This window comes from Aminipila butyrica (genome assembly GCF_010669305.1).
GTDB lineage: Bacteria > Bacillota > Clostridia > Peptostreptococcales > Anaerovoracaceae > Aminipila > Aminipila butyrica.
Window position 1 is genome coordinate 173015 of record NZ_CP048649.1, and the last position, 57671, is coordinate 230685.

A 57671-nucleotide genomic window follows, 5' to 3' on the forward strand; every position below is an offset into this window, starting at 1 on the left:
AAGAGGATGAAACTGAAAATGAAATTTCTTCCGAGTCTGTTTCACAGATTGAAATAAAAACAAAATAATGATAAAATGAGGGGGATCGTCTATTATGGGCGATTCCCAATTCCAATTATGAACAAATTTAATCAAAGATGGATGAAGGGATTCGACTCAACGATCACAAATCTGCTTTGTAGATTTTCATGATAATCAAGGAGAAAAAACGAAAAATGGCGGATTTCATTAAGTTTACAGTTACAGGTAAACCAGAGTACATACAAGTAGTTAGAATGGGCATTGCCACTTTGGCAGGAAATGTCGGTTTCGATGTAGAAGCTGTGGATGATATCAAGCTGGCTGTGGATGAAGCTTGCAAGGCCATCACCTGTCACGGGTTCAATTCCTGGACCAATATGTATGAGGTGTCTTGTGAACTTCAAGAAGATAAAATGACCATTGCGGTTACAGATGTGGGCGATGGGCGAAGTATTACCAAGGAATACTGTCCATGTAAAAATTGCCCGCAGGACGGAGATTTGGCCATGGTGGTCATAAAGACCTTAATGGATCAGGTAGAAATTAAAGCAATGTACGGCGAACAAAAAAGCATAGTAATGGTGAAGAGTAAATGATGAACCAAGAAGCATTCTTACAGTACAGGAGTAGCAAGAACATCGATGTGCGAAATCAAATCGTGGAAGCTTACTTGTATATGGTAGAAATTCTCATAAGAAAATATATGAATAAGGGCGTAGACTACGACGATCTCTATCAGGTAGGTGCCATGGCTCTGGTTTCTGCGGTTGATCGCTTCGATCCGGATAAAGGCTTTGAATTTTCCAGTTTTGCCACACCGACTATTTTAGGTGAGATAAAAAAGTATTTCAGAGATAAGGAGTGGAGCATTAAGGTTCCTCGGCGAACCAAGGAAATTAGTTTGCGAATTCCTGCGGCCAAAGAAAATTTGACCGATCATCTGGGAAGAACTCCTACAGTAGATGAGTTGGCAAAGCACCTGGACGTGTCCAATGAGGAGGTGGTCAAGGCCATCGAAAGCGGAAGAGCTTATACTACATATTCTCTGAATCAAACTTTGGACAATGACGACCTGATGACCTTCGATAAGTTTGCCTCCATAGAGGAAAAAGGCTATAGCAGTATCGAAGATTTTGAGGTGATCAAACAAGTCTTTAAAAATATGCAGGACAAGGAAAAGACGATTTTCAAGCTGCGCTATTTGAACAATAAGACACAGGCAGAAATCGCCAATCATATGGGGGTTTCTCAGATGACCATTTCCAGGGCGGAAAAAAATATAAGAAAAATGTTTCACGAAGAATTAAACCGTTAGACGGAGGAAGCGCGGATGAAAAGAGTTTTTTCGGGTGTACAGCCCACAGGAAATATACATATAGGCAATTATCTGGGTGCATTAAGGCAGTTTGTGGAGTTGCAAAACGACAATGAATGTATTTACTGCATCGTAGACATGCACTCCATCACCGTGCCTCAACAGCCTCAGGAGCTGCGGCAGCATATCCTAGATGTGGCGGCTCTCTATCTGGCTATTGGTGTTGATCCGAAAAAGGCCACGGTCTTTGTTCAGTCTGATGTACCAGGCCACGCAGAGTTGTCATGGGTATTGACTTGTAGTGCTTATACCGGTGAGCTGTCGAGAATGACTCAGTTCAAGGACAAGAGCAAAGGCCGAGAATCTGCTCCCGCAGGGTTGTTTACCTATCCGGTGCTAATGGCAGCGGACATTTTGCTTTATGACACCCATGTGGTTCCCGTTGGAAACGATCAGAAGCAGCATATTGAGTTGTGCAGAGATTTAGCCATTCGAATCAACAACAAATATGGAGAGACTTTTGTGGTTCCCGAAGGACGGTTTCTGAAGGAAGGGGCCCGAATCATGGCTCTAGATGAGCCTACGAGAAAAATGAGTAAAAGTGCGGAAAATCCATTGAGTCGTATATCGCTGTTAGACGATGAATCTAAAATTAAAAAAGCTATTATGAAGTCTACCACCGATTCCGAGGGAGAAGTCCGCTTTGATATAGAAAACAAGCCGGGCATTAGCAACCTGATGAATATTTACAGCTCTTTTTCCAGTTTATCCATAGAAGATATTCAGAAAAAGTATCAAGGCTGCGGATACGGTGACTTCAAGAAAGACTTAGTTCAGGTTACGGCAGAAGCCCTCCGGCCTATTCGGGAACAGTATGAAGAGATACGTCATTCTCAGGAATTGATTGATGTTCTAAAAGAAGGGGCCGAAAAGGCCAACGATATTTCAGAAAAGACGATGCTGCGGGTAAAAGAAAGATTTGGCTTGGGGTTCGGAAAATAATATGAACGGAATAAAAAAGGATATAAACTGGAAGCGAGTCTTCATCGATTATTCGTTGATTACTCTAGGTCTGTTTTTTGTAGCTACAGGGGTTTACTTCTTTAAGATGCCTAACAACTTTTCTACAGGAGGAGTCAGCGGTATTTCTATCCTGTTATCGGCGGTACTGCCTATGTCTAAAGCTACACTGATGGCAATTGTGAACATGTTGCTTTTGGGGATCGGATTTCTCTTTTTGGGGACTTCCTTTGGTATTCGTACCTTATATGGGTCGGTAGTCCTCTCTTTTTTTGTCAAACTCTTTGAGGACTTGATACCCCTGACCAGCCCCATGACGGATCAGCCTTTGATGGAACTGGTTTTTGCCGTCGTTCTGCCTGCTGTGGGCTCGGCTATTCTTTTCAACTATTCTGCCAGCAGCGGAGGTACAGATATCATCGCCATGATTTTGAAGAAATACACGGCTTTGGATATTGGAAAAGCGTTGTTTTGTACAGACGCAATCATTGCTGTCACCAGTGGCATTATGTTTGGTATTACCACCGGACTCTTTTCAGTATTGGGCCTGTTGGCCAAGGCGGTAGTAGTAGATAATGTTATGGAAGGCATCAATGTGACAAAAAGCTTTACCATTATTACGGAAAAGCCTGATGAAATCAGTGAGTTCATCCACCAGCAAGTTCACCGAGGAGCTACGAAGTACGGGTGTATTGGTACATATGACAATAAGGAAAAGTTTGTCATCATGTCTGTAGTCAATCGGGCTCAGGCAAAGATTCTGAGAGATTATATCCGGCAAAATGATCCGCACGCTTTTGTAATCATCACCAATTCCAGCAATATACTGGGAAAGGGTTTCCGAACACCTATGTAATATATAAAATGCACCTTTTCTGTCAGCGTGCTAACAGGAGGTGCATTTTCATTAGAGTTAACTATTCGTTTTTTTGGTTCTTTATTTGATGAAGTCCTTTGCGGATGATCTCCTCGATGACAGCAGCCAGGTTAGAGGCTTCCGGCCTGGAGAGTCCAGCCGTTTCCACCGGAGGATGGATTAGAAAGTCCACGGTAAAGTTGCCTTGCATATAGCCCTTTTCTTCAAAGAGTTTATAGGTGCCGTCGATGGAAATAGGTATAACCGGAACCCCGGGCTTGGTAGCCAGCCGAAGACTGCCTTTTTTGAATTCGGCCATGTCCCCCCCTTTGCTCCGATGTCCTTCTGGAAAGACCACGATAGAAAAGCCGTCCTGAATAAAACCGATGGCGGTTTCGATAGCCCGCAAAGATTCTCGCGGATCATCCCGATTAAGCATAACGCTGCGGATGTTTTGTATCCACTCGCCGTAGAAAGGCAGCTTGGAAAGGCTGTTTTTGGCAATGAATCCAGTCTGGAATTTGTCCAGCACAGCGCAGCATACGGGAATATCCCCGTAGCCCTGATGATTGGCGACAAAGACCACCGGGCCGCTTTCCGGTAAATTTTCTTTACCCATAACATTTAGCTGAATGTTTAAATCATTGACGAGGCGTTTTCCCCAGGTTGATGTGGCTTTAAGGATATATTCTTTTTCCTTTTCTAAATCGCCCAGTTGCCGGTATTTAAAGATATTCTTTTTATGCCGGGTGAGTTCTGTCAAGGCGGCCATAAATTCTACGGCCATGGGTATATTTCTGATAATTTTCATAAGCTTCTCCATTCTGTCCTAAAAGGTGCAAATCTGTACCTTTATGACGATGTACAGTATCTTCTAATCATATCACAAAATACATAAAATATTAATGATTAATTTTTAAGCAAATATAGTACAATCTAAGTAGGCAATTGCTGCTATAGATAAAATGATGACCTAAGGAGTATGGATATATGAATAAAAAAAGAATATTTATTTTATGCGGAGCTCTGCTGGGTTTTCTTTCTATAGCCTTTGCTGTTATTAACGCGAAGCAATCAGGAATTCCGCTGGCTTTTGATACCATCGTGAGGTCTGCCATCATAGGGTGTAGGAATCCCCTGCTAAATCCATTGCTCATCGCTATCACCTATTTAGGTAATTCCCTTACTATCGTTTTTTTCTGCATCATTCTGTTATTTTTTAAAGGGACTAGAATGAATTACGGATTTCCTTTATCCATAGCAGCTTCCTGCTCGGCCACGATTCAAACTATTATAAAGTGGCTGATACAACGGCCCCGGCCCCCTGTGGAAAACTTCCTGATTTCTCAGGGTGGATTCAGTTTTCCCAGCGGACACTCTTGTTCAGGCCTTGTATTTTATGGATTGTTTGCTTATCTACTTTTCCACACACCTGTGGATAAATCTGTGTATAAAGTTTTAGGGACAGGTTGTATTCTCTTATTTTTATGTATCGGCATCAGCAGGATATACGTGGGAGTCCACTACCCAAGCGATGTCATGGGGGGATGGCTCCTAGGATTGGCCATCTGGACAGTGGCTGTTACTGTTGTGGATAAGTTTCGAAAAGGGGAAAGGCGCGAGCCACGGATAGGAGACAAGGAGAGTGTATGAGAAAAAAGAATATAGATCGAAACCAGGTAATCTTGGTGGATAGAGCGGATCGGCCTGTAGGCTGGGCAGAAAAGGCGGAAGCCCATAGAAATCCTTTGCTGCATCGAGCTTTTTCCATATTTTTATACCATGAGGATAAACTGCTAATTCAGCAGCGAGCTTTTCATAAATATCATTCCGGAGGTCTGTGGGCCAACACGTGCTGCTCCCATCCGGCCGGTGAGTTGGACCTCATTGATGATGCGGAGGAGCGGTTATATGAAGAAACTGGTATCCGCTGTCCGGTGCGGGAAATCTTCGCCTTTGAATATGAGCATCAGTTTGCCGATGATTTGTATGAGCATGAGTATGATCACGTCATGGTGGGAGAATTTCAAGGTCAGTTTAAAATAAATCCGGAGGAGGTAGCGGCTATGCGCTGGATCAGCTTTTCTGATTTGGAGCAGGAGCTGGTGCAAGATCCAGGGACGTTTGCACCCTGGTTTCTGATAGCTGCCCCTCGGGTACTAGCCTATCTACGGGAATGCAGCAGCAATCTGGATAAATAGTAAATAAATTGTGAACAGACCAACAGGCAGGAGCGGTTAGAAGAGACCGCTTCCAAGGTAAGGTAGCACAGAGAGTAGGTTCTTATGATGTTCAGTCGTAACAACCTGCTCCTTTTTTGTTTTTGGCATGTAAGTTGCAATAATTTAACAATAAATGAATAATTCTGTGATAAATGTAGGAGAAATGGAATATGAAAAAGTTTAATCATTTATTTTTTAAGATTTTTGCCGTATCGATCTTATGTATGATCATTCCTTTGGTGGTAAACATGTTTTATATCAGCCTGTCGGCCACCGACTCTTTGGAGGAAAAAATTAAAAATTCTCTAGCAAACTCTGCATCGGAGAAATCCGAGCAAATTTCTTTAGCCTTTGAAGATATTTCTAAGACTACCCAGGCGGTGGCTACTCAGCCCTACGTAGAGGAGTATTTTAAAGAACTACATAACTATGGAGAAAATCCTCAAAAAAGACAAGCTTTATCCGAATATACTAAAGGCTTATTTGATCATGCCGGGGGCCTATATGAGAATGTTTTTTTTGGCTATAACGGTATGACTTTAATAGACGGCCTGGGTGGCGGGTCTGTGGGCCATGTGTATGATGAAGAGCAAGAACCCTGGTATAAGACCGTCATGAGTCAGCCAAGTGGTTATATAGGAAACCCTCAACCTTCTCCAGTCTCGAATATTCCAAATATTATTTTGGCTTATCCAGTGATCGATTCCGATTCAGAGGAGATTTTAGCAGCTTTTGCCGTGGCTACGGACCTCAATGCGGTCACAAAGACTCTAGTCAAAACCAATGTGATAGATAAGAGTAAAACCTTTTTGATGGATTCTTCAGGGCAGATTTTAGGGGCAGAAGAAACTTCTCAAATTTTAACGCTGAACCTGAACCAAGAAAAAGAAGACACTCAAGAGTTTTACCGTCAAGTTATAGGTAATAGCTCAGGGTTTGGGTATTTTACCCTAGATGGTCAAAAAAATATTGCTTCCTACAATAAAGTGAAGGAATTTGATATGTACGTGATTACCTTCATGCCGGTAACGGAATTTACCAGGGATGTAAACATGCTTCAGCGTGGAATGATTTTTGTGATGATTATTTCAGCCCTTTTGTGTATCCTTGTCACCAGTGTGCTTTCCAAAAAAATTGTAAAACCTATTCAAACGATTCAGCGGGGAGCCCAGCGGCTGGCTGTTGGGGAGTTAGATGTGAACATTCAGGTTTCATCAAAGGATGAGGTCGGCTTGTTGGCCGAGTCGATTGACAGCCTTACACAGCGATTAAAAAAGTATATTGACTATATAGGGGAAAGCTCAGAAACACTGAATCAGTATGCGGAAGGGGACTTTCGCTTACACTTGGTTAACGATTACACCGGTGAATTCGAGAAGTTAAAAAATGCCCTGACAAAGGTAAGCCATATGCAGAAGCAAGTGATTGGAGAAATCAAGGAGTCTTCTAGCTTAATCAGCAGCCACGCGGAGCAGATGGCTTCTGGGGCCATGCTCATATCGGAAGGCGCTACCGAACAAGCCAGTGCAATTGAAGAATTATCTGCAGAAATAAATGAAATTCATACTTCCATGAATCATGCGGCGGACAAAGCCGATGAGGCGGGCCAAAAGTCCGAAAAGGCGGCAGGAGAAGTAGAAAGCGGAAATGAAAAGATGAAGGAGCTGCTGTACGCCATCAATGAAATCAGTGAGTCCTCTAAGCAAATCGGGCAAATCATTAAGGTTATTGATGATATTGCCTTCCAGACAAATATATTGGCGTTAAATGCAGCGGTAGAGGCTGCCAGAGCGGGTTCAGCCGGAAAGGGCTTTGCTGTAGTCGCAGAGGAAGTGAGAAATCTGGCGGGAAAATCGGCAGAAGCGGCGAAGCAGACCACCCAGCTCATTGAAAACTCTATAGCGGCCATCAACAAGGGAACAGCTCTAGCCGATGAGACAGGAGAAAGCCTATTAGAAATTGTTCGCTCGACTAGGGAGTCCAGTCTGTTAATCGGGGAGATTGCACAGATGTCTCAGACGGGTGCAGCCTCTGTAAATCAGGTAAAGCTGGGGATTGAGCAGATTGCTGTAGTAGTACAGCAAAATGCCGGATCATCCCAGAAGTCGGCAGCAAACAGCGAAGAGTTAGCCGCTCAGGTAGAAAAGTTGGATCAGTTAGTTCGCCGGTTTCGGTTGGAATAGAAGAGAATTATTTTGCTAATTGGCATACAAATTGCATTTAACTAAAAACAGACACGGTATTTTACCAATTAGCGAAGGAGGATATATTTATGCTAATGACAGGAGCTCAGTACATTGAGAGTCTGAGAAAATTAAAAACAAGAGTGTACATGTTTGGTGAGAAGATAGAAAACTGGGTGGATCATCCGATGATTCGGCCATCCATTAACTGCGTGGCCATGACTTATGATTTGGCTCACGATCCTCATTATGCCGATTTAATGACGGCGAAGTCCAGTCTGACCGGCGAGACCATCAATCGCTTTGGGCATCTGCATCAGAGCACGGAGGATCTGAAGAAAAAAGTAAAAATGCAGCGGTTGTGCGGTCAGAAGACGGCCTCCTGCTTTCAGCGATGTGTAGGGATGGATGCCTTTAATGCAGTATTTTCCACGACCTACGAAATCGACCAGAAATTTGGTACAACTTATCATAAAAACTTTGTTCAGTACCTGGAGCACGTTCAAGAACTGGACTTGATAGTAGATGGGGCGATGACGGATCCCAAGGGCGATCGAGCATTATCGCCGTCTAAACAGCAAGATGCAGATCTCTTCTTGCGGATTGTAGAAAGGCGGGAGGACGGTATCGTAGTCCGGGGAGCTAAGGCCCATCAGACCGGCTCCATCAACTCTCACGAGCACTTGATTATGCCAACTATAGCGATGGGGGAAGCAGATGCAGATTACGCCGTTTCCTTCGCCTGTCCGTCTGATGCCGAAGGCTTATACATGATCTACGGCAGACAGTCCTGCGATACCCGGAAACTAGAAGCGGATGCGGATATCGATCTGGGTAACAAACAATTTGGAGGGCAGGAAGCTCTGGTGGTTTTCGATGATGTGTTTATTCCAAAGGAAAGAATCTTCCTCTGCGGCGAATATGAATTTGCTGGCATGATGGTAGAACGGTTTGCTGGATACCATCGGCAGTCCTATGGGGGTTGTAAAGTGGGTGTAGGCGATGTGGTCATCGGTGCCGCAGCTCTAGCCGCTGATTACAACGGGGTTCAAAAAGCGGCACACATAAAGGATAAGCTTATCGAAATGACTCACCTCAATGAAACGCTCTACTGCTGCGGTCTCGCCTGCTCTACAGAAGGCCAGCCAACGGCGGCAGGCAACTATCAGATTGACCTGCTGTTAGCTAATGTCTGCAAGCAGAACATCACCAGGTATCCTTATGAAATCGTTCGTCTGGCAGAGGATATCGCCGGCGGACTGATGGTAACCATGCCTTCGGAAAAGGACTTTAAATCAGAAACGGTAGTAGGTAAAAGCGGAGAAACCATCGGTGAAATCTGTAACAAGTATTTTGCAGGAAACCCGGCGGCTACTACAGAGGAGCGTATGCGGGTGCTGCGGTTCCTGGAAAATGTTTGCCTGGGTGCAGCAGCAGTGGGCTACCGGACGGAATCCATGCACGGAGCAGGCTCACCCCAGGCTCAGCGCATTATGATTGCCCGACAAGGAAATATCAATGCTAAAAAGGAACTAGCTAAAAATATCGCAGGAATAACAACAACAGGAGGCAAAAAATGAACAATGTAGTTATCGTAGCTGGGTGTAGAACACCAATTGGAACAATCGGCGGCCAGTTTAAGGAGTTGACCGCATTGGACTTATCCATTCCCATCATGCAGGAGGTGGTCAAGAGGGCCGGCATTGACCCCGCTATCATTGAAGATGTAATATGGGGCTGTAATTATCAGCGGACGTACTTAGAAAATAATCTGGCGAGGGTGGCACTGGTCAAAGCTGGCCTGCCAGCCTCTGTGCCTGGTATTACCGTTCACAGAAATTGCACTTCTTCCATGTCCTCTATCCAGATGGGGTACTATCAGATTAAATCTGGTGAGGCAGATTGCATTTTGGCAGGGGGAGCAGACAGCATGAGCACGGCCCCTCACATGGTCTTTGGTGCCCGGTACGGAAAAAAGTTCGGTCATCTGGACATGCGGGATTCGATGTGGGATTCGTTGACGAACTTAGGTATCGGTCCAGCTATGGGGGTTACTGCGGAAAATGTAGCGGAGCAGTATGGCATCACTAGAGAGATGCAGGATGAATATGCCTTGCTTTCGCAACAGCGGGCCGTAGCAGCCATAGATGCGGGCCGATTCAAAGCAGAGATTGTGCCGGTGACTGTGAAAAACAGAAAAGGCCAGCAGGTTTTGGACACAGACGAGTATCCAAAGCGAGATGCCAATCTGGAAGACTTGCAGAAGTTAAAGACAGCCTTTAAGGAAGGCGGCACGGTTACCGCAGGCAACGCTTCCGGCATGAATGATGCGGCGGCAGGAGTGTTGCTGATGAGCGAAGAAAAAGCAAAAGAGCTGGGGCTTCCAGTCATAGCGAAAATCTTATCGGTAGCTACCACAGGGGTGGAACCGGAAGTAATGGGAATCGGACCTATCAGTTCTTGTAAAAAGGCTTTGGAACGGACGGGACTCCAGATTGGCGATATCGACCTCTTTGAAATCAATGAGGCCTTTGCTGCTCAGTGCTTGGCCTGTGAGAAGGAATTAGGCATTGACCGGGAAAAGCTGAACGTAAATGGTGGCGGTATTTCCCTGGGCCATCCGGTGGGCGCAACGGGTACTCGGCTGGTGGTGACTCTGGTAAATGAGTTAAAACGACAGGGCAAAAAGTATGGTTTGGCCAGCCTCTGCGCTGGAGGCGGCATGGGCACTGCGGTGTTAGTGGAAATGCAGTAAAGTCAGCCTGTTGCAGAATGGGAAAAAGGAGCGTCAGTTTGTTGCGGGGGTGCAACGGATTGACGCCCTTTTTTATGAAAAAACAGCTTTTTATTGGAGAAAACTTTTTTAGTAAAAATTTTTATTTTAGCGGAATAACGGAAATAGGGGGAAGAGCAATGATGAACTTTGAGTTTTCGATGCCTACAGAAATCATATTTGGACGAGAAGCAACTTTGAAAATAGGTCAGTTGGCAGAAAAATACGGAAAGAAGGTGCTAATTCACTATGGAAGCAAGCGAATTGAAGAGAATGGTATCTTAGATCAGATTACCGCTTTGTTGGCAGAGCGGCAGCTGGAGTCTATAAAGCTGGGCGGCGTCCGTTGCAATCCTCAGGTTGAATTGGCTCAGAAAGGGGTAAGGCTCTGCAAAAAAGAAGGGGTGCAGCTGATTTTGGCCATCGGCGGAGGAAGTGTCATAGACTCGGCAAAGGCCATTGCTATGGGAGCTTGCTCGGAGGCACCTGTCTGGGATTTATATAAAAATGCGGTAAAAGTAGACCGGGCCCTACCGATCGGTGCCGTGGTAACCATACCCGCTTCTGCCAGTGAGTGCAATGGTATGTCGGTGTTGTCTAATGACCAGACAGGAGAAAAGCGGGCCTTGTATTGTCGTTATACCCTGCCCCGGTTTGCTATTCTCAATCCTGAGTACACCCTCAGTCTGCCGCGCTATAACACGGCGGTGGCGGCCGTGGATATTTTTTCCCATGCTTTTGAGCGGTATGTGGATTTGCGCCGGGGCAGCTTCCTCTGGGACGGTCTATGCGAATCGCTGATGCGTACGGTGGTGGAGTTGGCGTCTAAGCTGATGGCAAATCCAACAGACTACAACTTGCGAAGTGAGCTTATGTGGACGGCAGCTATGGCTCACAACAACATGCTGGGGCCGGGAGGAGACTTTGCCTGTCATGGGTTGGCTCATCCGCTGACGGGGGAGTACGGACTGGCTCATGGCGCTGCTTTAGCGATTATTCTGCCAGCCTGGTGCAGATATGTGAATCCCCGCCACCCAGAAAAATTTCAGGCCTTTGCACAGGGCGTCTGGGGAGTCGGCAGCGGGGAGGATGCGGTGGCTTGCCTTGTTGATTTTATAGAAAATTTGGGCTTGGCAGTAGATTTAAAAACCGTAGGTATCCATAGGCGAGACTCCAAGAAAGAAGCAAAACGGCTGGCGGCGATGGCTTGTCCGACGGGGAACTCGGTATTGGGAGGCGGCCTAGAACTTGTTGATCGAGAGTCTGCGGAGGCTATCTATGACTTGGCTTTTGAAGGGCCCATTGCGGGAATGAAAAGATCTTAAACTATTTAACAGGTTTAATTTAGATGGAAGGATGGAGTGGAATTCGGAATTGGCACACAATTTGCAATTAATAGGTCCGTAATGTAGCTATTATAAAAACAAACTAAATAGTAAAAGATGGGAGGTAGGTTATCAGATATAAGCTGATAACTGAAACGTTATGGCAAAATCAATTGTAGCGATAGCAAAAGATCCAAGTATAGATGTCATGGTAGACCAGGTGCTGAGGGACCTGGGCGGGGCAGAGACTCTAATTAAAAAGAATTCCACGGTTATTCTTAAGCCTAACGCCGGGCACCTTGGCGCGCCGGGGACCAGCATCAATACCAACCATGAAATGCTCCGCTCCGTCATTAAGGCGGTAAAGAAGGCGGGCGCTAAGAGAGTCATCGTCGGTGAGGCTGCGGCCATCGGCTGTGATACCATGGCTTGCTTTGAGTCGGCGGGACATGCGCAGGTAGCTAGAGAGGAAGGGGCAGAGCTGTATGACATCAAATCAGATAAGGACTTGGTAAAGGTCCAGATTCGAGATGCTCATTCTGATATTACCCATGTCATGCTGCCAAAGCTGTTGTTGGAGGCGGAGCACATTATTAACCTTCCGGTATTCAAATCCCACGCCAGTATGGTATTCAGCTGCGCTTTAAAAAACATTAAGGGCGTGGTTCAGGATAAGGTTCACTACGAAATGCATAAGACAAATCTGGCCATGGCTATGATGGATATTTGGTCTGTGGTCAAGGCGGACCTAACCATTGCGGATTTGATTTATCCAGCAGAGGGGTTTGGCCCGCATTCTGCAGTGCCTCTAGACTTTGGCTGCGTAGTAGCCAGCAAAGATCCGGTGGCCTTGGATGCCACGGCCTGTAGAATGGTAGGCTTGGATATCGATTTAGTGGATTACTTCGAGGCAGCTCGTCAGCGAGGACTGGGAACCAGCGATCCAGACAGCATTATCGTTAAAGGTAAGTCCATCGAAGAAGTTTACAAGAAAATGTGGCTGCCGTACCTTGAAAAGTTTGATACTTGGCCGGAATATAATATTATGCACGAAAATTCTTGCTCTAGCTGTCAGTCTCTGGTAGCCTTTACTATGGAAAAACTAAAGGCTTTAGGAGAATATGACAAAAATCAAGACGCCGTTATTGTGCTAGGCGCAAAGAAATCTATTCCAGAAGACATACCTCCTGAAAAATTAATTCTTTGTGGTAATTGTACAGCTAAATATAGAGGCCGGGGCGTAGCTGTCCACGGATGTCCGCCCTCAGAGCCCCACATTGCTTGGGCTATTATTGACCGCATGGATCAGACAGAGATTGGACCGGGATTCCGAGAAAGAATGGCAGCGGAAGAACCGATTTGGAACGCGTATATTGATAAGATTGTAGCAGAAAAGCGACAGAACGATAAGGTAACCGAATAAAGCAAATCAGAGCGAATAAGGTTTTAAAAATTGGAGGAAATTTTTTATGAGTGCAAAAAAACGCTTGTCTAGCGATAACACCAACTTAAGATTTGGCAAACATGGTTGGGGTATAATTTTTTACTGTATGATCATGTTTTTCCTGCTAATCGGCTTTTCGATAGACGGGTTGAATATTGTCGCACCGGCTTTTGCCGAAGAGCATGGACTGGAATACGCCGACGTGTTGTCCATGGCTACCTATGCCGGATTTGTAGGTCTTTTTGCTTATTATATCATCGGCAGGATTAACGTAAAGATTGGGGCCCGGTATACCTCCGGCATCTGCCTGATCGGTGCTGGCCTCTCCTATATGTTCTATGGCCATGCTCAGAGTCTGCTTCAATATGGCATTGGCTTGGCACTGGTGGTGAGCTTCATCAATGGGGCAGCCTACATAGCTGGAGGGTCTTTGGTGGTGCAGTGGTTCCCAAGGAAGAAAGGACTGGCTAACGGCCTGACTACTATGGGTCATCACATGGGTTCCGCTTTCTATGTTCCAATGATTGCATACCTGATTGGTTCAGTAGGCTTTGCCAAGGGAACCACCATGGCTGCCTTTATCGCCTTAGGGTTAGGAGTCATTGGACTCATTTTTATCCGCAATACGCCGCAGGAAAGAGGAATTTATCCAGACAATGTAAGTAAGGAGATTTACGAGGCGGAGTATTTTACAGAGACGGTAGATGAGACTTCCATTTGGACCGTACCGAAGTTGTTAAAGACAAAAGAACTGTGGCTGGTGGCAATGGTTGTAGGTATTAACCAGCTGGTGACCACCGGGGTCATGAGTCAGTTGGTTGTGCGAAATGTGGGTTTAGGTTTGTCTCAAAACACGGCTATCGCGCTGATGACGGTTTGTGCTGTCATTGGTTTTGCAGGGGGGTATGCGTTTGGTTGGATCGATCAGAAGCTAGGGGTTAAAAAAGCCATCCTCATCTTTCTGGCCTGGTACTGTGTGGCTCTGGCTATGAACATTACGGAAAATATGACGGCAGTATACATATCGGTATTTATGATGGGCTTTTCCATCGGCGGCGCAGCAAACTTTATTACCTCTCTGCCGGTATCTGTCTTTGGACGGCACGGCTTTGCCAAGGTTCACTCGGTATACTTTCCAATTATGAGTGCAATACTTTTCTCGAATTACACAATTAATGCCCAGGCCCTGAGACTGACGGGAAGCCTGAGAGGGTCTTACACCGTATTTTTAGGACTGCTGCTCTTTAATATGATTTTAATCAGCATCATTGATACGAAGAAATACAATAGAGATTACAAGAAAGAAGATGAACTTCTAAGCAAGTAAAGACTAGAAAAGGAGACAAGATGTTAGCAACAAGACGATCTAATCATAAAAATAAAGTTATTTTAACGGTGGCGCTGACCGGGGCAATACCAAGCAAGAAAGATAACCCTGGCCTGCCTACCCAGCCAGAGGAAATTGCACAGGCAGCGATTCAATGCTATGAAGCTGGGGCCAGTGTAGCACATATTCACGTGCGGGATGATGAAGATAAGTCCAGTATGTGTTTTGAAAAGTTTCAAGAGACTGTAACCCTTATACGGGCAGCCAAATGCCCTATTCTGTTGAACTTGACTACATCGGGCGCGCAGAATCAGACATACGAGGACCGGGTTCGGCCTTTTCGGGAGCTAAAGCCGGAGTTAGCTTCTTTTGATGCGGGCACGATGAACTGGCTCCATAGTGATGTATTTATGAACGAACCAAAGTTTCTAGAGTTTCTGGGAACAGAAATGCAAAAGGCCAATGTGAAGCCGGAGATTGAAATTTTTGATATGGGGATGTTAAACAATGCGCTCTACTACATCAAAAAAGGAATTATTAAAGAACCGCCGCACTTTCAGCTATGCCTCGGGGCTCCCGGCGGCATGGAAGCCACCACAGAGAGTCTGCTGTACTTAGTAAATCATCTGCCTGAAGATTGCACTTGGAGTACCTTTGGGATTGGCAAGGGAGCTATGGAAATCACTATGGCTGCTCTGGCGCTGGGAGGTAACATCCGGGTGGGCCTGGAGGATAATGTATTTTATCACTATGGGCAGTTGGCAAATTCCAATGTAGACTTTGTGGAACGGGTAAAAAGGCTGGCCCAGGAGATGAATAAGACCATCGCTACCCCAGAGGAAGCACGAGAGATTCTACGGTTGCAGTAAGAAAAAGGAGGCCTCTGGCTGAGGTCATAGAGAACGTGGATATATTGACAACAGGCAAAGCCCGGCGGTTACCGCCGGGCTTTAATGTCTTCATAATTAATATTGTACTGTTTAATTTTCCGTGAAACAGTAGAGGCGTTCACATGGAGAAGGGCGCCTGCTTCACGAAGGTTTTTCGTTTTTCGCAAAGCATCTTCGATTAAGGCCTTTTCATGGGATTCCACAGAGTCGTTTAAGGTTGCACCAGGACTTTCCGCAGCATGAGTGGTGTTGGAAATATCCAGAAGTCCCTTTATGAGGTCGTCGTCGGCCTGTCCGGTGCCAGAGCTGCAAATAGTCAAATATTCAATGACGTTTTCCAGCTCTCGAATATTACCTGGCCAGCTATAATGTTCAAAAAGCGTTATCTGTTCCGGGCTGAGAGCAATGTATTTGTGATGTTTTTCTGTGTACATTTTTACAAAAAAATCACAGAGGGGTTTGATATCCGCAATCCGCTCCCGTAAAGAAGGGATGTGGATAGGAATAACGTTCAGCCGATAGTAAAGGTCACTTCGGAACTCCCCTCGGGCGATTTTGTTTTTTAAATCGCTGTTGGTGGAAGCAATGAAGCGAATATCCAAAGAGATGGGCCTGGAACCACCGATTCGAGTGATTTCCTTGTTTTGAATAGCCCGCAGTAATTTTACTTGCAGATCCATGGGCATGTCGCCAATTTCGTCTAACAGCAGGGTGCCGTTGTTGGCTAACTCGAAGAGGCCTTGCTTGCCAGAGGCATTGGCACCAGAGAACGCCCCTTTATCGTATCCAAAGAGCTCTGACTCCAGCAGGTTGGCGGGAATAGAGGCACAATTTACTTTGATAAATGGCTTGTTGCACCGATTACTTTTCTTGTAGATTTCATCGGCGACAATTTCCTTCCCTACGCCAGACTCTCCAGTAATCAGTACCGTGGCATCGGTATCCGCCACCTTATCAATAATTTCCCAGACTTTTTTCAAGGAAATAGAGGCGCCTACCAGTCGGGCCGGTTCATTAGCGGGTCGCTCCATCAGCTGGATCGCGGACTTGGGCTCGCTCAGTGCAGCAAGGAATTTGCCATAGTCATCGTGGAGGGCGTGGAGGGATAGAATAGGCCGACTGCTGACTACCACTTGATGCAGGTTTTGCTGGTCGTCAAAAATGGGCACACCTACGGCGTAACCTGTACGGGGAGGGATGGTCCGATAGGTAGTAGAGAGACGAAAAATCTTTTTTTCGTGTTTGATGACGTCCAGAGCAGCACCCCCTGTAAAGACTTTATCCCGAATCAGGTCGGCAACAGAATGGGAGAGTACTTCCTCTGGCTCTATACCAGTGTTTTGAAGGTGGGCCGGATTTACGTATAGACAGACTCCATTTTTATCTGTGATAAAAATACTGTCATCCAGGGCATCCACGACTTCCTTAAAGTCAATGCCGGTATCTAAAAAAACACCCAAGTCATCGTAAACCTCTTTAATCAGCTCTTTGGACTGAGGGCCTTCTATTTGAGTCGCCAGCTTCTTTACCTTTTCTCTAATTTTGCAAATGGCTAATACCTGATCCATAACATCCTCCATTCTTACTTTAACTTTCTGCTTACTCCATAAACCCCAATATCATTCCTAGCTCTAGTATACCTCAGCATGTTGCAATAATGCAACGAAATACTGTTGTTGCAGGGTTTGTTGCAAGAAGACAAAGAAATAAAGAGGCGAAAGGCCTTATTTCTGGCATAAAGGGGTTGGCACGCTATTTGCTTTATATATAAGTGAATTTAATGCTACATTACACCTGTTAACCACATAACAAGGAGAAGCTAGTCCAGTGGGCGTTCGCAGTCAGCGGACTCATGGACCGATGAAAAAGGAGAAAGAAATGGGAAAATTAAAATTAGTTGATTTATCACATCCTTTTGGACAGGGAAATCCACTTTGGCCGTCAAACGGCGATTTTCATATTGACCGAGTACAGCATATGCCAATGCATTACAGATTACTGCAAACCTTTAACGATTTTCATATGCACAACAGCACACATGCCGACTCTCCGTCTCACGTTATTCCAGAAGGAGCCTATACCCACGAGCTGCCGCTGGAGAACTATTACGGAGACGCCGTTATCGTCAGCATTCCAAAGAAAAGATGGGAGCTAATCACGGTAGAGGATTTGGAAAATGCTACGCCGGAAATCCGCGAAGGCGATATCGTCATCATCAATACCGGAAGTCATAAGTATTGGGGCGAAAATGACAATTACTTTATGTACAGCCCAGGGTTGTCCATCGAAGGGGCTAAATGGCTGGTAGAGAAGAAAATCAAAGGCTTGGGCGTGGATATGCAGGCGCTGGACCACCCGTGCTATACATACATGATTGACCACGGTCCGGGACCATTTGTGCCAAGGCTTATCGACGAATATACCAAAGAGTTCGGCCATCCGCCAATCGAGGATTTCCCAGAATGGGAGCCGGTTCACGATATCCTGCTCAGAAACAATGTCATGGGTTTTGAAAATGTAGGCGGTGACATCGAGATGGTCACAGGAAAGAGATGCACCATCTCCGCCTTCCCATTGAGATGGTGGAAGGGTGATGGTTCCATTGTCCGCATGGTAGCCTTTATTGATGAGGATGACGTGGTACCGGGTGTAACCACCAGAGAATATAAGTATGGGGTATATTAATCGATGACATCATGTAAAAAAATCGCCGTTTTAGGTGCAGGAAAAATGGGTTTGGGTATCACCCAGCTGTTTGCCAGCAAAGGCCATCCGGTTAAAGTCATCTACGTCTTTGACGACAAGAAGCGCGGCAATGCCCTGGATATTTTAAAAGATAATCTGAATACCCTATACGAAAATGGGGTCATTCAACAGGAACAGATTCAGGAGACCCTGGACCGGATTACCTTTACAGAGAGTCTGGAGGAAGCAGCGGACTTCGCCGATATCATCTTTGAATGTATTGTAGAGGACTTGCAGGTAAAGCAGCATTATTTTGAACAGCTGGACCGGCTTTGTCCGGCTAGTACCGTTCTGGCGTCCAACACCTCGGCCATCAGCATTACAGAAATTGCAGAAAATGCAGAGCACAAGGAACGGATTATCGGTACCCATTATTGGAATCCCGCTTATCTGATTCCTTTGGTAGAAGTCATTCGCACGAAATATGTATCAGAAGAGACGGTATCTGCTACCTATGAACTTTTGGCGGAGGTAGGCAAGAAGCCGGTTATTGTGAAAAAGGATGTACCGGGCTTTCTGGCCAACCGTATGCAGCATGCCCTATTTAGGGAGGCTCTGTCCATCGTGGAACAGGGTATCGCCGAACCGAAGGATGTAGATGATGCCATCAAATATGGATTTGGTATGCGCCTGGGGATTTCTGCACCAATGGAGGTCATGGATATGGGCGGATTGGATTTAACGTATTCTATCCACAACTATTTATTTCCGCATTTGGAAGATTCCCACCAGCCGCTGGCCTATCTGACAGAACGGATGGAGAAGGGAGAGCTGGGCTTTAAAACGGGAAAAGGCTTACAAGAATGGCCGCCGGAAAAAATTGCTCAAACTCAGAAAAATCTTACAGAAGGGCTGATTAAAGTGGCGAAAGCCCTAGATCGGCTGTAAGCAAGGTGTCTTTGACGGCAGGGCATCGGCGCCCTGCTGCTGAAGACGTGGATAAAAACCTGAAAGGAGACCGTTATATGGGCAGAGAAGCCGCTTTATACGAGACGAGGATGACGGCCCTCTATGAGTCGAGAGAAGAGCTTCAAGAGCTGTTCAGCGATACTTTCATGCAGACCTATACCAACTTTAACACCTTTGAGGAATTTACCTTTTCAGGAGCCGTCTTTGTTGACTGGAAAGCTGATTTTATCGTGGAAGACAGAAAGGCTTTTGATTGCTGCGTCAAAGGGAAGACCTCCTTTGATACCTGGGCACAGATGTATGAGAAAGCATATGAATTAAGAGGAAAATAAGATGAAGATACTTTATATAGATTGCTCCTCTGGCATCAGCGGAGACATGACTTTGGGCGCTTTGGCAGACGTTAGCGGACAAGAGAAATACTTGATGGAGGAATTAAAAAAGTTAAATCTTCCTGGGTATGAACTAATCATAGAAAAGAAGAGAAAAAACGCCATTCAGATGACGGATGTAGATGTACGTATTACTGCTCAAGAGGAAGAAGAGGAACGAAACTTCTATGAGATTTGCCAGATTATTGACGCCAGCGGCGTTACCGATAAGGCGAAGACACTAAGTAAGAAGATTTTCCTGGAGATTGCAGAAGCAGAGGCTAAGGTTCACGGAAAGCCTTTGGAGCACGTTCACTTTCACGAAGTAGGAGCAGTTGATTCCATTGTGGATATTGTGGGTACTGCCATTTTGGTGGATTGGATAAACCCCGATAAGATTATATTTTCTCCGCTCCACGATGGACATGGTTTCGTCACGTGCAGGCATGGCATTATTCCGGTGCCTGTACCCGCTGTAGCGGCCATGCTGGAAGGCAGCGGTATCCCAGTGATTAGTGAAGAGGTGGACACCGAGCTAGTCACGCCGACGGGCTGTGGTATTGTTAAGTGCCTGGCAGATGAAATCGGTTCGGTGAAGGAAGGCTGGACGATTGACAAGGTGGGTTATGGCATGGGTAAGAAGGAGACCGGGCTTTTCGGTGCTCTGCGGATGATGCTCGGAACCTCTATATAAGTTGTATAGAAATAAATTTCTATAAATTTCACAATAATTCCTTTTACTAAAACGAAAGCGAAGGCCTCTTTTTCTACCTGTTTTACAGGCTGGAGATAGAGGCCTTCGCTTTTTCCGTCATATAGGAGATAAAAGCAGAGACGGAATCTGTTAGAAATCGATCTTTGTGATGGGCAAGGTAAATGATTCGATGATTTAGGGGGGAATGAATCGGTATTACCGCCAAGTCAAACTGTCGCAGCAGCGGTGTATCGGCTACTACGGCCATGCCAAAGTTATGATGGACCATGCCTCCAATCGTGGTTTCGTCGTCAAAGGTCCGAATAATATCTGGCACCACCTGATGTTCTTGAAACATATTTCGCACCGCCTTGCCAATGGGAAGGGCTGGTCGATAGGTCATAAAGGGATGGTCTTCTAACTCTTCTGGATCCACCCATTCTTTCTGGGCAAATTCGTGGTCTTTTCTGGCAATAACGACGAAGTTTTGAATAAATACCGGGATATAAACTAAAGAGGATTCATTTTCATCCATGGAGCAGATTCCTAAGTCATAAGTTCCATTTCTGACACCTTCAATCACCTCTTTTGTATAATTAGGGAAAATTTGAAAATCCGTCTGTGGGTGCACAGTTAGATACTCCTGAATCATACGGGGCATGAAATCCCCTGTCATAGTGGGAATGACTCCCATGTCGATGTGCCCCGTTTCCACACTGCTGTGCTTTTTTAGCAGTTGGACTCCTGTTTCAATCTCGGTGAGACCTTTTGATACATGGCGGTAAAACTCTTTGCCATATTTGGTTAATACGACGTTTCGCCCTTGCTTCTGAAAGAGGGGGGTACCCAGCTCCTGTTCCAAGCTGGAAATGGCATAGCTCAGGCTAGGTTGACTGATGAACAGCTCTGAGGAGGCCTTGGTATAATGCTGCAATTCTGCCAGCTTTTTAAAATAGGTCAGTTGTCTCAGATTCATTTTTTACTCTCTTTTTATGTGGGTGTAAAGGCTTCTTTTTTGATTATATCGATACCTATAGACAATGTCTATAAATTTGCAGAAATATTGGTATTAGTATTTCCGATAACGATAAGCTAAAATGAGCCAACGGTGTGAAAAAAATAACGAGACACCAACCTACATAAAAAAGTATGAAGAAGGAGAAAACCCATGGATTTAGTCACACAAAAAACGGAGGAGAACAGAGTACTTATTTTCTCGGCAGCATTTATTGTTATATTCTGCTGTTCTGCTTCCGCAGCATTTTCAGTTTTTTCAGTACCCCTTCAAAACGCTACGGGGGCTAATGCGGCTCAAGTCGCCCTAACCCTGACCATCTATCAGTCTTTCATGGCCTTGTTCGGGATTATTTCGGGAAAGATTGTAGACCGATTTGGTCCGCGGATGTTGATGTACGCAGGCGGGCTTATTTTTGGCTTGGGCTGGCTGTTGACGGCCTTTGTAAACACCTTGCCGCTGCTGTATTTAACTTGTGGCTTTATTGCTGGTGCAGGAAACGGGCTCTTGTACAATCCATCCATCAACACGGCCTTAAAGTGGTATCCGGAAAAGAGAGGAACGATGTCCGGTATTCTGCTAGGATCGGCATCCTTAGGACCTTTGGTCCTAGCCAAAGCAGGCGCGTTGCTTTGTGAACAATTTGGCACAAAAGGTTTTATTTATATTGGTCTGGCCTACTGGATTCTAATCTGGTTAGTGGGCTGGAAGATGAAAGCCCCAGAAGCGGGCTGGAAACCAGCAGGGTTTCAGCAGCTGGCTGCCAGCGGGGTTACATCTCTGCAACGGGATTTTACCCCAGGCGAGATGCTCCGCACAGGCAAGTTCTGGCTCATGCTAGTGCTCTTTGCTATATCCTGCACATCAGGTATTATGATGATTGGTTCATTGTCCAAGATTGCTCAGATACAACTGGCTATTACCCCTTTAGCTGCTGCTAACTTTGTAGCTATTAACTGCCTGTCCAACTTTTGCGGACGATTGATTGTAGGGCGGTTCTGTGATAAGACCGGAGAACTGAAGACTTTGCTGGGAATTTTGGTGGTGACTATTATCGGCCTGTTTGGCTTAAGAATAGCTACCACGCAAATGCTCTTCATTTTCTTCCTAATTCTGTTGGGGGCTTCTTTCGGCGGCGTGCTGGTGGTATTTCCACCATTGACTTCAAAGACTTTTGGCGTAAAGAACTTCGGTATCAATTACGGCATCATGTTTTTTGCTTATGCGATTGGCTCCCTGGTGGGACCACAGATTGCAGCCAATGCGGTTAACGACAGCCTGGGAGTCCACGCTTACAGCATGGCCTATATAGTCGCCATCGGTGTGGCGGCACTTGGTATTCTAGTAGACGTCATCATGATAATCAGTCAAAGCGGTAAAAAAGCGATACAATAAATATTTAATGGAGGTAAATTATGGAGTACATTAACGTAAAAGGTGTGAAGAAACCTGCATCAAAATTGGTTATGGGTACGGCTTGGTTCAGTCCGGACTTCGAGGATGAAATTTTTAAGATGTTAGACCTTTATGTGGAAAGCGGCGGAAACGTTATCGACACAGGCCGTTTTTATGGAATCGCTCGTTCCGAAGGTATTTTGAAAAAGTGGTTTGATTCCAGGAATAATCGGAAGGATTTGATTATCGTGGATAAGTGCTGTCACCCTATCATTACCCCGGATGGTGTTCATCATCCAGAATATTGGCGAGTAAAGCCAGATTTGATTACCGATGATCTGCATTACAGCTTGTTTCATACTGGCTGCGATTTCTTTGATATTTACCTGCTTCATCGAGATGAGCCAAAGCTGCCTGTATCTGAAATCATCGATCGGCTGGAAATGCATCGTCAGGAAGGCCTGATTGGAGCATATGGCTTCTCTAATTGGGAGCTTGACCGGGTGAAAGAAGCTTACGAATACTGCCAGGAAAAGGGTTACACTGGTTTAGCAGTAAATAATCCTTCTTATTCCCTTGCCAAGGTACGTACTGCCCGGTGGCCGGGAACCGTGTATGCAGACGATGAATATGCTGCATGGCATGAAGGCAAAGACATCACGTTGTTTAGCTGGGCGGCCCAGGCACACGGCTTCTTTGCCGATATTTACCCTCGAGATGGCAGTGCGCCGAAAGATATTCAGGAAGCCTTCTTCTATGATGACAATTTTGAACGGTTAAAGAGAGCTCAGGAATTGGGCAAAGAAAAGGGTGTAGACTCCATCAATATTGCCTTAGCATACGTGCTTTGTCAGCCTGCTGGTGTAGCTGCTATCATTGGCAGCAGAAGTCGAAAGGAATTTGATTCTTGTATTCAGACTCTGAATGTAAAGCTGTCTAAAGCAGAGTTGGATTACCTGTCTTTAAAGTCTGATTGTTTATAGGTAAAGGTGTAAGCTTTACCCTGTTATATAAAATTACTATGGCCAAAGGAAGTGCCATAGTAATTTTTTTTTGGTATAATGAACCTATGTGGTTATAAGGTAATATGAAAGCAGTATGGCAAAAATCTTGCATTGAAATAGTACTATTTTAATCTGTATTGGAGACAACGGTGTTGTCTCTTGGGGCATTGCCGAGAGAAAAATAGTGTAAACAAGGAGAAAAAGATCATGGAAAATACAGCAAAAGAATATATGAAGAAGTATGAGCAGTTAAAAGAGGAACTGAAGAAGCTGGGCAGTGTGTCGGTAGCCTTTTCCGGCGGAGTGGACTCTACGCTGCTGGTATATGCGGCTAAGGAGGCGTTGGGCGATCAAGCGTCAGCGATCATCTGCAAGTCAGCTTTTGTACCGGATCGGGAATATGAAGAGGCCGTGGCTTTTGCAGAAGCTCACCAGATTCCGTACCAGGTGCTGAGTATGGAGGTGCTGTCTGTGGAAGGTTTGGAGGACAACCCAGAGAATCGATGTTATCTGTGCAAGAAGGCCATTTTTTCTGCCATCTTGGAAAAGAGCAAGGAGATGGGCAGGAAGTTTGTAGCCGAAGGGTCCAATATGGACGATGCATCTGATTACCGCCCGGGGAAAAAAGCGATTATTGAGCTTCAAGTGACCAGCCCGTTGTATGCAGTAGGCCTGTATAAGGCAGAAATTCGTCAGATTTCTAAGGAGCTGGGGCTGCCAACCTGGGATAAACCGTCCTATGCCTGTCTGGCTTCCCGGTTTGTCTATGGGGAGACTCTGACCTTGGAAAGGCTGAAGAGAGTAGAGCTGGCAGAAGAATTTCTGCGAGGCTTAGGGTATCGGCAGCTGCGGGTACGGGCCCATGGAGACTTGGCCAGAATTGAGTTAGAGGAAGCTGATTTTGACAGCATGATGGAAAAGAGTCGACGACAGGTCGTTCACCAGAAATTCAAAGAGCTGGGATTTCAGTACATATCGCTGGATTTGCAGGGCTACAAGATGGGCAACATGAACGCAGGGCTACAGTAAATAGAAAATGGCTATTTTCTGGGCGTGTGCTTTATAGAGAATTCTGTATTATAAGAATAGAGGTTAAAATCTCTATTCTTATTTTTGTGATTGAAAGGAATGGATTATGTTGAAAACGTTATTGCTGTTTACCCCCTTCCTTTTGTTTATAGCTATGAGTATTTTTTCAATATGGATTGTTTGGCATGCTATTAAACATATAAAAAACAAATAATATAGAGGTTTTAAAAATTGAAGATTGGAAAAGGTAAAAAATTTAAAATCGTATTGACAGGAAATATAACTGAGAATATAATAGTTGAAAGATTATACAACTATTTAACTTATGAGGGGTGATCTTATGTGCGCTTATGAACCGGATATTGACCGATGTGATTGTAACACGATTCACGAAGAAGTTGTAAATGATGTTCGTGAACATATGCCAGAGGAGGATACGCTCCTTGATTTAGCGGATATTTTTAAAGTATTTAGTGATTCTACGCGGGTAAAAATTCTTTATGCTCTGTTTCGCGCAGAAATGTGCGTCTGTGATATTGCTGTTCTTTTAGGTACTACAAAATCCTCCATTTCACATCAGCTTCGAATTTTAAAACAAGTAAAGCTGGTAAAATATCGAAAGGATGGGCGTGTGGTCTATTACTCTCTTGCGGACGAACATGTTAAGAGCATTTTCAAAGAAGGACTTATTCATGTCTGCGAAAAATAATATTTTAATATTTAACAGGGGCTGTTCTTGTAGACCATTTTGGCTGTACAGGAGCAGCATAAAGTCTTATTTATTCATAGGGAAGGGGGAGCTAAAATGCAATCTGTCATTTTTACTATATTTGGACTTCTGATTGGCCTTGCTGTATGTGGAGCAGGAATTTATTATTGGAGTAAAGAAAAATATGACCAAGAATCAGTTAGGATTTATCGTATCGTTACATTGATAGGAGCTGTAATTACGATTGGTTTGGCCGCAAAAATCGGTATTCTTGGACTTTAAGCATATTTTTTTTTGCCAATTAGTGGAATAGTTGTACAATAATATACATAAGGAGATGATGATATGGCTGCAATGAAAAAAGAGTATATACTGGAGGGACTCTGTTGCGGTAACTGCGCGGCGAAAATTGAGCGGGATATTGGAAAAATTGGCGGTGTGTCCTTTGCAGCCGTCGATTTTGTATCCAAAACTCTCACCATGGAAATTGCCGAAGGTACAACTGTAAACAGTCTTGCTGCTCAGGCAGATGCCATTGTCAGACGTCACGACTCTCAAGTTGTGGTGAAAGAAAATTCTTCTAGTTATTTGATTAATTCTAATTCCTTAGCAATATCCAAGTTTACTTCTAAGACATTGACGGTTATTTCACCGAAAATACCAAACAGTCTACCCTGCGTATGCTGTTGAATGATACCCTCTAATTGTTCCTGCGATAATCCAGTTGATTCAACTAGAGCTGGAATCTGAATAGATGCCGATTCTGGACTGATGTGTGGATCAAGGCCAGAACCTGATGCTGTCAGTAAATCTGTTGGGATATCCTCTTTGGAAATAGAAGGACTTACAGCTAGAAATTCCGCAATGTCGGCTTCTACGCGTTTTGTAAGTTTAGGATTGGTTGCAGCATAGTTTTTGGAACCCGAACTGATACCGGTGTAAGTTCCATCAGCCTTTTCTTCCTGTGTATAGGTGTTATAACCCACAGCGGAAGGGCGATTTTTCATGAAGCGCTGGTCTGTAAAATCCTGTCCGACCAGCTCTGAACCTATTGCTTGCCCATCAAAAACAAGGAGACTGCCATTTGCCTGATATGGAAAGAGAAGTTGACTAATTCCAGTAAGCAAAAGGGGATAAGCCAGCCCGCAGATTAGGAGCATTGTTACTGTAATAAGCAGTGGTTTCTTGATTCCTTTCAAAGATTTAATCATATTCGATAACCTCCAATTCTATAATTAGGGCATTTACGCCACAAATACACGATTTTTGTTTAGTCTACGGTTTTAGCATCAAGCAGACCCTTATAATCCAAAGACTGCCAATAAGGGAGTAATCAAAATATCGATCAGTTTGATACCAATAAAAGGTGCTGCGATACCACCAAGTCCATAGATTAGCATGTTACGAGTTAACAGCTTTTCAGCGCGCAGCGGTCTATATTTTACACCTTTCATTGCCAAGGGAATCAGCAGCGGAATGATAATCGCGTTGAAAATCAAGGCAGATAAAATCGCACTGTACGGTGTGGAAAGAGCCATGATGTTCAGCGTTTGCATCTGGGGAATCACCACCATGAACATGGCAGGGATAATCGCAAAATATTTAGCAATATCGTTGGAGATGCTGAATGTTGTAAGCGAGCCACGTGTAATTAAAAGCTGTTTACCAATTTCTACCACATCCAAAATCTTGGTAGGATCGGAGTCCAGGTCAATCATATTGGCTGCTTCTTTGGCTGACTGAGTTCCGCTGTTCATCGCAATACCCACATTGGCCTGTGCCAAAGCAGGAGCATCATTGGTGCCGTCACCTGTCATAGCAACTATCTTGCCTTCGGATTGCTCAGCTTGGATTGCCTGAATCTTATCTTCGGGCTTACATTCAGCAATAAAGCTGTCCACACCGGCTTCCTGCGCAATGGTAGCCGCCGTCAGGGGGTTATCTCCAGTACACATAATGGTCTTAATACCAATTTCCCGGAGTCTTGCAAATCGCTCCACAAGACCTTCTTTTATTGTGTCCTTTAGATAGATAACACCTAAAATACGTTTATCAACAGAGACCACCAGTGGCGTACCACCAAGCTTAGCGATTTCAGTTACTCGCGCTTCCAGGTCCTTTGGACCAGAACCACCCAGCTCTTGTACATATTTCTGAATGGAATCAGAAGCACCTTTTCGAATTTTGGTTCCATCAGGGAGATTAACACCGCTCATGCGTGTCTGTGCAGTGAATTCTACAAACTCCATGCCACTGATGGGGTGATCCGTTTTGCCACTCAGCCGTGCTCCCAGCTGAACAACAGATTTTCCTTCAGGGGTATCATCTTTGAGGGAACTAAGCACAGAAAAATGAATCAACTCCTGTTCGCTAACGCCATCTACAGGAATGAATTTTGCAGCCATTCGGTTGCCATAGGTAATAGTGCCTGTCTTGTCTAAAATCATGGTATCCACATCGCCGCAGGCTTCCACCGCTTTACCAGACATAGCAATCACATTAAATCGTGTTACCCGATCCATTCCTGCAATGCCGATTGCTGACAACAAGCCACCAATGGTTGTAGGAATCAAGCATACTGTCAGAGCAATCAATGTGCATAGTTGAAGCCTAACGCCACTGTAGAGCGCAATAGGGTATAGCGTAACAACAACAATTAAAAAAATGAGGGTCAGGCTTACCAGCAGCGTATTTAATGCAATTTCATTAGGCGTTTTTTTGCGGGAAGCTCCTTCTACTAAAGAAATCATTTTGTCCAAAAAGGATTCTCCGGGATTGGAAGTAATCCGGATTTTTAACCAGTCACTGGATACGGTTGTACCACCCGTAACAGATGAAAAATCACCACCGCTCTCTTTGAGTACAGGTGCAGATTCGCCGGTAATAGCAGACTCATCGACAGAAGCGATTCCTTCCATCACCTCACCATCATTGGGAATTAACTCTCCTGCCTTAACTAGTACCATATCCCCCTTTTTCAAAGAGCTGGCACTTACGATTGTTTCCGTTTCATCCATGTTCAAAATTCGGGCCTGCATATCTTTTTGCGTTTTTTTCAGACTTTCTGCCTGTGCTTTACCCCGTCCTTCTGCAACGGATTCCGCAAAATTAGCAAAGAGTACAGTAATAAAAAGGATTATGGATATGATAAGGTTGTACCCACGCAAATTATTTCCTTCATCTCCAAATAGGCTCGGAAAAAAGCAAAGCAATAGTGTTGTGAGAAAACCTATTTCTACTACAAACATGACAGGATTTTTAATCATGTACCAGGGGTTTATCTTTGTAAAGGCTCCTATAATAGAGGATTTCAGAATATCCGCTGTAATTAATTTTGTTTTCTTTTCATTGTGCATAATAATACCCCCTTAATGCCACAAAGCTATGTGTTCGGCCACTGGGCCAAGAATCAGTGCCGGGAAAAACGTCAGTGCAGCAATAACAAGCACCACCATAAATAAAGCGACTGCAAATGTGCTCGTATCAGTTCTCAACGTGCCGATAGATTCACTGACAGGGTGCTTCATCATCAGTGAATTGGCTATAGCCAGAGAGATGATGATGGATAGATAACGACCGAAGAACATGGTAAGCCCCGTGGTGATATTCCAAAAAAGGGTGTTATCAATTAATCCTTCAAAACCGGAACCATTGTTGGCAGAAGAAGATGCAAATTCATATAAGACTTGGGTTAACCCATGGTGGCCTGAATTGCTGATTCCTGCTAAACCTGCCGGGATGGTCACGGCCAATGCTGTGAAAGTCAGAATCAGCAGTGGATGAATCATGATACCGAGCGCAGTCAGTTTCATTTCCCGGCCTTCAATTTTCTTTGCTAAATACTCTGGCGTGCGCCCTACCATTAGTCCGCAGATGAACACAGTCAGAATCACATACAGAAGCATATTTAAGAGGCCAACACCCTTGCCGCCGAATACCATGTTAAGCATCATATTTACAAGGGGAACCAGTCCCCCAAGAGGTGTCAGCGTATCATGCATATTATTAATGCTGCCGGTGGTAAAGGCTGTTGTTACAGCTGTAAATAATGAGGACTGTGTGATCCCGAAGCGCATCTCCTTGCCCTCCATGTTACCCATGCTTTGACTGAGACCTGCTTGCTCCAGCGCAGGATTTCCAGCTTGTTCTGCATTAAAGCAAACGGCGAGGCCTATCATAAAAAGGAGAAGCATAACTGTAAAAATAGGCTTTGCTTCACTACCCAAAAATAAAATTTTAGCCGCCTGATTTTTTTTATTTTTCTCTTTTGTATGACTTCTCACCATGAGACCAAACATGATTACACAAGCACCGGGCAGAAGCATCATGGACAACATCTCCAACATGTTAGTAAAGACCGTTGGATTTTCTAACGGTGTTGCTGAGTTTGCGCCAAGAAACCCGCCGCCGTTGGTACCAATATGCTTAATGGATTCCAATGCAGCAATTGGACCCATGGCAATGTCTTGATATTTTCCCTCAATAGTTTGAACGGTTATATTCGGTGACAAATTTTGTACTACACCTTGGGAAACCAAAAGTAACCCCACAATCAGGGAAAGCGGAAGAAGAACACGTGTCGTAATACGAACAATATCTGCATAAAAGTTACCCATAGCTTTAACTTTGCCGGAAAAAGCTCGGACAGCGGCCACAGCTACAGCGTATCCAGTGGCGGCGGAAGTAAACATCATAAAAATAATCACCACCATCTGGCTTAAATATGAAAGGCCAGATTCACCAGAATAATGCTGAAGGTTCGTATTGGTAATAAAGCTAATTATCGTGTTGAAAGACAGGCTGGGGTCCATTCCTGCGACACTGTTAGGATTAAAAATCGGCAATGCCTGTAGTCTCAAAATCAGATATCCGACAAATACCATCATTCCATTGGTTGCCAGCATAGCAAAAGCATACTGTTTCCAATTCATTTCTTTTTGGTCGATGCCGCAGGTCCGATAAATCACATTGTCCACCCGGTCAAAAATCGGATCGGCAAAGGTTCGCTGCCCCACGGCAATATGGTACATATATTTCCCCATTGGGAGAATTGCAGCAATAAAGAGTACTAGAAATAATACAATTTGCAACATATTCGATTCCACCTTTCCATTAAAATTTCTCGGGATTTATAAGAGCATATACCAAATATGTCGCTAACCCCACAATTAAAATCCCCAAAATAATCATGAATTTTCCTCCTCTAAGACTTTTCTACTAGATGTCCACACCAATCAGCAAAGCATTTTATCAATAGATAGCAGATTGCAAGGGTACCAACCATCATTAAATCCATTACAAAATTCATTACAACTCCTCCTTTGACTTATTTGCTATTAATTAAAGTAACATATCCATCATAAGCTTGGGATTAGGATTTTTCGATACGTATTAAGATAACATTAAGGATACACGTATATCCTATATTGCTTTTTTAACCTAGAGATAATCTCTATTTTTTTATGGAACTATTTAAGTAGAATGGAATCTGCATCACTTCATCTTTATTTAATCTTAATGCCAAGCTAAAATTCATAATACAATAGTAATCTTTTGCGTGATATACTTATACAAAATAGTTTCTCAGAGAGGGCGAGTTTGAAATGGCTGGTAATAAGAATGATTTCCATATGAATTCTAATCCGCTTTATGCTACACCAAATAAAAAAAAGCGGGGACTGTTGAAGATCTATTTTGGTTACGCCGCTGGTGTTGGAAAAACTTCCACAATGCTAAAAGACGCTCATGAAATGAGAAGTAATGGTGTGGACGTCGTCGCTGGATACATTGAACCACATGCTCGTCCAGAAACAGCAACCCTTTTAAAAGGATTTGAAACGCTGCCTTCTTTGGAGATAACCTATAAGAACGTAACAATAAAGGAATTTGATTTGGATGGTGCTCTTTGCAGAATGCCTGAACTGATTTTGGTGGATGAGTTAGCCCACACAAATGCTGAGGGCAGCCGCCATACGAAAAGGTATCAAGATGTTGAGGAACTCTTGCGTGCAGGTATTGATGTATATACTACCATCAATGTGCAGCATATAGAGAGTCTTAACGATGTAGTGGCGTCTATTACAGGTATTACCGTAAGAGAAAGAATTCCAGATAGCGTCTTTGATAGTGCAGATCAAATTGAAGTGGTTGATATTGAACCAGATGAGCTAATTGAACGCCTTAACAAAGGAAAAATTTATCGAGAAGAACAAGCTCAGCGAGCACTTTCAAATTTTTTTACTAAAGAAAAATTAATTGCACTTCGTGAGATTGCACTTCGCCGCACGGCCGACCAGGTCAACCGAATAGCATCTCAAAATTTAGAGACAGCTAAAAATAACGGTGCTTATTCAAATGAGCATATATTAGTTTGCTTATCCTCAGCTTCTTCAAATGCTAAGGTAATTCGTACAGCTGCAAGAATGGCGGATGCCTTCCACGGTGCGTTTACCGCACTTTTTGTAGAGACACCGAAAACATTAGGAATGGAAGATAAAGACAAGACAAGTCTCAGGGAACATTTTCGGTTGGCTGAGCAATTGGGGGCACAAATTGCCACGGTATATGGAGAAGATGTCCCTGGACAGATTGCAGAGTATGCCAAGGTGAGCCGTGTTTCTAAAATCGTTATGGGCCGTTCCAGTCATATAAAAAAAAGGTTTGGAAAGTCTAATTTTGTGGATAAACTGTCTGCACTTGCCCCCAATTTAGATATTTACATCATTCCGGATATGCAGTCCTCCTTTCATTTGCGGACACCTAAATTTTCAAAACAAGTAAACCTTTCACTGGTGGATTCTTTAAAGACAATAGGCATTTTAATAGCCTGCACATTGGTTGGGCTATGGTTTGACTATCTTGGTTTTACCGAAGCGAACATCATCACGGCGTATATCTTAGGTGTATTACTGAACGCAATTATCACCAGAGGTCAAATATATAGTGCAGCTTCCTCTGTTTTAAGTGTGTTGATATTTAATTTTGTTTTTACTGAACCAAGGTTCTCTTTAGAAGCGACTATTCCAGGATACCCGGTTACTTTTATTGTTATGTTGACGGCGGCGATTATTACCAGTACACTTACGAAGCGTGTAAAAGAGCAGGCCCGTCAGGCGGTAGAGAAAGCTTATCGGACAGAGGTTCTTTTAGGTACAAGCCGTAAATTACAGCAGGCCAGCAACCAAGTTGAAATTCTGAGTGAAACTGCACAGCAATTAGTAAGGCTATTGGATAGAACCGTAGTCTTTTATGCTGCACAAGAAGATTGTCTATCGGAGCCCTTGTTTTTTTCTGTTGGAGAAGCAAGTAATCAGTTACAAGTTTACACGAAGGCAGATGAACGTGCTGTGGCAGAATGGGTATATAAAAATAATAAACATGCAGGAGCTACAACTAATACTCTTTCTGCCTCAAAATGCCTATATCTTGCGGTACGCGGAAGGGATAAGGTCTTTGCTGTTGCAGGAATTGCCGTGAATAAGCAGATGCCTTTAGAGGCCTTTGAAAAAAGCTTGGTAATCGCTATGCTGGGAGAATGTGCACTTGCACTGGAAAAAGAATGGCTGCACGAAACTCAAAAGCAAATTTCCATACAAATGCAACAAGAACAGCTTCGGGCCAATCTACTTCGAGCTATTTCTCACGATTTGAGAACACCACTCACCAGCATTTCAGGCAATGCAGGGATTCTAAGAGGCAATTCTCAAATTTTGAGTGAGGAACAAAAGCAGGCACTCTATACCGATATTTTTGATGATTCGATGTGGCTGATTAATCTGGTAGAGAATCTACTCTCCATTACCCGAATAGATAATGGGACAATGAACCTAGATATGCGTCCGGAGCTTTTAGACGAGGTAATTACAGAAGCGTTGCTTCATATTAATCGAAGAAGTGCAGAGCATACGATTGAGACTGCATTGGAGGAAGAATTTTTAATGGCTAGAATGGATTCCAGGCTGATTATTCAAGTGATTATTAATATTGTGGACAATGCAATTAAATATACACAGCAGGATTCATGCATTACCATTTCAGTAAAAAGAGACCGAGAATTTGTTCGTGTAGAAATAGCTGATAATGGTTCTGGACTTTCAGATGATGTCAAAGACAAATTGTTTGATATGTTTTATACGGGTGAGAATATCAGTGCAGATAGTCGGCGTGGACTTGGTTTGGGATTGCCATTATGTAAATCTATTGTTAATGCGCATGGCGGTTCCATTTATGTAAGAGACAATACACCACAAGGAACAATATTTGGATTTACGTTACAGGCAGAGGAGGTGTATCTTCATGAATAAGCCATTGATTTTGGTGGTTGAGGATGATAAGGCCGTTCAAAAGTTGATTACAACTACTTTAGAAACACAAAATTATCAGTACCACACAGCAGGAACGGGAGAAAGTTCAATTCTTGAGGCTGTTACTAAGCAGCCGGATATTATGATTCTAGACTTAGGGCTTCCAGACATGGACGGGGTGGATATTATAAAAAAAGTTCGGACATGGTCTAATATGCCTATTATTGTAGTAAGCGCACGAAGTGAAGACCGTGACAAGATTAGTGCACTTGATGCCGGCGCAGACGATTATCTGACAAAACCCTTTAGTGTGGATGAACTTTTGGCACGGCTCCGAGTTAGCTTGCGCAGAGTACGTTATGATAATGCAAAGCTGCAAAAGGATGCGACGGTCTTCTTAAATGGCAACCTAAAGGTTGATTATGCCGCGGGTTGTGCGTGGCTGGATGGCGAGGAAGTTCACTTAACTCCTATGGAATATAAACTGCTTTGCTTGCTGGCAAAGAATGTTGGCAAAGTTTTAACACACAATTTTATCATCCATGAGATTTGGGGGAACTACTATAGCGATATTCCGGCACTACGTGTTTTTATGGCAACATTACGCAAAAAAATTGAAAAAAATTCTTCACAGCCGAAGTATATACAGACGCATATTGGTGTTGGATATCGTATGCTGCGGGTAGGGGATGATGGTAAATCAAGCTGATTGAGCAAAATACATTTTTAAATGTTATGGGTTGACCAGTTTGTTGTGGACAAGGCGGGTTATAAGATAAACTTATGGCCGGGTATCATCTTCAAGTATTAACACATATTTTTTGAGTATGATATGATTGATTTTGTCAAGAAAATGATTCGGCAGGCTGCTTTTATAAACAAATCTGAAAGCAGCGGGCTTAAATCAACACTTTATTGGGAGGTAAATGATATGAAAAATTTTAAGGATTGTATGATGAGAGATGTCTGTCTGTGTATGGGCAAAAACTTAATGAATACAGAAATAATGAGAACAGCGCGAATGTGTATTGCTGGATAAAATAAAGCAAGCAAATAGGATGGGCGACACATATGGAGACTGTTTCACAAAAAAATTTACGTTTATGTGGAAGCAGTTTTTTTAATCCCCAGATTGTTTTAAAGGAGTTCTTGAATGGATAAAAATAGTTTGGCAGAACATAAGGATGTGACGAAACAGATTGAAAAATTTCTTCGCCAGATTGAGTATGGTTCCATAACCTTGATCGTTCAAGACGGAAAAATCATACAAATCGAATGTCAGGAGAAAATAAGAATTAAAAAAATTTGAAAGCTATACCTGTAATGTTTAACACTTTAATGTAAGTAAAGATATAACATAATTAAATAAAATAAGCTGACTAAAAAAATTAGAGGCTGTTTAAAACTTTGCCATGAGGCGGAGCTTTAAACAGCCTTTTTGCGTAAGCAGAGGAAAAGAAAGGGGGCGTTAAAATGGTAAAAAGGCTGATCTATGCAGATAATGCGGCAACGACAGGTATTTCGGATGAAGTGTTAAAAGAAATGCTCCCGTATTTTCAAGATAATTTTGCTAATGCGTCTACCGCATATGAAATCGGACAGCAGGCAAAAGCCGCAATTGAAAGGGCGAGAAATAAAGTAGCAGCATCAATCAAAAGTAAGCCGGAGGAAATATTTTTTACCAGCGGGGGCTCTGAGGCAGACAACTGGGCGATTAGAGGGGTGGCGGAAAAGCTACTGCCCCAAGGTAAAAAACATATTGTTACCAGTGTATTTGAACATCATGCCGTATTACATACCTGCGAGGCTCTTGAAAAGAGAGGATATGAGGCTACCTATCTGCCGGTTGACAGCAAGGGATTTGTAAATCCGGAGGATGTACGCAAGGCCATAAGAGACGATACCGCTTTAGTAAGTATCATGTATGCTAATAACGAAATTGGGACCATTCAGCCCATCGAGCAAATCGCAGCCATATGCCATGCAAAGGGGGTACTCTTTCACACCGATGCGGTTCAGGCCGTGGGTAATGTGAATATCGACGTAAGAAAGCAGGAGATTGATTTACTTTCGATTTCCGGCCATAAAATACATGCACAAAAAGGAATTGGTGTTCTTTATGTGAAGAAGGGACTTGTCCTGTCAAACTTACTTTATGGGGGCGGTCAGGAAAGGGGCAAGCGTCCGGGTACAGAAAATGTTCCTGCTATTGCAGGTCTTGGCAGAGCTATGGAACTGGCCGTATCAAATCTGGAAAATAAAATCAACGAAGTGACAGAAAAAAGAAATCGCATTCTTGACGGTATATTAGCCATTCCCGGCACCAGGCTCAATGGAGATCGGGAAAAGCGATTACCGGGAAACAGCAATATTTCTATCGAGGGGATAGAAGGAGAGAGCCTGCTGCTACTGCTGGATCAAGTGGGCATATGTGCGTCAAGCGGCTCTGCTTGTACTTCCGGTTCACTGGAACCTTCCCACGTATTGCTGGCAATAGGCTTGAAGCCGGAGCTTGCCCATGGTTCGATTCGATTGTCCATTAGCCAAGAGACAACGGATGAAGAGATTACCTATATCCTGGATAACCTCCGGGAGATTATTCACAAGCTGAGGACCATGTCTCCACTGTGGGAGGAAACAGATGAATAATAAAATTGCCATAGCTAGTACAGACGGAAAAGTAGTTAATGAACATTTTGGCCGGGCACAACACTTTCATATTTTTGAAATCGGGAAAGGTGGCTATCGGCATCTGGAGTCCAGAACGGTAAGTGCCTGCTGCCATAGCCAGGGACACAACCACGAGGCTTTTGACAAGGTAGCTAAAGCACTAAGAGATTGCCGTGCTATCATCGTAGCTAAAATTGGTGAGGGAGCCAGTACGTACTTGGAATCGAAAGGATTCCTGGTATTTGAAGCCCCTTATCTAATTGATGGGGTAATGAAAAAAATCATCGAAGACAATTTATTGGAAGGAGGAGCGTAATGGGATTTTCATATGACGAGCTAACAGTAAAACATCCTTGCTTTGCCAAGGGCAAAAAAGGCAATACCGGTAGAATCCATCTTCCCACGAGTCCAGGGTGTAACATCGAATGTAGATTCTGTGACCGGCAGATTAATGATTTTGAAAGGCGGCCGGGGGTTACGTCGACGATTATAACGCCGGAAGAAGCCATTGACATCATCAGACGGTCCCTTGAAATGTGTCAGGCGATTACGGTGGTGGGCATTGCTGGGCCAGGAGATACCCTGGCGACACCCTATGCGCTGGAAACTTTTCGTTTGGTTAAGAGGGAATTTCCGCAGCTGATTAAATGTATGAGCACAAATGGCCTGCTTCTCCCGGATAAGGCGGAAGAAATAATTGAAGTTGGCATTGATTCTCTGACCGTAACCGTCAATGGGGTGGACCCGGAAATAGAGGCGAAGTTAAATGGGGGGATTACGTATCACGGAAAGTATTATGGCGGTGTGGAAGGAGCAAAGATCCTAATTGCCAATCAGCTGGAAGGAATTAGACGGATAGCCTCAGCGGGAATCACTATCAAAGTAAATACCGTTTTGGTACCGGGGATTAATGAGCATCATATTGGAGAGGTTGCCAGAGCAGTCCGTGAGGCAGGCGCCAGTATTTATAATATCATTCCCTTAGTCCCCCAGCATGAACTGGCACATTGTCAGGCCCCTACCTGTCAGCAGACAGATTCGGCAAGGCAGCAGGCGGAACCGTACATAGATGTATTCAGGCATTGCCAGCGTTGCAGAGCGGACGCAATTGGTGTGCCAGGAGGGGAGGACTTTGGTGATAAGATTTATCTGAAGAGGATTTCACATAAAGATACGTTTTCACATGGTTGATAACAAGAATAACAAAGGTTTAACAGGAAAGGTGATATTGATGAAAAAAGGAAACATAAAAAGAAGGTGGCTCAGTGCCCTGCTGATCTGTGCGTTACTATTTACAGCGGTGGGCTGCGCCGGAACTGCTGGAGGTAAAACCAGCAGTAAAAAAAGTGATTTAATTGATTTTAGCATAGGGTATTTGCCTTCAACGGGGCATTTGCTGTACTTCGTTGCTAAAGACAAAGGATTTTTTGAAGAGGAAGGGCTAAACGCGGATCTGGTGCTGTTCGCTGAAAATAACAGTATGCTGACTGCGCTGGAGAATAAAAAACTACAGGCAGGAGCTCTTGGCTCCACAAATTCCATACAGTACATCAGTCAAGGCCATAAGGTAACCATCTTTGGCGGAGCCATGACAGAAGGCCATGCCCTGGTCGTGAAAAAAGAAGTAGTGGAAGGTCTTGGCGATAAGGCAGACTTATCGGCCTTAAAAGGAAAGAGGATAGCCGATACGTTTGGTGGGACGGCGGACGTAGTATTTCGTCAGGGGCTGATAGATGCGGGACTAGATCCGGAAAAAGATGTGGAACTTGTATCTGCTGAGAGTGGTGCGGCAGCATTTGCAGCACTGAAAAATGATGAGATTGACGGAGCTATTTTATTTACACCATTTAGAAAGTTAGCCGAAGATGCGGGTTACAAAATCCTTTCTTATAGTGGGGAAGTAGAAGGGTTTGGGCATCATCCATGCTGCCGTCAGGTTGCTGAAACGGCAGAGCTGGAAAAAAATCCGGATACCTATGTGAAATTTCTGAGAGCGCTGATTAAAGCCTACAAGTTCTACCAAGAAAATGAAGAGGAAACGGTGGATATCATAGCCAACTATGTAGATATTGATAAAGACATTCTAAAGGCAGAAACTTATGGAAAATACATCAGTTCTAATCCAGATCCAGATAGAGCTTCAACGGTTACATTCTATGATGCCATGGTAAATCTAAAGTACGTAGAACCTTTTGATATTGAAGCAAGTATTAATACGGAATTATATGAGAAAGCACTGGCTTCAATTATAAAAGAGAAGCCGGAAGACAAGGTATACCAAAGCCTTGTGAAATATCATGAGGAAAATAAATAAGCGCTTGCGGATGCTGAAGAGAGACAGAAGGGAGGCCTAAGGTGAGCAAGATTGAGATAAATAATGTGTCACTGGACTATTTTGGTAAAAAAGACACCTTTACCGCACTAAAGGATATTTCGTTTGCCATAGAAGAAGGGGAATTTGTCAGTATAATTGGTGCCAGCGGATGCGGGAAAAGCACCTTGTTAAGTATTCTGGAGGGCTTAAATTCTCCCACAGAAGGAATTGCCAGGATTGACGGAAGTGAGATTACGGGCACCGGTTTGGAGAGAGCAGTAGTGTTTCAACACTACTCGCTTTTTCCCTGGATGACGGCATTAAAAAATGTTGCCTATGGAGTCCGGCAGGTGAACAGGAAGCTGCCGAAGAAAAAGCTTTTTGAAATCGCAGATGAATATCTCTCAAAAGTCGGTTTGAGCAAGTTTAAACAGAAATATCCCGCCCAGCTTTCTGGGGGTATGCAGCAGCGTGTAGCCATAGCCCGGGCATTGGCCATGAGCCCCTCCATTCTTTTAATGGATGAACCTTTTGGAGCGGTGGATGCAAAAAACAGAGTGATCTTGCAGGAGCTGCTGCTTCAATTGTGGGAAAAGGGCGAGGATAAGAAAACCGTCGTCTTTGTGACCCATGATATTGATGAGGCCATACTGCTTTCCGACCGTATTATCATGATGGCGGCTAACCCGGGACGTATCAAAAAAGAAATTCAAATTAATTTTCCAAGACCACGGAATAGAGAAGCATTAGTTCAATCTAAGGAGTATGCAAATTTTAGAAAGGAACTGATGTCGTCGTTTTTCAATGAGAAGTCTGAAAAAATCCATGGCGCTGAAGTTGCACTGTAGCGGGTAAAATGCGTGAAAAAGGTACTAAATATAACAAATATATTTTTTCTTATTTTTCTTCTGATTCAGTTTCTCCCGAATCAATACAGCAATGATACCTATGGAAAAAATATTATTTTATTTATTGTGGTGGTTGAAGGAAGCTTCCTCCTGATTTCTTTAATAAAAAAGGAGCAAGCCCAAATAAATACGGCTAAAGATGTTATTGCAATCGCTTACTTCCTGATTATTGTATGGCAGCTGCTCACAGCTAAAACCGCATTTCTCAGCGAAGAGCTGTTTCCAGCACCGGGAACCGTGATTGAACAGTTTATAGATGATTTACCAAAGATAATAGAGGGTATTCGAAGCTCCTTACTTATCATATTAGAAGGATATATTTTGGCGGTAATTACGGGAATTCCCACCGGGTTAATAGCAGGATGGAACAAGCGGCTAGGCAGTTCTTTCAGGCATGTATCGCAATTTTTAGGCTCCATACCGCCCATTGTTTATATTCCCTATGCGATTGCGCTGCTGCCTACGTTCCGAGACTCTTCTGTATTCGTTATCTTTGCGGCATCATTTTGGCCTATCGTTGGGGCAACCATGACGGGCGTAGTCCATATTGAACGGAAAATAATTGATTCAGCAAGGACTTTAAATGTAGGAAATGTCTCCATGCTGTTTCATGTGATGCTTCCGGCGGCATTGCCTCAAATTTTTATCGGCTGCAATCAGGGTCTGGCCATTTCTTTTATCTTGTTGACATCAGCAGAAATGATCGGCGGGAAAACTGGTATGGGGTTCTATATTAAGTACTATTCGGACTTTGGAGATTTCACAAGAATTGTCGCAGGAATTATTGTATTGGGAATTGTGGTAAGTGTTATCACGTTCTTTTTTAACAAATTCCAGAAATACCTGCTTCGTTGGAAGCAGTAGCAAACCAGAAAAGGTGTTAGAGGGAAAGAATAGGAGGTCATGATGACTAGAAAAATAAATTTAGACTTGTCGAGTGTAGAAAATCGGGAGATGCGGCTAGGGTCCATCATTTCATGGGATGGAAGCGCCAGTGAGCTGGCGGAAGCGTCAAACTATGATATTCGAGGTCAGAAAAGGACTGGAGAAGGGGGCGGATGTGCCGGCAAAAAAGGACCGGGGTGCAAGTTGTGTGAGTTAAATATGCCATTTAATCAGCAGACCATGTGTAATCACTCAATTGTAGGATGTCAGGTCGGCAACATCCCGGATTGTATTCTGATTGAACATTCGCCAATCGGATGTTCTGCCATCCATCCAAGATTCAATCTGGGCTATCGGATTGGCCTGATGAGGCGAGGAAAAGAGGTTAAAAATCTTCAAATCGTCAGTACCAATTTGTTAGAGCGGGATATGGTGTTTGGCGCAAGCGATAAGCTCAGGCGGAGTATTCGTGATGCCTATGAGCGGTTTAATCCCAAGGCCATATTTATATCTATGTCCTGCTCCACGGCCATAATTGGGGAGGACATTGAAAGTATCGCCATGGAAATGGAAGGGGAGCTTAACATTCCAGTGATCCCACTATTTTGTGAGGGATTTAGAAGTAAACACTGGAGTACCGGTTTTGATATTTCTCAGCATGGAGTTGTGCGGCAAATCGTCAACAAAAACCCTCAAAAGCAAAAAGATTTAATCAACATTGTTGCCCTGTGGGGAACCGACTACTTTACGGAATTGCTAAAGCCCTTAGGCCTCCGGGTGAATTATCTTATTGATATGGCTAGTTTTGATGAACTGGCACAGGCCTCAGAAGCAGCAGCCACCGCTACATTCTGCCATACCTTGGGTTCTTATATGGCCACCGCCCTGGAAGAAAAATATGGAGTCCCTCAAGTTAATGCGTCCCAGCCCTATGGCTTTGCAGGTACCGACGATTGGTTGCGGGCCATTGCAAAAATAATGGGCAAAGAAGAGATTATAGAAGAGTATATCGCCAGTGAACATGCAAGAGTCCTCCCTAAAATTCAGGAATTAAGAGAAAAGCTAAAGGGCATAAAGGGTTTTGTCTCTACGGGGTCTTCGTATGCTCACGGGATGATTTCCGTACTCAGAGAGCTGGGAATAGAAGTAAATGGGTCTATCGTGTTTCATCATGATCCCGTTTACGATAGTGGACATACGGAACAAAATACCTTGAAGCACTTGGTTGATAATTATGGAGATATCGAGCATTTTACTGTCAGCAAGACTCAGCAATTTCAGTTTTATGGATTGCTAAAACGTGTAAATCCGGATTTCATTATTATACGGCACAATGGTTTGGCTCCACTGGCTGCTAAAGTCGGAATCCCGGCATTTGCCATGGGAGATGAGCATTTTCCCGTAGGATACGATGGAATCATCCGGGTGGGAGAAGCCTTAATTGAAATCCTTGCTCGCAAGAAGTTTAATCAGGTTTTACAACGGCATGTAAAGCTTCCCTATACCGATTGGTGGCTCAGTCAGGCAGACCCATTTATTTTAGCCAAGCATCCGGAAATCTTAGAAGAAGGGAAACAGTAAAATGACAGAAAAGAAAAAGGTAAAAAAAAGCAATTCAATAGTACATTCCCGTTATGGTTGCGCAATCGGTGCGGTAAACAGTGTTGCAGCAATTCCAAGAGGGATTCCGATTGCCAACTGCGGCCCGGGTTGTGCGGATAAGCAATATTTTATGCTCTCTTTTTCCAATGGATTTCAAGGGGCTGGATATAGTGGCGGCGGTGCGCTGCCCAGTTCAAATATCGGTGAAAATGAGATTGTGTTTGGCGGGCAAAACAAACTGGATGATTTAATAAAATCGGCGCTTAAAATCATGGATGGAGACTTGTTCGTGGTATTGACAGGCTGTGCGGGAGAACTGATCGGTGACGATGTAGGGGCTGTGGTGAAAGGGTATCAGGAAAAAGGCTACCCGGTAGTTTATGCGGAAGCCGCTGGATTTAAAGGAAACAATCTGATTGGGCATGAAATTGTAGTAAAAGCAATTATTGATCAATATGTAGGGGACTATAACGGGGAGAAGGAAAAAGGGCTGATTAATCTCTGGTTTGAAGTCCCTTACTTTCATACAAACTGGCGGGGGGATTATATTGAGATAAAGCGGATTCTGGAAGGAGCGGGTTTTAAGGTACAAGTTTTATTTGGGTCCGAAGCCAAAGGACCTGATGAATGGAAGGGGATACCAAAGGCCCAGTTTAATTTAGTTGTTTCGCCTTGGGTGGGACTGGAAACCGCAGAGCATTTGAAGGAAAAGTATGATCAGCCGTTTTTACATATTCCCATCATACCAATTGGGGAAGAAGCCACGACAGCTTTTGTACGAAAAGTAGTCGATTTTGCAGGCATAGACAAGGAAAAATCAGAAGCTTTTATAGAGGAGGAAGCCGCAAGGTATTATTATTTTTTAGAACATTTTTCAGAGTTTTTCTCCGAATACTGGTTTGGCCTTCCGGCCAAATTTACAACGGTTGCAGATGCGGCCTATAATCTGGCAATTACGAAGTTTTTTACAGATCAGGTGGGGCTGATTCCAGTCAGACAGATTATTACCGACAATACGCCGGAAAAATACAGAGATCGTATCCGAGAATTGTATCGCAATATTTCAGAGGGGATTTCACTAGAAGTGGACTTTATTGAAGATGGGTATCAGATTGAAGCGGAAGTGAAAAAAGTGGATTATGGTTCAAGTGTGCCATTAATCCTCGGTTCAAGCTGGGAAGATGATGTGGTGAAAGAACTGGGAGGAATCTTGGTTCCAATCAGCACGCCGGTTACATCAGAAGTGGTCATTAACAGAAGCTATATCGGCTATAACGGTGCCCTGACTTTACTTGAAAAAGTGTATTCTGCCACCGTAAAGTAGCTGGCAGAATGAGATAAGAAGCTAGACAAGTCGATTAAGTAAAAATTTGAAAGGAAAAGAATTATGGCTAAAGCGGTAAGACAGATTGCAATATACGGAAAAGGTGGAATTGGGAAATCTACCACCACACAAAACCTTTCAGCCGGTCTTGTAGAGGCAGGAAAGAAACTAATGGTAGTGGGCTGTGATCCTAAGGCGGATTCCACCAGGTTATTACTGGGGGACTAGCCCAGAAAACCGTCTTGGATACGTTAAGAGAAGAGGGAGAAGACATCAGTCTGGAGGATATCTTAAAAGATGGCTTTAAAGGTATAAAATGTGTTGAGTCCGGAGGTCCGGAGCCTGGTGTGGGCTGTGCCGGCCGAGGGATCATTACCTCTATTGGCTTGTTGGAAAGCTTAGGGGCATATACAGAGGACTTAGATTATGTATTTTACGACGTCCTCGGAGATGTTGTCTGTGGGGGCTTTGCCATGCCTATTCGCGAAGGAAAGGCAAAGGAAATTTATATTGTAGCCAGCGGCGAGATGATGGCCCTTTATGCAGCCAATAATATCGCAAAGGGGATTCAGCGATATGCCAAACAAGGAGGAGTCCGGCTTGGAGGCATTATTTGCAACAGCAGAAATGTGGACCGAGAGATTGAGCTGCTGCGGGCATTTGCGAAAGAGCTGGGTACCCAGTTGATCTATTTTGTTCCTAGAAATAATATTGTTCAGCAGGCGGAGATTCGAAAAAAGACGGTCATTGAGTATAAATCCGACTCGGAGCAGGCAGAGGAATACAGAGCACTTGCCAAAAGCATTGAAGAGAATACCAGCTTTGTCATTCCAAAACCCATGACCCAGGAAAGGCTGGAAGAGATTTTATTTGAATATGGCCTGATGGAACTGGCCGATGACTATAAGATTTAATTCTAAGCTTACCTATAGAATTTTACTATAACCAGTTATATAAAAAAGTAAAAATCATGGATTGACATTTAAAGGGCATTAGCATATTATAAAAACATAGTAAAACCGTAGGAAAAGTATGAAAAAGGAGGAAGGCAAGATGACAAGATTTTGGAATTGCTGTTGTTGTTGTGAAGTAGTAAATAGCATAAAGTTAATTGAGAAAGTTGACCTTCATGACAAATATCTGTGTTGATATGTTAATATGACAAATGGATTCTATTCATTCATTTGATTTACACAATAGGAACCTGCTTTCGCAAATGAAGGCAGGTTTTTTTGCATGAAGAAAATCAGAAAGGAAGCTAATATGTTAGAAAAAACAGAAAGCATGACGGCTAAAGTGTGCGCTTTCACAAGAGCGTACCATTCATATTTTACCAGAGATAAAATCTATGATGATTATTTGGCATATGATTTATTGGGCAGAGAGGAGTATGACTCCATAAAAGATTTAATTGCAAGCTTATTCAAATCAACAGAACCTAATGAAAAAAGGTCCTGGAATGAAGCGATTGAGGAACTTGTTTCACCAATTATCTTGCCCCGCATTCGTTATGCGGAAACAAAACTAAAGGAGTTTGCAACAGAAAATGAGTTCTGTCAATATGTTATATGTGGTGCTGGTGTAGACAGCTTTTCCTTTCGGAATGAAAATCCGAATATTGAAGTTTTTGAGCTCGATCATCCCGACACACAACGGTACAAACTGGACAGAATACAAAAAATGGAATGGACAATACCAAAAAATGTTCATTTTGTCCCCATTGATTTTAAGCAGCAAAGTATGGCTGACGTGTTAATGGCCCATGGATTCAATCCAGCAGTAAAAACCTTTTTTTCCATCCTGGGCGTGTCGTATTATCTATCTCTTGATACCCTTGAGACGGTATTTTCTAGTCTTTCCCGCATATCCGCAGGAGGCAGCTGTCTCGTATTCGATTATCCAGATTTGAAAGGGCATCAGGATAAGCACTTTAAGAAGCTGAAACACATTACCGCAACCCTTGGGGAAACCATGCAGGAGGGGTTCAGTTATGAGAGTCTGGAAGATAAGCTTTTAATAAATGGCTATTCTGTTCTGGATTATAAATCACCGGAGCACATACAGAAAATTTATTTTGACAGCAGAGAAGATCAGTTATGCGCATCAAATCATGTACATTTTATATTGGCAAATTATAAGGGAGGAGAGAATTAAGATGAAAAATTACAAGAGTATATCGACGGTATTAATTCATGGAGGTATTTATGGGGATGAGAGAACGGGGGCTGTAAACATCCCCATTTATCAGACGTCCACCTATGAACAAGTTAGCCTTGGAAAACACAAGGGATATGAGTACTCCAGAACCGGCAATCCCACCCGGGAAGCCTTAGAATCGCTGATTGCAGAGCTGGAAGGGGGTGTGGCGGGCTTTGCTTTTGCCTCCGGCATGGCAGCAATTACGGCAGTGTTATCCTTATTTAAAGCTGGAGATAAGGTGATCATTTCAAGTAATGTATATGGGGGAACCTTTAGAGTTCTAGATAAGATTTTTAAAAACTTCGGAATCGGCTATTCTATTGAAGATACAACAGATCTTGATGGACTGGATCAGAGCATCACGGCAGATGTAAAAGCCATTTATGTAGAAAGCCCTGCGAATCCGTTGATGACCGTCACCGATTTAAAAGCTGTATCCGCTATTACTAAAAGACATGGAATTCTATCTATCGTGGACAATACCTTCATGACTCCATATTTACAAAGGCCCATTGAATCCGGTGCAGATATCGTCATCCACAGCGCCACAAAATATCTCGGCGGTCACAGCGATTTGATCGCCGGACTTGTGGTGGCAAACAATAAAGAGCTTGCAGAGAGATTGGCATTTATTCAAAATGCAACAGGGGGTATTCTTCAACCTTTTGACTCATTTTTACTGATTAGGGGCATAAAGACTCTTGGGGTAAGGCTGGACCGCCATGTTGAAAATGCGGAAAAGATTGCAGCGTATCTGGAGAGAAATCAAGCCGTAAGCAAAGTATATTACCCGGGACTTAAAGCCGATCCGGGGTACACTATTAACCGTTCACAAGCGAAGAATGGAGGGGCGATGATTTCATTTGAACTAAAGGATAACTACAGTATTCAAGGGTTCTTTGAGCAGCTTCAGCTTGTTGCGCTGGCGGAAAGTCTTGGCGGGGTAGAATCGTTAGTGTGCCATCCAGCCACCATGACACATGCCTCCATCCCTTATGAAATCCGACAGAAAGTCGGCATAACAGAAGGGCTGATTCGTTTATCTGTTGGCATTGAAGACGTACATGAAATCATAGAAGATCTGGAGCGTGCAATAAAAGCCGCAGGGGAGGAAAACTAAAATGAAGTATTATGAATCCATGCAGGAACTGATTGGAAACACGCCGACGGTTAAGTTAAGCAACATTAATAAAAAAAAGGAAATAAATATCTTTGCTAAATTGGAGCTTTTTAACCCGGGAGGGGGTGTAAAAGATCGAATCGGTAAATCAATGATTGAGCATGCGGAGAACTTAGGCCAGTTGAAAAAAGGGGACACCATCGTAGAAGCGACGGCTGGAAATACCGGACTTGGCATTGCCTTTGCTGCGTTAAACAAAGGCTATAAAATCATCTTTGTTGTTCCTACCAAATTTTCTGTTGAAAAGCAACAGTTGATGAAGGCATTAGGGGCGGAGGTCATCAATACCCCAAGGGAAAAAGGCATGTTAGGTGCTGTTGAAAAAGCAGAGGAGATAAAAGCACAAATTCCTGGCGCCATATCCCTAGAACAGTTTAGAAATCAAAGCAACCCTTTGGCACATTATGAAACCACCGGACCAGAAATATATGAGGCGCTGGAAGGGAATCTTGACTATGTAGTCCTTGGAGCAGGAAGCGGAGGGACATATAAGGGTGTACTAAAATATTTAAAAGAAAGAAATCCTGACATTCAGGGCGTGCTGGCAGATCCCATCGGGTCGACGATGGGTGGCGGTGAACATGGAGATTATAATATTGAGGGTATCGGAAATGACTTTATTCCAGAGACCATGGATATGAATCTGGTGGATAGAGTCATTAAGGTCAGCGACAGGGAGGCTTTTGAGACAGCCAGAGAACTTACTTTAAAAGAAGGGATTTTTGCAGGATCTTCCTCCGGAGCAGCTATGGCGGCTGCATTAAAACTAGCAGAGAACCTTGACAAAGGGAATATTGTTGTTGTATTTCCAGATAGAGGTGATCGATATTTCAGTACAGGGTTGTATGAGTAAGTCAATGAAAGAAGTGGTTGTTCAATGCCCCACGTTAGTAAGGATGTTTTCAATTTTTAAGAGTCGCCGTAGGATTTCAAGTCCTACGGCGACTCTTGTCCTCTGAACTTTGCTCGCAAAGTTGAAATAAACATCTTAATTTGGTTGGCAGTGGTAGGTGTCGATTTTACCAGGCCTTGCTTCTCTTCGTTATTCTTCTTTTGATACGGCCTTTTCTGCCGTGAATTTATGGTAATAGGCCCAGTGGAGGTTGTCAAGCTGGAACCGAATATCCAAAGACAAAAAACAATTATTTAAAGTTTACTCAACTTTACTCAATTAGATAAATTCATTGTAATTTAGACTCTTCCTTGCTATAGTAAATAGCATATATTGCTATAAAGGAGAGTTTTCCATGCAACAAGAAACTTCTGCGCTGTTAAAGTGGGAAAATTTTGGCGATACAGACCAGATGAGATTGACCGATGGATGCGCAGCTGTAACGAAAATCGTTCTGATAAAGAGGTGTAGCTTATGTTGAAGATTGCAATTTGTGACGATCAGCCGAGAGAACTGGAAATCATAAACAAATACATAAAAGAATACCTTGACGGGCATATATTGGATGCAGAGATGAAGAAATTTGCTCACCCTGATACGCTTTTGACTGCCATGGAAACCGAGAGCTTTCATCTCTACCTGCTGGACATTGTTATGCCTATGGTCAGCGGGCTGGAGTTAGGCCAGAGCATCCGTCGTATCAGCCGAGAGGCGCAGATCATCTACATTACCACCGAACCGGGCTATGCGCTGGATGCCTATGCGGTCAATCCGCTGCATTACCTGATTAAGCCTGTAGAAAAGCGGGCTCTATTTTCCGTACTGGAGCTGGCTCTTTCCAAGGTGGATTCCGGCAAGGAAATTACTGTTACCGTGAAAACTAAAGAGGGACTGCGCACCTTGTCCACAGGCCAAATTGCCTGCTGTGAGTATAAAAAGCACCTTGCCTGCTATACGCTGATTGGCGGCGAACAGGTGGAAACCACCACACTTGCCTGCGGCTTTGCCGAGCATATCGCGCCGCTCCTGCGGGATGCTCGCTTTCTTTCGCCCCATGTTTCCTTTGCGATTAATATGAGCCGTGTGGAAAAGCTGGCACGGGAGGGTTTTTATTTGCGCGAGGGGGGCTTTGTGCCTGTATCCGCCAGGCAGCATGCTGCCGTGCGCAATGCTTATTTGAACTATCGCCTGAGCAGAGAGGAGAACTAATGGAACTGTTTTTTGCGCACTTCCTGCGGGGTACCGTATCTGCCATTGCTAACGTGGTGCTTTTCGTTTCGCTTTTGCAGCCGAAATACAGCCGAAAAGTTACCAGCCTCGTTATGCTCGCTATCCTTACGCTGAATCTGTCAACGGCGGTTTATTGCTATATCAGCGGCAACCTCACCTTGCTTGCAAAGATTGATGTGGTATTATTTGCGCTCCTGTGTTTTGCGGCGCGGCCCTTTTTTCGGGACAGCTTCATGCAGTGGCTGTTCTCTTACATCACGGTGGTAAACGTAAGCTTTATCGTGCTGGTTCTCAGTTTTGTTTTTTCAAGGTCTCTGCCTTACCCTGCATATGCAAATACCCTATGGCGGCTGGTTCTTTTTACGGCGGTTATTCTGCTGTTCCGCCAGGTGCTGCGGCCCCTCTACCGTCAGGCGGCGGAGCATTGGACGGTGTTTTTCTATGTGGCGGGCAGCGCTTTTTTTGCTTTTTCGTGGTTCATGCTCAGCAGCGATGATATTGTAGAAACCCTTACGGTACAAGCCGTGCCGCTGCTTTGGCTCGTCCTTGTAACGCTGGCAGCGTACGGCTCGGTGTTTCTTTGTCTCAAAAGCGTGGGCGCGGAATACCGCCTGAAGCAGGATAAGGCCTTATTGGAGCTGTCCGGTGCGGCCATGAAGCAGCGTCTTTCCCTTATGGATGAGGCGGTAGGGCAAATGCGGGTTGTGCAGCACGACCAGCGTCACCTGAACGCCACCCTTTTGGAGCTGATGCAACATGGCGATGTGGAACATGCCGCCGATTTGCTCCGCCGGCAGATTGCCGTTTTACCGCAAAAGCCGGTACGCTATTGTGAGAATATTGCTGTAAACGCTGCCGTAAGCTACTATGCCGCCTTGGCCGAGGGACGGGGAATCCGTTGTGATCTTCGGCTGGATATCCCCGAAAAGCTACCCTTTTCCGAGCTGGCTCTATCGATGACGCTTTCTAACCTCATGGAAAATGCCATACACGCCTGCGAAAAACTTGAGCCTCAAGGAGAGCGTTGCCTCTACGTCCGAGCCATCTACACAGGGCAGCTCATTTTGGAGGTGGAGAACCCTTATTTCGGCGAGGTGCCGCTGGATGAAAACGGCTATCCCGCCGTCCGGGAGGAAGGGCATGGTTTGGGTGGTGAGAGCGTCCGGGCCTTTGTGAGGGAAAACGGCGGCGAGATTCTTTATCAGGCGCAGAACGGCATTTTTAATGTGCGGGTGATGATCTGAGCACAGACGGTTTTCTTTGTCAAGAGTTAATTTTGCGTTTATCCATAAACATTAAGTAGAAAAACAAGTCTTTTAAGTAGAAATTGGTCGCTTTCTTTGGTTTCGTGTTATCCTGCCTTCAGGAAATCACGAAACAGAAGGGAGCGATTTTTTATGAGCAAAACAGCCCGACGCAAGAATGATCAGGTTCTTTCCGCCCCTAATGCGGAGGGCAACGTTTGGCCAAGGCAGTCTTGCCCAGCCTTTACCCCCCGCAGCGGTGGGTTGGAGAAAACCTGCTGGTACTGCGTCTACGCGGATTTTCATCTGGACAAGCCCCGTGCTTTGGACGTGGGTGTGTGTTATTATCCAAAGAAACAATCAAAAAGGGAGGAAACGAAGGAATGAAAAAACGACTATTAAGCGTTGCGCTGGTACTGTGTATGGTAGTAACCATGCTGCCGGTTTCGTCTATAGCGGAAGTAATCCATACGACTGAGAAAACCAGTGGAGAGATTATTCACTTTGAGCCGCTTGCAAAAACAGAAATAGCAGTATCCCCCGGAATACCAGCTGCGGATTTAGAGTTGCCTGAGACTCTGATCGCCACGGTGCGGATAGCGAAACCTGCGCAGGATTCCGGCGAATCGGCGTCGTCAGAGCAATCTGATACACAGGACAGCAGTACCGTTTCTGACAACGGCAGCACCACCCCCGCGACGGACGATTCTGACGGTCAGCCTACCGGTACACCATCCGACGCGCAGGAGCCATCTGCCGGCGGTGATCATGGCGGGACGATTCAAATACAGGCTGCCACCGGCTCTGCCATAAACGCAGAGATTGGCAAGCAGAAGGAAACAGGTGAATACGCCGACCCTGAATGGGAAGAAACCACAGTTGATATTCAGGTGACATGGGCTTGTGCTGATTACGACATGGATACCAACGGTGACTATGTATTCACCCCGGTGATTGAGGACTATACGGTCAGCACCGAGCTGCCTGAAATTACCGTAATAGTGGGCACACCCGCATTTGCCGCCCCGGCGGCTATACAGGCAATGGGTGCACCGGCCCCAAACGCCAGCTACGACCTCTGGGTGGGCGAAACGAAGGTGACCGCCACAGGTGCTGTAAGCGGCTCTGACATCACCGGAACCGTCACCTACGACGCGGACACGAAAATTCTGACGCTGAGCAACGCAACCATTACAAGCGCGTATACAAATAACAATAATACGTACGGCATTTACTCCACCGGGCCCCTTTCCATTGAGCTGGAGGGCAATAACACGATTACTCCGGCGGATAACGGCAGCGCTGGGGAAAGCCACGCTGTTTATGGGGGAGGCGACCTTACCATAAGCGGCAGCGGCACATTTACAGCCAGCGGCGGCAGCGGCACCAACAGCTCCGGCATATACGCTACAACCGTCAGCATCGAGGAAAGCGCCGAAGTCACCGCCAACGGCGGCACTGTCACCGACAACAGCTACGGCATATACGCTACAACCGTCAGCATTGAGGAAAACGCCAAAGTCACCGCCAACGGCGGCACTGTCACCACCACCCACATGGGCAGGAGAAGCTCCGGCATATACGCTATTACCGCCGTCAGCATTGAGGGCAGCGCTGTAGTCACCGCCACCGGCGGCACCGCCACCGCCACCGGCGGCAGCAGCTACGGTACCTTTGGCGATAACGCCGTCACCATCAGTGGTACCGCCAATGTAAAGGCCACCAGTGGCACCAGCAACTTAGGCTATGGGATATACATCTTTGACGGCACTCTCACCATTCAGGACGGTGCCGAAGTGGAAGCCACCGGCACCAGCAGCACCAGCAGCAGCTACGGTATATTCAGCAGGAAGGGCGATATCACCATCAACAAAAGCACAGTAACTGCCGAAAGTGGTACGGCCCCCACAAGCTACGGCATATACGCCAATAACGGCAATATCACTATCCGCAGTGGTGAGGTAACTGCCAAGGGCGTCAAGGCTGCAATGAATAAGGCACCAGATTTAGCCAGCGTGCAGGTTATGGCTGATGCTGATATAACTGGCAGCAATGCCAGCCCAGTAACATTGGCAAGTAACAACATCGCCACTTACAAATATATTAAGATGGAGCCTGCGCAGGGTATCCCCGAGCAATTCAATCTTGCCCCCGGCGGCACTTACTACTTCGACCTGTCGGGTGAAAAGGTCAACATCGGCACGGTAAACGCCAACCTGCCCGACACAATCCTGCACTATGTGCCCTTTACTTATGCAGGCACGGTGAATGCGTATAGCCTTGACAGCAACAGCAGCGGCAGCAAAACCGCATCTGCAAATGCGACCGCAAGCGACCGCAGCCTGTTCGTGGGGGATTATAATATCGGTTACAGCATCAATTGGAACAACTTGAACACAGCAGACCTTATCTTTGGCAAACCCTTTGATGCAAACTACGAGCTACGCTCTTTGAGCGCAGGCAGCAGTAACGCGGACAGTAAAGGCTCTCCGGCCACCAACGAGTGGGATCAGATTTTGGATAAATCAAAGTCAACCGATAATGAATCGGGCTGGATAAAAAACTGGAATAGCGGTTACTCTTGGGCGCAGGATACCAGTCAATTAGATAGCGATTTTCGTGTTGCGAGGGGAAGCCTTACAGTGAGCTATTGGGGTACGGGCCGTAGTAGCCTGCAGGACTGGGAGGTGGGCTTTCGCCCCGCCCTTGAGGTACTGAACCCTGACACACTGGGCGATGAAGGACTGAAAGCGGTCACGCTGAAGCTGAATGGCGGTAAGCTAAAAAACAGCACAGAGGACATCAAAATCATCTGCTCGGGCGGTAGCTTTAAAGCACCCAGCGGCGATGGGCTGACTCCACCCGATGATAAGCCCTTTTCCGGCTGGAAGGACACAGCCAGCAATACAATTTACGCAGCGGGTTCAACGGTACCCAATACCGTGACCGGCTTGATCGCACAGTGGAAGGCACCCATTATAATGATACCCATACCCACTGCAAATGCAGATTTGAAATGGACGGGAAATGAACAAACGGGTGTGAATGCAGGAACCGGCTATAGCCTGAGCGGAACTGTTGTGGCAACAGCGGTTGACGATTACAATGCCACGGCAACACTGCTGCCCGGCTATGAGTGGAATGACGGCACCACCGCAGTCATAAACATTTCATGGAGCATTGCCAAGGCTGACGGTTCTCCAGCGCCTACCGGGCTTTCGGGGGTTGCGCCAAGAAGTGCAGGCGGCACAGACGGAAAAATCACCGGCACAACCGCCGTTATGGAATATGCCGATAATGCCAGCTTTGCTGGTGCTCATGATTGCACCGCTACAGAAACCACAGGTCTTTCCGCAGGAACCTACTATGTGAGACTGAAAGCCACCGCTACCCGTGAGGCAGGTGCATACACCACGGTAACTGTTGTTCCTGACCCAGACCTTGCAATCGTTGCTGCGGCAAAAACCGCTACGGAAAACGCAAGCTACGGTAACATGACCCAAGCGGCGGCAACCAACGAGGAGGCTATTAAGGCGGCATTGATGTCCACCGCACAAACAGTGATTGGTAACAGCGATATTTCAGTGACCATAACTCAAGCCAGCTATACCCTACCAATTGCAGGAACCTCCGCGATTCACGGAGGTACAAACGGTATCTACACCTTTACTGTTACGGTAGCCAAGGGAAGTCAAAGTGAGACCACCGTGCAGAAAACCATCACCATCACGGCAACGCCTTATACAGGAGGAACTGGCGGTGGTGGTGGCAACAGCGGTGGGACTAATACGCCTGCTTCCTCCAGTAAGCCTACCGAGCCTGTTACCGGCAGCACGGAAAACAAGGCCACAGGAGATGGCAAGGGCAACGCTAACGTCAGCCTGACCGATAAAAACATCATCGACACCATTGCGGATGCAAAGGCCGAGGCTGTAAAAAAAGGTGTGAACGCAGGCGACATCACGGCGGTAATCCACGTCACAACTGGTGGAACGGATGTCAACACGGTGACAGTCAATCTGCCCAAGACTACGCAGGAACAGGTCATTGACAACAAGATTTCCAGCGTTCAGCTTGTCATTGACCGTCCCGACCTTACTATTGGCATGAACCTTGCGGCGGTGACCGAAATCAACCGGCAGGCAAAAGCCGACGTTCAGCTTTCCGCCACCCGCATGGACAATACCAAACTATCTGGTGATGCAAAGGCTGCCATCGGCAACCGGCCCGCATACGAGCTCCAGGCAATCTATGGCAGCGGAAAATCCGTGACTGATTTTGGCAAAGGCAGCGTCAGCGTGGAAATTCCCTATACCTTGCAAAAAGGTGAAATTGCGGGCAATGTCTATGCTGTATATGTGGATGCAAAAGGTAAAGTGACCTATCTCACCGACTCCAGTTATGATACAAGACGCGGAACGGTGATGTTTTCCACCAGTCATTTCTCTACCTACGGCATCGCCTACAAAGACAGTTCCGACTTTACAGACATTGATGGTCATTGGGCAAAGAACGATATTCTTTTTGTCGCAAATCGTGGCCTCATGACTGGCACCAGTGTCACCACGTTCAGCCCTAATGGCTCTATGACAAGGGGGATGTTTGTAACAGCCCTGGGACGTTTGGCAGATGCCGATGTGAGCAGCGTTACAAAGAGCAGCTTTACCGACGTGAAAGCCAATGCCTATTACATGAGCTATATCGAGTGGGGCGTAAAGCACAACATACTGGTCGGCATCGGCGACGGCAAATTCGATCCCGACGGTCTTGTGACCCGTGAGCAAATGGCGGTTATTATGGATAGATATGCCACGTCGATCGGGTTTAATCTGCCGGAAGTTTACGCACAGAGCACCTTTGCCGATAACGCCAAAATCGGCACATGGGCGGCGCCTTCTGTAAAACGCATTCAGATGGCAGGTATCATACAAGGGAAGAGCAATAATCTCTACGGCCCGCAGGGAGCGGCCACTCGCGCCGAGGTTTCGGCGGTGTTGAGGCGCTTCGTGGAACAATAGCACAGTGTCTGGATAAGTAATAAAACAACAAATCAATAAGCTAAGGGCAAACCTGCACAGAGCCCACCCTCTATCCTAAGGGTGGGCTCTTGACATAGGTTTAACTTATAACAGGCTGTATATTATAAGTATTAACACTTTTAAAATACCCGGGATATAATTGGAGTCAAAGTTGGCGTTGTAGCCAAAGGGAAGGCAAAAGTTTCATAAACTTAGAATCCTGGTTCGAATCCAGGCAACGCCGCTAAATTCTCAAGCATATAAATAAAGCGGCACAGTAAAAATCATGTTCTAGGACTGTTTTGCAGCCCTGTTTTTTTAAATGTGTTATTTCCTAGAAGGAGGTGAAGGAAATGAAACTAAATGCAGATAATTTATTTAAAGATACAATCTATGAAAATAAGGAGGATATGCCTAAATCGATGGCTGTTGACATCCTCAGCGGCAACTCACACCTATACGGATATATGTTATTGCCAGGAGTGGAGTATGAAAAGAAACACCCCTGTGTGTTAATGTTTCATGGATTTCCGGGGTATACAACTAATAATGACTTGGAACACGCCCTACGCAGGATGGGCTGCATTGTAGTGCATGTAAATCATAGAGGGGCCTGGGGAAGTGAAGGGAAATATCTGTTCAGCAACCTGGTAGAAGATGCGGTATCGATTGCAAGGTGGGCTGTTAGTGAAAAAATTGCAAAAGCATATGACATTGATACGGAAAATATTTTTCTTGCCGGGCACAGCATGGGTGGAATGACTGTCATCAATGCCATGAGAAAGCTGCCCTTTATTAAAGGCGTCATTGCTATCGCCCCATATGATCTTCACTATTGGTTTGAAAGCGGCAAAGAAGGAAAGCTTTTAGATATGATTCAACTAGAGGGCAAATGCTTACAGCATGACAGTGATGAGTTCGTATTTGTCGATGCATGGAAACAGCATCGCCAGTTGGCATTAGAAAATGCACATGAGGATTTACAAGGGCGCAATGTTTTGTTTATTGGCGCCGATTTAGATGACGTAGCTCCGCCAAAAGAAATGATTGAACCCTTATGGAACAAACTGAAAGAAGCAAATCCTTTCCAGGAAAACAGAAAGGGTTTTGTACAAGAATATGTGACATTGCATACCGACCACGCTCTTTGCGGCAATCGGGTGAAATTGACGCAGATAACTGGTCAATGGATTGAAAAGATAGTTGGAGATTCCGCGTAGACATTCGGAGACAAAGAAACAGAAAGGTTTTACACCACATAGGCAGAAGGGGAGATAGAAGATATGACCAGAGAAGAAGCGTGGCAGTTATTAGTAGAATTCAATAAGGACGAGTTTCATTTAGAGCATGCACAGGTTGTGGAAAGTACAATGAAGTATTTCGCAAAAAAACTTGGCTATGAAGGAGAGGCTGAATTCTGGGGAATTGTCGGTTTACTTCACGATTTAGACTTTGAGCAGTTTCCGGAAAAGCACTGTATTAAAGAACAGGAAATACTGAGAGAACGGAGCGTAGATGAAAAAATCATCCACGCAGTTGCCAGTCACGGTTATGGCATCACGGTTGATATAAAGCCAGAACATGAAATGGAGAAAATTTTATACGCCGTGGACGAACTGACCGGGTTGATTGGGGCAGTAGTCATTATGAGGCCGTCTAAAAGCATTCAGGACTTAGAAGTAAAGTCGGTAAAAAAGAAATATAAAAGCAAGGGATTTGCCGCGGGCTGCTCCCGTGAAGTCATAGAAAGAGGTGCAGATATGTTAGGGTGGACTTTGGATGAGTTGATTCAACAGACCATAAATGCACTAAAGACTTTTAGACCATAGTCTATGAAACAAACAGGACTTGCCATTCATTGGACAAGTCCTATTTAAAATTTAAAAATAATTTAACAAAGAGACTTGACAAAATAATTATATTTGATAAAATATTATTTAATAAAATATAAAAACGAATGGCATGGGAAGGAGATTTACTATGAACATTTATGATTATTCTGTTATAAACCCCGCTGGAGAGAACATTTCCCTCAAAGATTATGAGGGTAAAGTGATAATAATTGTGAACACGGCAACTGGCTGCGGATTTACCCCTCAGTATAAGCCCTTGGAGGCGATGTACGAGCAATATCACGAACAAGGTTTGGAAATCCTTGATATTCCCTGCAATCAATTTGCTGGGCAAACGCCAGGCACAGATGAAGAGATTCACCAGTTCTGTACCCTTCGCTACAATACGCAGTTCCCGCAGATGAAGAAATCCGACGTAAATGGTGAGCATGCTTTGCCGCTGTATGGTTATTTAAAGAGCCAAAAAGGATTTGAGGGATTTGGTAAGGGCGCGAAAGCACTGGCGATGGATTTAATGCTGAAAAAAATAGATAAGAATTTCAAAAGCAATCCAGATATTAAGTGGAACTTCACCAAGTTTGTAATTGATCGAAATGGTAGCGTTGTTGCCCGCTTTGAGCCGACTGCAGATATGAAAGAGCTGGAGCGTTGCGTGACATCCCTGTTATAAGAGCTGATTCAGCATTCCCATCTTGACATAACCTATCTTATAAAATAATATTGAATCAAATAAATTTGATTGGAATGTGAGAAAGCATGGAAGAGAAAAACAATTATGATAGGCTAAAGCTGGAAAACCAGC

53 protein-coding genes, 1 tRNA gene and 1 pseudogene (2 of these 55 running past the window's edge) are annotated in these 57671 nt (G+C 44.6%); 48 read left to right on the forward strand and 7 right to left on the reverse strand.

The genetic code is table 11. From position 1 onward, the window contains the following. The 5 genes from gyrA to Ami103574_RS00815 form a co-directional block, all read left to right on the forward strand. Nucleotides 1–68, forward strand: the final stretch of a protein-coding gene (gene gyrA / locus Ami103574_RS00795; RefSeq protein WP_163064854.1) for a DNA gyrase subunit A. It extends 2422 nt beyond the left edge of the window; only the last 68 of its 2490 coding nucleotides appear in the window; its start codon lies beyond the left edge, outside the window; the stop codon is at nucleotides 66–68. A 147-nt stretch (nucleotides 69–215) separates the two neighbouring features. Further along, entirely contained in the window at nucleotides 216–617 is a 402-nt protein-coding gene (locus tag Ami103574_RS00800; protein ID WP_163064855.1) for an ATP-binding protein, read from the forward strand. Next, nucleotides 614–1336, forward strand: a complete 723-nt coding sequence (locus Ami103574_RS00805) for a SigB/SigF/SigG family RNA polymerase sigma factor (RefSeq protein ID WP_163064856.1) — start codon at nucleotides 614–616, stop codon at nucleotides 1334–1336. Before Ami103574_RS00800 ends, Ami103574_RS00805 begins: the two co-directional genes overlap by 4 nt. A 15-nt stretch (nucleotides 1337–1351) precedes the next feature. Further along, nucleotides 1352–2338 carry a tryptophan--tRNA ligase gene (trpS, locus tag Ami103574_RS00810; protein WP_163064857.1) on the forward strand — a complete coding sequence of 329 codons (987 nt, stop codon included), beginning with the start codon at nucleotides 1352–1354 and terminating at the stop codon, nucleotides 2336–2338. Between the two features lies 1 nt (nucleotide 2339). Next, on the forward strand, nucleotides 2340–3212 hold the full coding sequence (locus Ami103574_RS00815) for a YitT family protein (protein WP_163064858.1): 873 nt from the start codon (nucleotides 2340–2342) through the stop codon (nucleotides 3210–3212). A 61-nt stretch (nucleotides 3213–3273) separates the two neighbouring features. On the opposite strand, the gene Ami103574_RS00820 is transcribed toward Ami103574_RS00815, so the two are convergent. Beyond that, complete coding sequence (locus Ami103574_RS00820) at nucleotides 3274–4023, reverse strand: lysophospholipid acyltransferase family protein (protein WP_163064859.1); 750 nt, start codon at nucleotides 4021–4023, stop codon at nucleotides 3274–3276. 179 nt (nucleotides 4024–4202) lie between these two features. Here Ami103574_RS00820 and Ami103574_RS00825 point away from each other — a divergent pair, with 179 nt between their 5' ends. From Ami103574_RS00825 to Ami103574_RS00865, 9 genes are all read left to right on the forward strand, one after another. Then, entirely contained in the window at nucleotides 4203–4865 is a 663-nt protein-coding gene (locus Ami103574_RS00825) for a phosphatase PAP2 family protein (protein WP_163064860.1), read from the forward strand. Beyond that, nucleotides 4862–5413 (forward strand): isopentenyl-diphosphate Delta-isomerase, encoded by a 552-nt coding sequence (gene idi, locus Ami103574_RS00830; protein WP_163064861.1) that lies wholly within the window; start codon nucleotides 4862–4864, stop codon nucleotides 5411–5413. The genes Ami103574_RS00825 and idi overlap by 4 nt, the downstream gene beginning before the upstream one ends. Before the next feature lie 191 nt (nucleotides 5414–5604). Continuing rightward, nucleotides 5605–7617 (forward strand): methyl-accepting chemotaxis protein, encoded by a 2013-nt coding sequence (locus Ami103574_RS00835; RefSeq protein ID WP_163064862.1) that lies wholly within the window; start codon nucleotides 5605–5607, stop codon nucleotides 7615–7617. A gap of 89 nt (nucleotides 7618–7706) precedes the next feature. Continuing rightward, entirely contained in the window at nucleotides 7707–9197 is a 1491-nt protein-coding gene (locus Ami103574_RS00840; protein WP_163064863.1) for a 4-hydroxyphenylacetate 3-hydroxylase family protein, read from the forward strand. Beyond that, nucleotides 9194–10372, forward strand: coding sequence for a thiolase family protein (locus Ami103574_RS00845; RefSeq protein ID WP_163064864.1), 1179 nt, complete (start codon nucleotides 9194–9196; stop codon nucleotides 10370–10372). Before Ami103574_RS00840 ends, Ami103574_RS00845 begins: the two co-directional genes overlap by 4 nt. A 158-nt stretch (nucleotides 10373–10530) precedes the next feature. Beyond that, nucleotides 10531–11715, forward strand: coding sequence for an iron-containing alcohol dehydrogenase (locus Ami103574_RS00850; RefSeq protein ID WP_163064865.1), 1185 nt, complete (start codon nucleotides 10531–10533; stop codon nucleotides 11713–11715). Nucleotides 11716–11875: 160 nt separating this feature from the next. Beyond that, nucleotides 11876–13138 (forward strand): DUF362 domain-containing protein, encoded by a 1263-nt coding sequence (locus Ami103574_RS00855; protein ID WP_163064866.1) that lies wholly within the window; start codon nucleotides 11876–11878, stop codon nucleotides 13136–13138. Nucleotides 13139–13184: 46 nt separating this feature from the next. Further along, entirely contained in the window at nucleotides 13185–14486 is a 1302-nt protein-coding gene (locus Ami103574_RS00860) for an MFS transporter (RefSeq protein ID WP_163064867.1), read from the forward strand. Between the two features lie 20 nt (nucleotides 14487–14506). Continuing rightward, nucleotides 14507–15355 carry a BKACE family enzyme gene (locus tag Ami103574_RS00865; RefSeq protein ID WP_163064868.1) on the forward strand — a complete coding sequence of 283 codons (849 nt, stop codon included), beginning with the start codon at nucleotides 14507–14509 and terminating at the stop codon, nucleotides 15353–15355. Nucleotides 15356–15423: 68 nt separating this feature from the next. Here Ami103574_RS00865 and Ami103574_RS00870 read toward each other — a convergent pair whose 3' ends face one another. After that, nucleotides 15424–16944 carry a sigma-54 interaction domain-containing protein gene (locus tag Ami103574_RS00870; protein WP_163064869.1) on the reverse strand — a complete coding sequence of 507 codons (1521 nt, stop codon included), beginning with the start codon at nucleotides 16942–16944 and terminating at the stop codon, nucleotides 15424–15426. A gap of 310 nt (nucleotides 16945–17254) precedes the next feature. Here Ami103574_RS00870 and Ami103574_RS00875 point away from each other — a divergent pair, with 310 nt between their 5' ends. From Ami103574_RS00875 to larC, 4 genes are all read left to right on the forward strand, one after another. Continuing rightward, complete coding sequence (locus tag Ami103574_RS00875) at nucleotides 17255–18061, forward strand: cyclase family protein (protein ID WP_163064870.1); 807 nt, start codon at nucleotides 17255–17257, stop codon at nucleotides 18059–18061. Between the two features lie 3 nt (nucleotides 18062–18064). After that, nucleotides 18065–19009 carry a 3-hydroxyacyl-CoA dehydrogenase family protein gene (locus Ami103574_RS00880; RefSeq protein ID WP_163064871.1) on the forward strand — a complete coding sequence of 315 codons (945 nt, stop codon included), beginning with the start codon at nucleotides 18065–18067 and terminating at the stop codon, nucleotides 19007–19009. 77 nt (nucleotides 19010–19086) lie between these two features. Beyond that, the gene (locus tag Ami103574_RS00885; protein ID WP_163064872.1) at nucleotides 19087–19362 is read left to right on the forward strand and encodes a hypothetical protein; all 276 of its coding nucleotides are present in this window, start codon (nucleotides 19087–19089) and stop codon (nucleotides 19360–19362) included. A 1-nt stretch (nucleotide 19363) separates the two neighbouring features. After that, nucleotides 19364–20095 (forward strand): nickel pincer cofactor biosynthesis protein LarC, encoded by a 732-nt coding sequence (larC, locus tag Ami103574_RS00890; protein WP_163064873.1) that lies wholly within the window; start codon nucleotides 19364–19366, stop codon nucleotides 20093–20095. A gap of 82 nt (nucleotides 20096–20177) precedes the next feature. On the opposite strand, the gene Ami103574_RS00895 is transcribed toward larC, so the two are convergent. Next, nucleotides 20178–21071 carry a LysR family transcriptional regulator gene (locus Ami103574_RS00895; RefSeq protein ID WP_163064874.1) on the reverse strand — a complete coding sequence of 298 codons (894 nt, stop codon included), beginning with the start codon at nucleotides 21069–21071 and terminating at the stop codon, nucleotides 20178–20180. A gap of 192 nt (nucleotides 21072–21263) precedes the next feature. Here Ami103574_RS00895 and Ami103574_RS00900 point away from each other — a divergent pair, with 192 nt between their 5' ends. The 6 genes from Ami103574_RS00900 to Ami103574_RS16125 all read left to right on the forward strand — a co-directional run bounded on the left by Ami103574_RS00900 (nucleotide 21264) and on the right by Ami103574_RS16125 (nucleotide 25937). Continuing rightward, nucleotides 21264–22505 (forward strand): L-lactate MFS transporter, encoded by a 1242-nt coding sequence (locus tag Ami103574_RS00900; protein WP_163064875.1) that lies wholly within the window; start codon nucleotides 21264–21266, stop codon nucleotides 22503–22505. Nucleotides 22506–22525: 20 nt separating this feature from the next. Next, the gene (locus Ami103574_RS00905) at nucleotides 22526–23488 is read left to right on the forward strand and encodes an aldo/keto reductase (protein ID WP_163064876.1); all 963 of its coding nucleotides are present in this window, start codon (nucleotides 22526–22528) and stop codon (nucleotides 23486–23488) included. A gap of 228 nt (nucleotides 23489–23716) precedes the next feature. Next, nucleotides 23717–24538 carry an ATP-dependent sacrificial sulfur transferase LarE gene (gene larE / locus Ami103574_RS00910; protein ID WP_163064877.1) on the forward strand — a complete coding sequence of 274 codons (822 nt, stop codon included), beginning with the start codon at nucleotides 23717–23719 and terminating at the stop codon, nucleotides 24536–24538. A 340-nt stretch (nucleotides 24539–24878) separates the two neighbouring features. After that, nucleotides 24879–25247, forward strand: a complete 369-nt coding sequence (locus tag Ami103574_RS00915; protein ID WP_163064878.1) for an ArsR/SmtB family transcription factor — start codon at nucleotides 24879–24881, stop codon at nucleotides 25245–25247. Between the two features lie 96 nt (nucleotides 25248–25343). Continuing rightward, the gene (locus tag Ami103574_RS00920) at nucleotides 25344–25529 is read left to right on the forward strand and encodes a hypothetical protein (RefSeq protein WP_163064879.1); all 186 of its coding nucleotides are present in this window, start codon (nucleotides 25344–25346) and stop codon (nucleotides 25527–25529) included. A gap of 72 nt (nucleotides 25530–25601) precedes the next feature. Next, nucleotides 25602–25937, forward strand: coding sequence for a heavy-metal-associated domain-containing protein (locus Ami103574_RS16125; protein WP_246213219.1), 336 nt, complete (start codon nucleotides 25602–25604; stop codon nucleotides 25935–25937). On the opposite strand, the gene Ami103574_RS00930 is transcribed toward Ami103574_RS16125, so the two are convergent. From Ami103574_RS00930 to kdpF, 4 genes are all read right to left on the reverse strand, one after another. After that, the gene (locus Ami103574_RS00930) at nucleotides 25832–26458 is read right to left on the reverse strand and encodes a K(+)-transporting ATPase subunit C (RefSeq protein WP_207710514.1); all 627 of its coding nucleotides are present in this window, start codon (nucleotides 26456–26458) and stop codon (nucleotides 25832–25834) included. The two genes, Ami103574_RS16125 and Ami103574_RS00930, sit on opposite strands and share 106 nt — an antisense overlap. A 90-nt stretch (nucleotides 26459–26548) precedes the next feature. Beyond that, on the reverse strand, nucleotides 26549–28603 hold the full coding sequence (kdpB, locus tag Ami103574_RS00935; protein ID WP_163064881.1) for a potassium-transporting ATPase subunit KdpB: 2055 nt from the start codon (nucleotides 28601–28603) through the stop codon (nucleotides 26549–26551). Nucleotides 28604–28615: 12 nt separating this feature from the next. Continuing rightward, a complete protein-coding gene (gene kdpA / locus Ami103574_RS00940) occupies nucleotides 28616–30340 on the reverse strand; it encodes a potassium-transporting ATPase subunit KdpA (RefSeq protein ID WP_163064882.1) in 1725 nt (574 codons plus the stop codon). 19 nt (nucleotides 30341–30359) lie between these two features. Beyond that, nucleotides 30360–30437 (reverse strand): K(+)-transporting ATPase subunit F, encoded by a 78-nt coding sequence (gene kdpF, locus Ami103574_RS16130; protein WP_163067887.1) that lies wholly within the window; start codon nucleotides 30435–30437, stop codon nucleotides 30360–30362. A 413-nt stretch (nucleotides 30438–30850) separates the two neighbouring features. On the opposite strand from kdpF, the gene Ami103574_RS00950 reads away from it, so the two are divergent. The 24 genes and pseudogenes from Ami103574_RS00950 to Ami103574_RS01065 form a co-directional block, all read left to right on the forward strand. Then, a complete protein-coding gene (locus Ami103574_RS00950) occupies nucleotides 30851–33550 on the forward strand; it encodes a sensor histidine kinase (protein WP_163064883.1) in 2700 nt (899 codons plus the stop codon). Continuing rightward, entirely contained in the window at nucleotides 33543–34259 is a 717-nt protein-coding gene (locus tag Ami103574_RS00955; RefSeq protein ID WP_163064884.1) for a response regulator, read from the forward strand. The genes Ami103574_RS00950 and Ami103574_RS00955 overlap by 8 nt, the downstream gene beginning before the upstream one ends. Nucleotides 34260–34703: 444 nt before the next feature. Continuing rightward, complete coding sequence (locus Ami103574_RS00960) at nucleotides 34704–34859, forward strand: YezD family protein (RefSeq protein ID WP_163064885.1); 156 nt, start codon at nucleotides 34704–34706, stop codon at nucleotides 34857–34859. A gap of 164 nt (nucleotides 34860–35023) precedes the next feature. After that, entirely contained in the window at nucleotides 35024–36199 is a 1176-nt protein-coding gene (gene nifS, locus Ami103574_RS00965; protein ID WP_163064886.1) for a cysteine desulfurase NifS, read from the forward strand. Beyond that, nucleotides 36192–36536 carry a NifB/NifX family molybdenum-iron cluster-binding protein gene (locus Ami103574_RS00970; RefSeq protein WP_163064887.1) on the forward strand — a complete coding sequence of 115 codons (345 nt, stop codon included), beginning with the start codon at nucleotides 36192–36194 and terminating at the stop codon, nucleotides 36534–36536. Before nifS ends, Ami103574_RS00970 begins: the two co-directional genes overlap by 8 nt. Beyond that, nucleotides 36536–37411 carry a radical SAM protein gene (locus Ami103574_RS00975; RefSeq protein WP_163064888.1) on the forward strand — a complete coding sequence of 292 codons (876 nt, stop codon included), beginning with the start codon at nucleotides 36536–36538 and terminating at the stop codon, nucleotides 37409–37411. Before Ami103574_RS00970 ends, Ami103574_RS00975 begins: the two co-directional genes overlap by 1 nt. Before the next feature lie 40 nt (nucleotides 37412–37451). Beyond that, complete coding sequence (locus Ami103574_RS00980; RefSeq protein WP_163064889.1) at nucleotides 37452–38534, forward strand: ABC transporter substrate-binding protein; 1083 nt, start codon at nucleotides 37452–37454, stop codon at nucleotides 38532–38534. Nucleotides 38535–38575: 41 nt separating this feature from the next. Then, nucleotides 38576–39382 carry an ABC transporter ATP-binding protein gene (locus Ami103574_RS00985; RefSeq protein ID WP_163064890.1) on the forward strand — a complete coding sequence of 269 codons (807 nt, stop codon included), beginning with the start codon at nucleotides 38576–38578 and terminating at the stop codon, nucleotides 39380–39382. A 12-nt stretch (nucleotides 39383–39394) separates the two neighbouring features. After that, nucleotides 39395–40306 carry an ABC transporter permease gene (locus tag Ami103574_RS00990; RefSeq protein ID WP_163064891.1) on the forward strand — a complete coding sequence of 304 codons (912 nt, stop codon included), beginning with the start codon at nucleotides 39395–39397 and terminating at the stop codon, nucleotides 40304–40306. A gap of 42 nt (nucleotides 40307–40348) precedes the next feature. Then, nucleotides 40349–41908 (forward strand): nitrogenase component 1, encoded by a 1560-nt coding sequence (locus Ami103574_RS00995; protein WP_163064892.1) that lies wholly within the window; start codon nucleotides 40349–40351, stop codon nucleotides 41906–41908. A gap of 1 nt (nucleotide 41909) precedes the next feature. Continuing rightward, complete coding sequence (locus Ami103574_RS01000) at nucleotides 41910–43253, forward strand: nitrogenase component 1 (protein ID WP_163064893.1); 1344 nt, start codon at nucleotides 41910–41912, stop codon at nucleotides 43251–43253. 63 nt (nucleotides 43254–43316) lie between these two features. Beyond that, a pseudogene (gene nifH, locus Ami103574_RS01005) lies at nucleotides 43317–44167 on the forward strand (nitrogenase iron protein). 349 nt (nucleotides 44168–44516) lie between these two features. Next, entirely contained in the window at nucleotides 44517–45407 is an 891-nt protein-coding gene (locus Ami103574_RS01010; protein ID WP_163064894.1) for a class I SAM-dependent methyltransferase, read from the forward strand. A gap of 1 nt (nucleotide 45408) precedes the next feature. Beyond that, nucleotides 45409–46572 (forward strand): trans-sulfuration enzyme family protein, encoded by a 1164-nt coding sequence (locus Ami103574_RS01015; RefSeq protein ID WP_163064895.1) that lies wholly within the window; start codon nucleotides 45409–45411, stop codon nucleotides 46570–46572. 1 nt (nucleotide 46573) lies between these two features. Continuing rightward, nucleotides 46574–47485, forward strand: a complete 912-nt coding sequence (locus tag Ami103574_RS01020; RefSeq protein WP_163064896.1) for a PLP-dependent cysteine synthase family protein — start codon at nucleotides 46574–46576, stop codon at nucleotides 47483–47485. Nucleotides 47486–47998: 513 nt separating this feature from the next. Continuing rightward, the gene (locus tag Ami103574_RS01025; protein ID WP_163064897.1) at nucleotides 47999–48733 is read left to right on the forward strand and encodes a LytR/AlgR family response regulator transcription factor; all 735 of its coding nucleotides are present in this window, start codon (nucleotides 47999–48001) and stop codon (nucleotides 48731–48733) included. Continuing rightward, nucleotides 48733–49998 carry a GHKL domain-containing protein gene (locus Ami103574_RS01030; RefSeq protein WP_163064898.1) on the forward strand — a complete coding sequence of 422 codons (1266 nt, stop codon included), beginning with the start codon at nucleotides 48733–48735 and terminating at the stop codon, nucleotides 49996–49998. The genes Ami103574_RS01025 and Ami103574_RS01030 overlap by 1 nt, the downstream gene beginning before the upstream one ends. A 153-nt stretch (nucleotides 49999–50151) precedes the next feature. After that, nucleotides 50152–50385, forward strand: a complete 234-nt coding sequence (locus Ami103574_RS01035) for a hypothetical protein (protein WP_163064899.1) — start codon at nucleotides 50152–50154, stop codon at nucleotides 50383–50385. A gap of 35 nt (nucleotides 50386–50420) precedes the next feature. After that, a complete protein-coding gene (locus Ami103574_RS01040) occupies nucleotides 50421–55016 on the forward strand; it encodes an S-layer homology domain-containing protein (protein ID WP_163064900.1) in 4596 nt (1531 codons plus the stop codon). Nucleotides 55017–55190: 174 nt separating this feature from the next. Then, nucleotides 55191–55260: transfer RNA gene (locus tag Ami103574_RS01045), tRNA-Met, on the forward strand. A 109-nt stretch (nucleotides 55261–55369) separates the two neighbouring features. Next, complete coding sequence (locus tag Ami103574_RS01050) at nucleotides 55370–56236, forward strand: alpha/beta hydrolase family protein (RefSeq protein WP_163064901.1); 867 nt, start codon at nucleotides 55370–55372, stop codon at nucleotides 56234–56236. A 63-nt stretch (nucleotides 56237–56299) separates the two neighbouring features. Next, nucleotides 56300–56845, forward strand: coding sequence for a hydrolase (locus tag Ami103574_RS01055; RefSeq protein WP_207710515.1), 546 nt, complete (start codon nucleotides 56300–56302; stop codon nucleotides 56843–56845). 151 nt (nucleotides 56846–56996) lie between these two features. Further along, complete coding sequence (locus Ami103574_RS01060; protein ID WP_163064902.1) at nucleotides 56997–57539, forward strand: glutathione peroxidase; 543 nt, start codon at nucleotides 56997–56999, stop codon at nucleotides 57537–57539. 86 nt (nucleotides 57540–57625) lie between these two features. Further along, nucleotides 57626–57671 carry the start of a MarR family winged helix-turn-helix transcriptional regulator gene (locus Ami103574_RS01065; RefSeq protein WP_163064903.1) on the forward strand. 392 nt of this gene lie beyond the right edge of the window, so only the first 46 of its 438 coding nucleotides appear in the window; its start codon is at nucleotides 57626–57628; its stop codon lies beyond the right edge, outside the window.

Bases quoted from the DNA above. Each gene is read 5' to 3' on its own strand.
- Ami103574_RS00800 (WP_163064855.1), top strand. From the start codon at position 216: ATGGCGGATTTCATTAAGTTTACAGTTACAGGTAAACCAGAGTACATA.
- Ami103574_RS00805 (WP_163064856.1), top strand. From the start codon at position 614: ATGATGAACCAAGAAGCATTCTTACAGTACAGGAGTAGCAAGAACATC.
- trpS (WP_163064857.1), top strand. From the start codon at position 1,352: ATGAAAAGAGTTTTTTCGGGTGTACAGCCCACAGGAAATATACATATA.
- Ami103574_RS00815 (WP_163064858.1), top strand. From the start codon at position 2,340: ATGAACGGAATAAAAAAGGATATAAACTGGAAGCGAGTCTTCATCGAT.
- Ami103574_RS00820 (WP_163064859.1), bottom strand. From the start codon at position 4,023: ATGAAAATTATCAGAAATATACCCATGGCCGTAGAATTTATGGCCGCC.
- Ami103574_RS00825 (WP_163064860.1), top strand. From the start codon at position 4,203: ATGAATAAAAAAAGAATATTTATTTTATGCGGAGCTCTGCTGGGTTTT.
- idi (WP_163064861.1), top strand. From the start codon at position 4,862: ATGAGAAAAAAGAATATAGATCGAAACCAGGTAATCTTGGTGGATAGA.
- Ami103574_RS00835 (WP_163064862.1), top strand. From the start codon at position 5,605: ATGAAAAAGTTTAATCATTTATTTTTTAAGATTTTTGCCGTATCGATC.
- Ami103574_RS00840 (WP_163064863.1), top strand. From the start codon at position 7,707: ATGCTAATGACAGGAGCTCAGTACATTGAGAGTCTGAGAAAATTAAAA.
- Ami103574_RS00845 (WP_163064864.1), top strand. From the start codon at position 9,194: ATGAACAATGTAGTTATCGTAGCTGGGTGTAGAACACCAATTGGAACA.
- Ami103574_RS00850 (WP_163064865.1), top strand. From the start codon at position 10,531: ATGATGAACTTTGAGTTTTCGATGCCTACAGAAATCATATTTGGACGA.
- Ami103574_RS00855 (WP_163064866.1), top strand. From the start codon at position 11,876: ATGGCAAAATCAATTGTAGCGATAGCAAAAGATCCAAGTATAGATGTC.
- Ami103574_RS00860 (WP_163064867.1), top strand. From the start codon at position 13,185: ATGAGTGCAAAAAAACGCTTGTCTAGCGATAACACCAACTTAAGATTT.
- Ami103574_RS00865 (WP_163064868.1), top strand. From the start codon at position 14,507: ATGTTAGCAACAAGACGATCTAATCATAAAAATAAAGTTATTTTAACG.
- Ami103574_RS00870 (WP_163064869.1), bottom strand. From the start codon at position 16,944: ATGGATCAGGTATTAGCCATTTGCAAAATTAGAGAAAAGGTAAAGAAG.
- Ami103574_RS00875 (WP_163064870.1), top strand. From the start codon at position 17,255: ATGGGAAAATTAAAATTAGTTGATTTATCACATCCTTTTGGACAGGGA.
- Ami103574_RS00880 (WP_163064871.1), top strand. From the start codon at position 18,065: ATGACATCATGTAAAAAAATCGCCGTTTTAGGTGCAGGAAAAATGGGT.
- Ami103574_RS00885 (WP_163064872.1), top strand. From the start codon at position 19,087: ATGGGCAGAGAAGCCGCTTTATACGAGACGAGGATGACGGCCCTCTAT.
- larC (WP_163064873.1), top strand. From the start codon at position 19,364: ATGAAGATACTTTATATAGATTGCTCCTCTGGCATCAGCGGAGACATG.
- Ami103574_RS00895 (WP_163064874.1), bottom strand. From the start codon at position 21,071: ATGAATCTGAGACAACTGACCTATTTTAAAAAGCTGGCAGAATTGCAG.
- Ami103574_RS00900 (WP_163064875.1), top strand. From the start codon at position 21,264: ATGGATTTAGTCACACAAAAAACGGAGGAGAACAGAGTACTTATTTTC.
- Ami103574_RS00905 (WP_163064876.1), top strand. From the start codon at position 22,526: ATGGAGTACATTAACGTAAAAGGTGTGAAGAAACCTGCATCAAAATTG.
- larE (WP_163064877.1), top strand. From the start codon at position 23,717: ATGGAAAATACAGCAAAAGAATATATGAAGAAGTATGAGCAGTTAAAA.
- Ami103574_RS00915 (WP_163064878.1), top strand. From the start codon at position 24,879: ATGTGCGCTTATGAACCGGATATTGACCGATGTGATTGTAACACGATT.
- Ami103574_RS00920 (WP_163064879.1), top strand. From the start codon at position 25,344: ATGCAATCTGTCATTTTTACTATATTTGGACTTCTGATTGGCCTTGCT.
- Ami103574_RS16125 (WP_246213219.1), top strand. From the start codon at position 25,602: ATGAAAAAAGAGTATATACTGGAGGGACTCTGTTGCGGTAACTGCGCG.
- Ami103574_RS00930 (WP_207710514.1), bottom strand. From the start codon at position 26,458: ATGATTAAATCTTTGAAAGGAATCAAGAAACCACTGCTTATTACAGTA.
- kdpB (WP_163064881.1), bottom strand. From the start codon at position 28,603: ATGCACAATGAAAAGAAAACAAAATTAATTACAGCGGATATTCTGAAA.
- kdpA (WP_163064882.1), bottom strand. From the start codon at position 30,340: ATGTTGCAAATTGTATTATTTCTAGTACTCTTTATTGCTGCAATTCTC.
- kdpF (WP_163067887.1), bottom strand. From the start codon at position 30,437: ATGATTATTTTGGGGATTTTAATTGTGGGGTTAGCGACATATTTGGTA.
- Ami103574_RS00950 (WP_163064883.1), top strand. From the start codon at position 30,851: ATGGCTGGTAATAAGAATGATTTCCATATGAATTCTAATCCGCTTTAT.
- Ami103574_RS00955 (WP_163064884.1), top strand. From the start codon at position 33,543: ATGAATAAGCCATTGATTTTGGTGGTTGAGGATGATAAGGCCGTTCAA.
- Ami103574_RS00960 (WP_163064885.1), top strand. From the start codon at position 34,704: ATGGATAAAAATAGTTTGGCAGAACATAAGGATGTGACGAAACAGATT.
- nifS (WP_163064886.1), top strand. From the start codon at position 35,024: ATGGTAAAAAGGCTGATCTATGCAGATAATGCGGCAACGACAGGTATT.
- Ami103574_RS00970 (WP_163064887.1), top strand. From the start codon at position 36,192: ATGAATAATAAAATTGCCATAGCTAGTACAGACGGAAAAGTAGTTAAT.
- Ami103574_RS00975 (WP_163064888.1), top strand. From the start codon at position 36,536: ATGGGATTTTCATATGACGAGCTAACAGTAAAACATCCTTGCTTTGCC.
- Ami103574_RS00980 (WP_163064889.1), top strand. From the start codon at position 37,452: ATGAAAAAAGGAAACATAAAAAGAAGGTGGCTCAGTGCCCTGCTGATC.
- Ami103574_RS00995 (WP_163064892.1), top strand. From the start codon at position 40,349: ATGACTAGAAAAATAAATTTAGACTTGTCGAGTGTAGAAAATCGGGAG.
- Ami103574_RS01000 (WP_163064893.1), top strand. From the start codon at position 41,910: ATGACAGAAAAGAAAAAGGTAAAAAAAAGCAATTCAATAGTACATTCC.
- Ami103574_RS01010 (WP_163064894.1), top strand. From the start codon at position 44,517: ATGTTAGAAAAAACAGAAAGCATGACGGCTAAAGTGTGCGCTTTCACA.
- Ami103574_RS01015 (WP_163064895.1), top strand. From the start codon at position 45,409: ATGAAAAATTACAAGAGTATATCGACGGTATTAATTCATGGAGGTATT.
- Ami103574_RS01020 (WP_163064896.1), top strand. From the start codon at position 46,574: ATGAAGTATTATGAATCCATGCAGGAACTGATTGGAAACACGCCGACG.
- Ami103574_RS01025 (WP_163064897.1), top strand. From the start codon at position 47,999: ATGTTGAAGATTGCAATTTGTGACGATCAGCCGAGAGAACTGGAAATC.
- Ami103574_RS01030 (WP_163064898.1), top strand. From the start codon at position 48,733: ATGGAACTGTTTTTTGCGCACTTCCTGCGGGGTACCGTATCTGCCATT.
- Ami103574_RS01035 (WP_163064899.1), top strand. From the start codon at position 50,152: ATGAGCAAAACAGCCCGACGCAAGAATGATCAGGTTCTTTCCGCCCCT.
- Ami103574_RS01040 (WP_163064900.1), top strand. From the start codon at position 50,421: ATGGTAGTAACCATGCTGCCGGTTTCGTCTATAGCGGAAGTAATCCAT.
- Ami103574_RS01050 (WP_163064901.1), top strand. From the start codon at position 55,370: ATGAAACTAAATGCAGATAATTTATTTAAAGATACAATCTATGAAAAT.
- Ami103574_RS01055 (WP_207710515.1), top strand. From the start codon at position 56,300: ATGACCAGAGAAGAAGCGTGGCAGTTATTAGTAGAATTCAATAAGGAC.
- Ami103574_RS01060 (WP_163064902.1), top strand. From the start codon at position 56,997: ATGAACATTTATGATTATTCTGTTATAAACCCCGCTGGAGAGAACATT.